The organism is Amycolatopsis sp. NPDC004378, from assembly GCF_053602455.1.
Map to the genome: position 1 here is coordinate 163,244 of NZ_JBSGDR010000018.1, position 55,477 is coordinate 218,720.

Sequence of the window (55,477 nt, forward strand, 5' to 3'; positions counted from 1 at the left end):
GCGGCACTTTCCCGGGAAAGTGCCGCCCCCGGTGCTCACCCGGTCAGCTCGGCGAGGTGTTTCGCCGCCACCATCGCGCCGTCGGAACGGATTTCCCGGGCGACGGCCTTCGCTCGTTTGGCTGTTTCAGGGGCCAACGCCGTGGTGAGCGCGGCGGACAGCGAGTCGAACGTCGGCGTCGGGTCCAGGTGTGCCGCGCCGATGCCGAGTTCGGCGACCCGCGCCGCCCACAGCGGCTGGTCCGCGATCCGCGGGACGACCACCTGGGGCGAGCCGGAGCGGGACGCCGTCGTGGTCGTGCCCGCGCCGCCGTGGTGCACGACCGCGGCCACCCGGCCGAACAGCGCCTGCTGGTTGACCTCGCCGACGACGAAGCAGTCGTCGGCGTCGTCGATCGCGGCCAGCCCGGCCCAGCCGCGGGCGAGCACGATCCGGCGGCCCTGCGCGCGGACCGCCTCGATCGCCACCCGCGCGATGCCCTCCGGCGCATACGCGGCCATGCTGCCGAAACCGACGTAGACCGGCGGCTCGCCCGCGTCGAGGAACGCCTTCAGGTCGTCCGGCAGCAGCCGGTCGTCGGGCAGGATCCACGCGCCGGTCTGCAGCACGTCGAGGTCCGTCATGCCTTCCGACGGGCACAGCAGCGGGTCCGCCGCCAGCCACGGCCGGTCCGTGAAGACGTAGTCGCGGACGTTGTCCAGCGGCGGCAGGCCGATCGCCGCCCGGTGCTCGTCGACCGCCGGGCCGTACAGGTCGTTCACCCGCTCGGCGTCCTGCTTCCACAGCGTCCGGTTGTCGGCGTCCGGCGAGGACGGCGTGCCCGGCCGCCGCCCCGGCGGGAAGTGCCGCGACGGCAGCCCGAGCAGGTGGAAGCACCCCAGCACGTAGGGCAGGCCCAGCTTCTCGGCGACGTCCGGCGCGCCCGCCGGCATCAGCCCGGTCGCCAGCAGTGCGTCACACCCCTCGGCCGCCGCCATCAGCGTCTCGAACCGCGCGGCGACCAGCGCCGGCGCGAGCTTGAACGCCTCGGCCGCGCCCGGCGGCTTCGGCCCGGCGACGACCGAGCGGACCGTCGGGCCCAGCGGCACGTGCGTCACCCCGGCCCGCGCCAGCAGCGTCACGAAGTCGTCGTCGGGAGGCACGCACACCAGCGCCTCCCCGCCGAGCTCCCGCACCGCGACCGCGAGCCCCACGAGCGGTTCGACATCCCCGCGCGATCCCCAGCTCGTCAACAACACCCGCATGTACTTCCCCCGTTTTCCCTGGTGGTGGCCTTAGGCCGGCCATTGTGGGGGACCACCCCGGCCTTGCCGCAAGCCCGGGGGTGCGCTATACCTTGAAGGGGGCGGGGAGTTCTTCTTGTCGCAGTCAGCAACACTTGTAGTGACGAACGGTTGGGCCGAACCGCGCCGGGTTCGCGGTAGGATCCGGCCGTGCCCTACCGCACCCGGCCGCTGGACGCCTCGACGTGGGACGTGTTCGCGGAGCTCGTCGAGCGCAACAACGGCGTCTTCGGCGGCTGCTGGTGCCTGGGCTTCCACCCGGAAGGCACCCGGCGCGGGCCGGTGCGCCGGGCGCTGAAGGAAGAACGCGTCCGCACCGGCGGCGCGCACGCCGCCCTCGTGCTCGACGAAGACGGCGTCGCGCAGGGGTGGTGCCAGTACGGCGGCCCGGACGAGCTGCCCCGCATCAAGCACCGGCGCGAGTACGAGAAGGACGCGCCCCCGCGGCCGGACTGGCGGATCACGTGCTTCTTCGTCGACCGCAAGCACCGGCGTTCGGGCGTCGCTCGCGCGGCGCTGGCGGGAGCGGTGGCGCAGATCGCGGCGGCGGGCGGCGGGCTCGTCGAGGCGATCTCGGAGGTGACGGCCGGCCGCGAGGCGGCGGGCCGGTTCCTGTTCAGCGCCACCGTCGAGCTGTTCGAGGAGTCCGGGTTCACCCGCGTGCGGCAGGTCGGCGCGCACGCGTGGATCGTGAGCCGGGTGGTCTGAAGTTCAGCCCCAGATGGCTTCGGGGGCCGCGTCGGCGGGTGGTTCCCCGCCTGCTTCGGCGAACGCGGTGAGCGCGTCGACGAGTCCTTGCCGGCTGTCCTCCGGCATCTTCGCGACGATCTTGGCGATCTCCTTGCGCCGCCGGGTCGTCACCTGCCGGACGATCCGGGCCCCCTCCCGGGTGATCTCCAGCACGATCTCGCGGCGGGAAACGGGGCTGTGCTGGCGGTCGACGAGCCCGCCGCCGACCAGCCTGTCGACCATCCGGCTGGCCGTCGACGGCGTGACGCCGAGGTAGTCGGCGAGCGTGGCGTGCTTGAGCGGCCCGCGCGTGTGGAGCACGACGAGGAGCCGGAACTGCGGCAGGGTCAGGCTGCCCTCGGCCGCGGCGATCGACCGGACGGACACCGCCACCAGCAGCCGGGACGCGGTGAGGACGGCGTCGGTCAGCGAGTCGACACTCGCGGCGTCAATGCCCGGGTTCGTGCGGGTCATCCTTCAAGTGTGCCGGAAACGGGCCTGCCCCGGCGGGGTGACCCCCGGCTTGACAGCGGGCCCTCCCGTCTCGCACTATGCGAACAAGTGTTCGATGACTTTCTCCTGGGTTCGCCCGGTGCGAGTACGTGGTGCTGGAGGTGAGCGGTGGTGGCGGACGCGTCGGAGGCGCCGGCCGGGCTCGCGGCGATCCCGGGTGTCCGCACCGCGGGACAGCTGAGCCGGGACCAAGACGTGCTGACGGTGCTGCCACCCCTGGCCGGCCTCCTGCCCGGCGGCGGCCTGCGCCGCGGCACGACGGTGGCGGTGGCCGGCGCGACCTCGCTGGTCCTGGCGCTGGTGGCGGCGGCAACCCGCGACGGCTCGTGGGCGGCGGTGACGGCCCTCCCGGAGCTGGGCCTGGCCGCGGCGGCGGAGCTGGGCGTCGACCTGGACCGGATCGCGCTGGTGCCCCACCCGGGCGCGGAGCTGACGGCCGTGCTGTCGGCGCTGGTGGACGGGTTCGACCTGGTGGTGCTGGGCCCGGTGAGCGTGCAGCCCGCACTCGCGCGGCGGCTGGCGGCCCGCGTCCGCAACCGCGGCGCGGTGCTGCTGACGCTGGGGCCGTGGCCGGGAGCGGACGTGGAACTGCGGGTCTCCGGCCGCCGCTGGCACGGCCTCACCGCGGACGGCTACGGGCACTTGCGGGCCCGTGACGTGGTGGCGACGAGCCGTGGCCGCGGTTCGGCGGCCCGGCCGCTGTCGGTCCGGTTGCAACTGCCCGGGCCGGGTGGCGAGCTGACGAGCGGGTCGTCGGAGCGCCGGCTCGTCGAGGTGGCCGGGTGAGCCGGTTTTCGCTGCGGCCGAAGCGATTGGCCGCGTGGCGCGGGTTCACACCCGGCCGCGCGCCGCGGGATCGTGCGGTGAGTGGCTTGGTGCCTGCGGCGCTTCGGCCGGGCGGCGGGCGATGAGGAGTCTGGTGCTCGCCGCGGTCGTGGGGTTCGTCTGCGGTGCTTCGGCCGAGCGCTTCGGAGGGCGGGCGATGAGGGGTCTGGTGCCCGCCGCGGTCGTGGAGTTCGCCTGTGGTGCGGCGTTCGGCCGGGGTCGTGCGATGAGCGGCGGGCCGGGGTGGTCGTGGTTTCGGCGTTCGATCGTGGTGGCGCCGCAAGCGAACTGCCCGTGACCGCACCGCCCGAACTCGCGGGATGAGCGGTTCACCACGGCTGCTGGTGCTGTGGTGCCCGGACTGGCCGGTCGTCGCCGCGGGAGCCGCCGTCGGCACGCCGCCCCTCGCTCCCGCCGCGGTCTTCTCCGCCAGCCGGGTCGTTGCCTGCTCCGCCGCCGCGCGCCGCGACGGTGTCAAACGCGGCATGCGGCGGCGGGACGCGCAGTCGCGGTGTCCGGATCTCGTGGTGCACCAGCACGATCCCGATCGCGACGCCCGGCTCTTCGAACCCGTCGCCGCCGCCGTCGAAGGCCAGGCCGTCGGGGTCGAGGTCGTGCGGCCCGGGATCGTCGCCGTGCCCGTCGCCGGGGCCGCCGGGTACTTCGGCGGCGAAGAGGCCCTCGCCGAGTTGCTCATCAACGAGGTCTCGGCGCGGGCCGGCGTCGAATGCCAGGTCGGGATCGCCGACGGCCTGTTCGCCGCGACCCTCGCCGCGCGGCGCTCCGCCCTCGTTCCGCCCGGCGGCACGAACGCCTTCCTCGCGCCGCTCTCGATCGCCGAACTGGACCAGCCGGGCGACGACCGCGGTGAGCTCGTCGGGCTCCTGCAGCGGCTCGGCCTGCGCACCCTCGGCGCGTTCGCCGCCCTCGCCGAACGCGACGTCGCCGGCCGCTTCCCCCGGGACGCCGTCCTCGCCCACCGGCTCGCCCGCGGCCTCTCCGAGCGGCCGCCCCTGCGCCGCGCCCTGCCGCCGGACCTGGCCGTCACCGAGGAGTTCGACGACCCGCTGAGGAGGGTCGACGAAGCCGCCTTCGTCGCGAAGACCCTCGGCGAACGCTTCTTCGCCGGTCTCGCCGGCCACGGGCTCGCCTGCACCCGCCTGGCCATCGTCGCCGTCACCGAAGCCGGCGAAGAACGCGTGCGCGTCTGGCGCTGCGCCGAGCCCCTCACCGCCCGCTCGACCGCCGACCGCGTCCGCTGGCAGTGCGAAGGCTGGCTCACCGAGCGCGACCGGCCCACCGCCGGGATCGTCCGGCTGCGGCTCGACCCCGAAGAAGTCGTCGGCGGGCAGGCGCTGCAGCTGCAGCTCGGCTCGATGGGCCGCGACGCCGACGCCGCCGAGCGCGCGGCCCGCGCCCTGGTGCGCATCCAGGGCCTGCTGGGCCCGGACGCCGTCGTGACGCCGCTGCTGGACGGCGGCCGCGGGCCGGCCGAGCGCGTCCGGCTGGTCCCGTGGGGCGAGCCGCGGCGGTCCGCGGTCGAGGACCGGCCCTGGCCGGGACGGCTGCCTCCGCCGTCGCCGGCCCGCGTGCCGCCCCGGCCACCCGCGGCGGCGGTGCTCGACGCCGTCGGCGACCCCGTCCGCTGCACGCCTCGCGGCGAGCTGAGCTACCCGCCGGCGACGGTCGCGGTCGACGGCGGCCCGGTGCGCCGGGTGCTCGGCTCGGCCGGGCCGTGGGTGGTCCACCCGCCGCTGCCCGCGCGGGGCGAGCCCCCGGCCGCCCGCGTGCAGGTCGTGCTGGAAGGCGAGCGCGACGACCTCGCGCTGCTGCTCCGGGTCACCGCCGGGCCGGATCCACAGTGGACGGTCGAGGGCGTGTACGACTGACCGGCCGCCGAGCACTAGGGTGGACGCATGGGGACAGTCAGGCAGGTACAGGTCACGTTCGACTGCGCGGAACCCGAGCGCGTCGCCCGGTTCTGGTGCGAGGTGCTGGGGTACGTCGTCCCGCCACCGCCGGCGGGGTTCGGGAGCTGGGCGGAGTTCAGCGCCTCGCTGCCGCCGGAACGCCAGGGCGCGGGGTTCGTCTGCGGCGATCCCGAGGGCGTCGGGCCGCGGCTGTACTTCCAGCGCGTCCCCGAAGGCAAGGTCGTCAAGAACCGGGTGCACCTCGACGTGCGGGTCGGCACCGGGCTCGTCGGTGACGAGCGCCTCGCCGCCCTCCAGGCCGAGTGTGACCGCCTGACCGCGCTCGGCGCGCGCCGCGTGGACGTGCTGCTCGCCGACGAGTACAACGAGTCCTGCATCGTGATGCAGGACATCGAGGGCAACGAGTTCTGCCTCGACTGACCTTCGTCCAAGACCCGGGCCCGCGGCGCCCCTGACGTGTGACGGTGCCGACTCCGCTTCGTCCACAGTTGACACCGCGGGCTCCCCGGCACAGGATCGACCTACCGCAGTCGTCCGTGTGTTCGAACCGTAGTCGCCGGCTTCCCCCTGGCGGGTTTTCGTTGTGGGGAGCTGGTTTTGGCGTTCAACAATCCGAGCGTGCCGTGGTCGGAGGTGGAGCGGGTCGCCTCCGGGCGCGCGCCGCTGCCCGGCGACGGCTCCGACTCGCCCGCGTGGTCGCGCAAACGCGAAGGGTACGCCGGTGCGCCCGGCGACCTGCGGGACCGCCGGAGCCTGGACGACGGCGGTGACCGGATCCGGGCGCCCTACGCCGAACTGCACGTCCACTCCAACTTCAGCTTCCTCGACGGGGCCTCGCACCCCGAGACGCTCGTCGAGGAGGCCGCGCGGCTCGAGCTCGACGCGCTGGTGCTGACCGACCACGACGGCATGTACGGCGCCGTCCGGTTCAACGACGCCGCCCGCGAGCTCGGCGTCCGGGTCGGCTTCGGGGCCGAGCTGTCGCTCGACCTGCCCGCGCCGCAGACCGGCGAACCGGACCCGAAGGGCTCGCACCTGCTGGTGATCGCCCGGCGGCAGGAGGGCTACCACCGGCTGTGCCGCGTCATCTCCCGCGCCCAGATCGCCGGCGGGGAGAAGGGCCGTCCGGTCTACGACCTCGAGGAGCTGGTCGGCGAGCTGGCCGGGCACGTCGTCGTGCTGACCGGGTGCCGCAAGGGGCCGGTCCGCCGCGCGCTCGCCGAGCACGGGCCCGCCGCCGCGCGGGCCGAGCTGGCGCGGCTCGTCGGCTGGTTCGGGCGCTCGCACGTCGCCGTGGAGCTGATCGACCACCGGCTGCCCCTCGACGACGCGGTCAACGACCAGCTCGACGAGCTGGCCCGCGAGCTGCGGCTGCCGACCGTCGTCTCGAACAACGCGCACTACGCCCGCCCGGACGACGCCGTCGTGGCCGAGATGGTCGCCGCCGTCCGCGCCCGGCGCTCGGCCGAAGACCTCGAGGGCTGGCGGCCGCCGTCGGGCCAGGCGTTCCTGCGCTCCGGGATGGAGCAGCGGCGGCGGTTCGAGCGCCGCTACCCGGGCGCGGTCGGGCGCGCCGCCGTGCTGGGCGTCGAGGTCGCGTTCGACCTGACCCTGGTCGCGCCGGACCTGCCGCCGTTCCCGGTCCCGCCCGGGCACGACGAGATGTCGTTCCTGCGCGAGCTGACCCGGGCGGGCGCGGCGAAGCGGTACGGGCCGCGTGAGGAGAACCCGAAGGCCTACGCCCAGCTCGACCACGAGCTCGCCATCATCGAGGCCCTCGGCTTCCCCGGCTACTTCCTGGTGGTGTGGGACATCGTCCGGTTCTGCAAGGAGGCGAAGATCCTCTGCCAGGGCCGGGGTTCGGCCGCGAACTCGGCGGTCTGCTACGCGCTGGAGATCTGCCACGCCGACCCGGTGAAGTGGAACCTGCTGTTCGAGCGGTTCCTGGCCCCCGAGCGCGACGGCCCGCCGGACATCGACATCGACATCGAGTCCGACCGGCGCGAGGAAGCGATCCAGTACGTCTACGAGAAGCACGGCCGCTTCCACGCCGCGCAGGTCGCGAACGTCATCACCTACCGGGCGCCGTCCGCGATCCGCGACGCCGCGAAGGCGCTCGGGCACAGCCCCGGCCGGCAGGACGCCTTCGGCAAGCTCGTCGACCGCTGGGGCGGCGTCGCGGCGACGAAACAGCAGGCGGCCGGTGAGATCCCCGCCGACGTCCTCGAGCTGGCCGCCCGGATCGAGGACTTCCCGCGCCACCTCGGCATCCACTCCGGCGGCATGGTCATCTCGAAGCAGCCGGTGTCCGAAGTGGTCCCGGTCGAATGGGCCACCATGGCCGACCGCAGCGTGCTGCAGTGGGACAAGGACGACTGCGCGACCGTCGGGCTGGTCAAGTTCGACCTGCTCGGCCTCGGCATGCTGTCCGCCCTGCACTACACGATCGACCTGGTCGCCGCCCACCACGGGTCCACTGTGGACATCGGGCAGCTCGACCTCGCCGATCCGGCGGTCTACGACATGCTCTGCGAGGCGGACGCGGTCGGGGTGTTCCAGGTGGAGTCCCGCGCCCAGCTGGCGACGTTGCCGCGGCTGCGGCCGCGGAAGTTCTACGACCTCGTCGTGGAGGTCGCGCTGATCCGGCCCGGCCCGATCCAGGGCGGCTCGGTGCACCCGTACATCCGGCGCCGCCGCGGCGACGAGCAGTGGGAACACGCCCACCCGCTGCTGGCGTCCAGTTTGGACCGGACGCTCGGGGTGCCGCTGTTCCAGGAGCAGGTGATGCAGATGGCCGTCGACGTCGCGTCGTTCACCCCGGCCGAGGCCGACCGGCTGCGCCGGGCGATGGGTGCCAAGCGGTCGAGCGCGAAGATGCGGGCGCTGATGGCGCGGTTCTTCGACGGCTGCGCGCGCAACGGCCTCGACCGCGAGCTGGCGACGCGGATCTTCGAGCAGATCCACGCCTTTTCCGGCTACGGCTTCCCCGAGGCGCACTCGATGTCGTTCGCGTTGCTGGTGTACGCGAGCGCGTGGTTCAAGCGCTACTACCCGGCCGCGTTCTGCGCCGGGTTGCTGCGCGCGCAGCCGATGGGCTTCTACAGCCCGCAGTCGCTGGTCGCCGACGCGCGCCGCCACGGCGTCCGCGTCCGGGAGCCGGACATCAACGCCAGCCTCGCGCACGCGACGCTCGAACCCGACGCCGGGAGCACCGGCGGCGTCGCGCTCCGGCTGGGCCTCGCCGGCGTCCGGCACCTCGGGGACGCCGTCGCGGACGAGATCGTCGCCGAACGCGCCGCGAACGGCCCGTACGCCGGCGTCGGCGACCTCACCCGCCGCGTCCAGCTGAAGAAGAACGCCGTCGAAGCGCTGGCGACGGCCGGCGCGTTCGGCGGCGACCGGCGGCAGGACCTCTGGGCGGCCGGCGCCGCGGCGGCCACCCGGCCCGGGCACCTCCCCGGCCTGGCCCCGGGCCTCGACGCGCCCGCGTTGCCGGGCATGACGCGCCTCGAGGTCACGGCCGCGGACCTGTGGGCCACGAGCGTCTCGCCGGACAGCCACCCGGTGGAGTACCTGCGCGAGTTCCTGGCCGCGCGCGGCGCGATCACGACGGCCGAGCTGACGCGGGTGCCGGACGGGACGCGGGTGTGGGTCGGCGGCGCGGTCACGCACCGGCAGCGGCCCGCGACCGCCGGCGGGATCACGTTCCTCAACGTCGAGGACGAGACGGGCATGGCGAACGTCCTGGTCTCGCCGGGGTTGTGGGCCCGGCAGCGGCTGGTCGCCCGCACGAGCGCGGCGCTGCTGGTCCGCGGCCGGGTCCAGGCGGCCGAGGGAGTCGTCACGCTCGTCGCGGACCGGCTCGAGCGCCTCGACCTCCGGATGGCGGCGGGCCCGTCCCGGGACTTCCGTTGACTTCCGGGCCCGGTCCTGGTTCTCTGCTCTGAGAGCGCTCCCAGCCATCCGTTCGTGCCCACGAGAGGATGGACCTTCGATGACAGCTCGACGTCTGCGCTGGGCGGCGTGGCCGGTGGCCGCGGTGCTCGTGGCGGCCGTACCGGCGGCCGCGGCGGCGCCGCCCGAAACGACCGTCACAGTCAACGTCAAAGCGGGGCTGGCCACCGTGCCGGACACCGCGCTCGGCGTCAACCACGCGGTGTGGGACAGCCAGCTCGGCACCGATGCCGTGGCCGACCTCCTCGGCGGCGCCGGGGTCCGCACGATGCGCTACCCCGGCGGCTCCTACGGCGACATCTACCACTGGAAGGACAACACCGCGCCCGGCGGCTACGTCGCGCCCGGCACGGACTTCGACACGTTCATGGGCGGCGTCCGGCGGGCCGGCGCGCAGCCGATCGTCATCGCCAACTACGGCACCGGGACGCCGCAGGAGGCCGCCGACTGGGTGCGCTACGCCAACGTCACCAAGGGCTACGGCGTCCGCTACTGGGAAATCGGGAACGAGCTCTACGGCAACGGCCACTACGGCGCGAACTGGGAGGCCGACGACCACGAGGACAAGAGCCCGGCCGGGTACGCCGCCGGCGTCGTGGCCTACGCCGACGCGATGAAGGCCGTCGACCCGTCGGTGCGGATCGGCGTGGTGCTCACGACCCCGGCGAACTGGCCCGACGGCATCGTCGGCCCCGGCGACACCGCGGCGTGGAACCAGACGGTGCTCTCGATCGCGGGGCCGCACGTCGACTTCGCCGTGCTGCACTGGTACCCGGGCGGGGCGACGGCCGCGGAGGCGCTCACGAAGACCGAGCAGGTGGAAGACATGCTCTACCTGGTGCGCGAGCAGATCACGCGCTACGCGGGCAAGCCGCTGGGCATCGCCCTGACCGAGACGAACACGCCGGTGGGCATGAACACCCAGCCCGGCGCGCTGTTCGCGGCCGAGGCGTACACGGCCATGCTGGAAAACGGCGTCTTCACGGTCGACTGGTGGGACACGCACAACGGCGCGACCGCACTGTCCACTGTGGCCGGTTACCCCGACTACGCCGACTTCGGCCTGCTGTCGAGCGCGACCTGCCTGGCGGGCGGCTGCGAACCCGCGCTCAACACACCGTTCGCGCCCTACTACGCCGTGAAGATGCTGAGCACGTTCGCGCGTCCCGGCGACCAGTTCGTCCGGGCGGGCTCGGACGACCCGCTGGTCGACGCGCACGCGGTGCGCCGGCCGAACGGGGACCTGGCGGTGTTGCTGGTGAACGAGGATCCGTCCGCGGCGCGCGTGGTGAACCTCGGCTCTTCGTCCGTCGCCGAGGTCTCCACTTTCACGAACGGCGCGACGTCGATCACCCGCGCGTCTTCGTGGGACCGGACGCTGCCGCCGTACTCGCTGACGACGGTGGTGCTGCACTCCGCGGCCCCGGCGCTGAGCGCACCGGGCCGCCCGGCGGCGACGACGACCGACCGCACGGCGACGATCAGCTGGCCCGCGTCGGCGCCGGGCGTGAAGTACGAGGTGTACCGCCAGGTGGGCGTGGTCAGCGAGCAGTGGGGCGAGACGACGGGCACGTCGCTCACCGTCGGCAACCTGGTCCCGGGCAGCCGGTACACGGTGAACGTCCTGGCCCGGGACGGCGCGGGCAACGTCTCGTGGGCGTCACCCCCGCTGACGCTGACGACCGGCGCGCCGTCGGCGAGCGGCTGCACGGTCCGGCTGACCGACGTCAACGACTGGGCGAGCGGTTTCGTCGGCGGGATCCACGTGGCTTCGGCGGCCCCGGTGGGTGATTGGACGTTGACGTTCACCTGGCCGACGGCGCGCCAGCGGATCACGAGCGGGTGGAACGGAACGTGGACCCAGGAGGGGTCGGCGGTGAAGGTGACGTCATCGGCTGCCCTGGCCGCGGACATCGGGTTCGTAGCGGACTACAGCGGCCCGAACATCCTGCCGACGGCATTCCGGCTGAACGGCGAGGTGTGCGCCCTCGGCTGAGCGGTCAGCCCGAATTGGCCAGGTGGGCCAGCGCCGACCGCAGCACGCGCTGCGCGTCGGCGTCCAGGCCCGCCAGCCGCCGGTCTTCGACCACCCTGATTCCGGCGCGCACCGAAGCGTGCCTTCGCGCGCCGGACGGGGTCAGCCGGACGATGCGGGCGCGGCGGTCCGCCGGGTCCGGCTCGCGGACGACCAGCCCGGCCGCCTCCAGGCCGTCCAGCAGGGCGATCAAGCGGGTCTTGTCGTAGTGGATCTGCTGGGCCAGGGCCAGCTGGCTCGCCGCCGCCCCGGAGGAGAGGGCGGACAGCACCACGTACTGCCACATCGAAAGCCCGTGCTCCTCGAGCACGGGCCGCTCGGCCTCGGCCAGCACCCGGCCCGCGCCGGCGCAGAGGGCCCCGAGATCGTCGTCCTCGTTCACCGGCGAAATCTTACGCGTGGACAGATGATAAGCAGATGCGTATCGTTTGGGTCATGACATCATTCGCGCCAGGGCGCGCCGAGACACGCTCGATCTCCGTCGCCACCTCGCCCGAGCAGGTCTTCGACTACCTCGCCGACCCCCGCCACGTGCCGGAGTGGGCGCCGGGCTTCGCGTCCGCCATCGAGCACGACCACGACGAAATCTGGCGCGTCCACACCGAAGCCGGCCCGCGGCAGGTCGTTGTGAAGGCGGCCAAGGCGCACGGCGTGGTCGACGTCGTCAGCGCGGACGCGCCGAACCTGGGCCTGTTCACGCGCGTGGTGCCCAACCTGACGGGCGCCGAGCTGATCTTCAGCCTGTTCTTCCCCGCGGACACCGACCCCGCGGCGGTCGACGCGCAGATGGCGGTGGTCGACCAGGAGCTGCGCGCGGTCCGCGAGCGCGTCGAACGGTGAACCGCGAAATCCGAACCCTCGACGACCTGCTGCGCATGCTCGACGACCTGGTCGGCACCCCCATTTCCTGGGACGGCTTCTACGAAGACCGCGACCGCCCGATCCCGTTCTTCGCCGACCGGCCCGACGAGAACCTCGACGCCTGGCTCCGCGAAGGCCCGCTCGACGGCGGCCGCGCGCTGGAACTGGGGTGCGGCCCAGGACGCAACGCGCGGCGGCTCGCCGAGGCGGGCTACGAAGTCGACGCGGTCGACGGCTCGGCGTCCGCCATCGCGTGGGCGCGGGAACGCGCACCCGGCCTTCGGTTCCACCAAACCGACATCTTCGCCATGGACCTGCCGCACGAGGCGTACGACCTGGTCTGCGACTCGGGCTGCTTGCACCACCTCGCCCCGCACCGGCGGATCAGCTACCTGGCGCTGCTCGACCGGTACCTGAAACCCGGCGGTCACTTCGGCCTGGTGTGCTTCGCCGCGGGCACCGGTGACGCGAACTCCGGCACCGAACTCCCGGACGCGCAGCTCTACCGCGACGGCAGCCTCCACGGCGGCCTCGCCTACACCCCGGCGGAACTGCGCCGCCTCTTCGCCGGCTACACCGAGGTCGAACTCCGCCCGATGGCCGAAAAGGGCGGCCTCTTCGGCGTCCCGTTCCTACTCGCCGCCCTGTTCCGGAAGGAGTGAAAAGCCCGGTGGCAGCCGCAGTTCGGTGACTTCGCCGGCCGCGTTGATCGCGACGTCCAGGGTGCCGCCCGCCAGTGGCAGGCCCTGGACTCGCACCGCACCCACCGGGCTCGGCCGTGGCGGGGACAGCGTCACCGTCCCGGCCGGGACGTCGGCGTCCAAGCCGAGGAACGCCATCAGCAGCGTCACCGCGGCCGCCGCCGACCAGGCCTGCGGGCGGCAGGACGCCGGGTAGGGGAGCGGCGCCGACGTCTCGTCGGGACCGTGCCCGGAGAACAGCTCCGGCAGCCGGTAGCCGAACGCCGGGGCGGCCGTGAGCAGTTGCGCGGCCAGCGAAGCGGCCAGCGGACCTTGGCCGGAGCGCTGCAGACCCCGGACGACGACCGCCGTGTCGTGGGGCCAGATCGAGCCGCAGTGGTAGCTCAGCGGCGAATAGCCCCCGGCCGACGCGCTCATCGTGCGCAGGCCGAATCCCGACGCCAGTGAGGAGTCCAGCAGCAGGGCCCCGATCGACGTGCTTTCCGCGGCGGAGACCAGGCCGGTGCCGAGCAGGTGGCCGATGTTGCTCGTCAGCGCGTCGACCGGGCGCTTGTCGCCGTCCAGGGCCAAAGCGGGGTAGTGGCCGTCCGAAGTGGACACCCAGAACCGGTCGCGGAAGCGGGTCCGCAGCGCCGACGCCCACTCGGCGAGGCCGTCGCATGGTTCGCCGAGGGCAGTCAGCAACGTGACCGAGCGCTCGACGGCTTCGTGTTGGTACGCCTGGACTTCCGCCAGGGCGATCGGCGGCTTCGCCTGCTCGCCGTCGAAGAAGCGGACCGCGTCGCCCGAGTCCTTCCAGCCCTGGTTGGCCAGGCCGCGGCCGCTCTCGTCGCGGTATTCGGCGAACCCGTCGCCGTCCGAGTCGGCGGCGCCCGTGATCCAGGACAGCGCGAACCGCAGCGTCGGCAGCAGGTCGCGGACCTCGTCCTCGGGCAGGCCCCAGCGCCACGCGTCGTGCAGCAGGCACACCCACAACGCCGTCGCGTCGACCGTCCCGTAGTACTCGGCGGGCAGCGACGCGTCGTGCAGCTCGATCGGATCCCGGCGCCGCTCGTGCAGGATCTTGCCCGGCGCTTCGCCGGTCGCCGGGTCGTGCCGCGTGCCCTGCGCCCGGGCGAGCGTCCGGAGCGTGCCGCCCGCGAGGTCCACCGAGAGCGGCAACGCGAGCCGCGCCGCCCAGAGGCTGTCGCGGCCGAACAACGTCAGGAACCACGGCGCGCCCGCGCCGGCGAACGCGTCGGCGGGGTGCTCGCGCTCGGCGAGCAGGAGGCCGTCGAGGTCGTCGAGCGCCCGGTCGAGCAACGCCGTGAGGCGGCGGTCGTCGGCGTGCACCGAAGGACGCGGCAGTCGCGTGCCGCCCGGGACGAACAGCGCCCGCTCGTCGGACACCCGCACTGACCAGCGCAGGGTGGCCGGGCCCTCGACGGTCCACCGCAGCCGGACGCGGGGGCCGTCGGCGACGGCTTCGGCGCCCTCGGCCGTCACCTCGGAGACCGCCGAGTCCGTGGTCCACCGCATGCCGTCCGGGACGACGGGCGCGCGACGGCCCCCCGACTTGATCTCGTCGATCGGTGCGAAGTCGGCCGCCAGCACCACTTCCACGACGTGGCGGCGGCTCACCCCGCCGGTCGAGACGAGCGAGAGCTCCTCGGTCATCCCGTCCGCCGTGACGCGCCGGTCGCGCCGCAGCCACACGGTCGGGTCGGGCCCCGGCCGGCCGAGCCGGCGCAGCAGCCCGGTGAACCGGGCGTGGCCGGCGCCGGGTTCGTCGCCGCCGATGGCCTCCGGTTCGTCCCCGTCGACCGTCACGACGGCTTCGCTGAGCAGCCGCAGGTCACCGTGCAGGAGCCCTTGGGTTCCGCCGGCGCGGATCTGCCCGTCCCGGCCGGACAGGACGACGGTCGGCGCGTGCAGGGCGATCGCGAGGTCGTGGAGCAGGGGCTGAAGGTCGGCCATGCCTACGATTGGATCGATCAAACGAAAGAATGTCAACTGGATCCGAGGTCTTGACAGCTCAACGCCGCAGGGGTCAAAGTTGCCGCCAGTTGAACGTTCAAACCGGAGGCGAACACATGGGACGGCCCACGCTGAACTCGGTGGCCCAGGAGGCCGCTGTGTCGCGCCAGACCGTCTCGAACGTGATCAACTCGCCCGAGGTCGTCAGCCCGGAGACGCGCGAACGCGTCCAGGCCGCCATCGAGAAGCTGGGCTACCGCCCGAACACCGCCGCGCGGCAGATGCGCACGACGCGTTCGCAGATCATCGGGCTCTGCATCCCGCCGTCGGGCAACGGCGTCAGCGGCGTCGTCCTCGACCAGTTCCTGCACTCGCTCACGGCGACCGCCGAACGCTTCGACCACCGGATCATGCTGTTCACCGCGGCCGACGACGAAGCCGAGACCCGCGCCTACGCCGACCTGATCGCGTCGGTCGGCATCGACGGCTTCGTGCTGACCAACACCCACCACGACGACCTGCGCACCCGCTGGCTGCTCGAGCGCGAGCTGCCGTTCGTGTCCTTCGGCCGCCCGTGGGGTGCCGAGGACACCCACCCCTGGGTCGACGTCGACGGCGCCGCCGGCACCCGCCTGGCCACCGACCACCTGGTGCGCCAGGGCCACCGGAAGATCGCCTTCGTCGGCTGGCCGGAGGGCTCGGGCAGTGGTGACGACCGCCGCGCGGGCTGGGCCGCCGGCCTGGCCGCGGCCGCGGTGGGCGAAGGCCCGCAGGTCGCGGTGTACGACGGCGTCGAGGGTGGCCGCTCGGCCGCCGCCCGCCTGCTCGACGCGCACCACCCGACTGCCTTCGTCTGCGCCAGCGACTCCCTCGCCCTCGGCGTGACGGCCGAACTGCGCGACCGCGGCATCCGCCCCGGCGCCGACGCTTCCGTCATCGGCTTCGACGACACCCCGACCGCCGCGGTGCTGGGCCTGAGCAGCGTCGCGCAGCCCATCTCCGACGTCGCCGCCGAGTGCGTGCGGCAGCTGCGGACCATCCTGCGCGGGCAGACCGAGCCCGCGACCACCCTGTTCACCCCGCACCTCGTCCTGCGCACGACCTGAGTCCCCGCACGATCAAGGAGGATCGATGCTTCCCCGCCGAACTGTGGCCGCCTTCGCGGCGGCCGGCCTGCTGCTCCCGCTTTCCGCTTGCGGCAGTGGTTTCGACGACTCGTCGAAGCCCGCCACCCAGCAGGCCGGGCCCGCCACGCTGAAGGTGATGATCGCCGCCAGCGGCAGCGCCGAAACCAAGGCGATGCAGGACGCCGCCGCGGCCTGGGGCAAGGACGGCAACAAGGCCGAGGTGATCAGCGCCAACGACCTCGCGCAGCAGCTGAGCCAGGGCTTCGCGGCGGGCAGCCCGCCGGACGTCTTCGCCGTCGACGCCACCAAGTTCCAGGGCTACGCCGACGAAATGCTGCCCTACGGCGACGGACTGTCCTACAAGGACGACCTCTACCCGACGCTGCGCACGACGTTCACCAAGGACGGCAAGCTTTATTGCGCTCCCAAGGACTTCTCGACCCTGGGCCTGGCGATCAACACCGACGACTGGGCCGCGGCCGGGCTGACCGGCGACGACGTCCCCAAGACGTGGGACCAGCTCAAGACCGTCGCGCGGAAGCTGACCACCGGCGGCCGCACCGGGCTGGTCTTCAACGACACCCGCGACCGGATCGGCGCGTTCCTGGTCCAGGCCGGCGGCTGGTCGCTCGACGCCGACCAGAAGAAGGCCACCGCGGACACCCCGCAGAACCTCCAGGCCCTCACCTACGTCCGCGACCTGCTCTCTTCCGGCGTCGCGAAGTACCCGAAGCAGATCGGCGCCGGGGACTCCGGCGAGGCGTTCGGCCAGCACAAGGCGTCGATGAGCATCGACGGCAACTGGCTGGCCGGCGGCATGAAGAAGGACTACCCGAACGTCAAGTACCGCGTCGTCGCGCTGCCCGCCGGCCCGGCCGGGCCTGGCACGCTGTCGTTCACGCAGTGCTGGGGCATCGCCGCCAAGAGCAAGTTCCAGGAGCAGGCCAAGCAGCTCGTCGACTCGTTCATGCAGCCGCAGCAGCAGCTCGCGTTCGCCGAGGCGTTCGGCGTGATCCCGTCGCGGCAGTCCGTGCGCGCGCAGTACGAGCAGAAGTTTCCCGCGCAGTCGGCGTTCGTCGCCGGTGCCGAGTACGCGCACGGGCCCGTCACGCTCGCCAAGATGGACCCCGTGCTGACCGACTTCGACGCCCAGCTGCAGCAGCTGCCGGGCGCCGACCCGAAGCGGATCCTGCAGCAGCTGCAGCAGAACACCGCCGCCGCGCTCGGGCAGTGACGCCGTGGGCACGCTGCTCGCCACGCCGGTGACCCCGGGTGCCGCACCCCCGCGCGGCACCCGGGGCCGCCGCCCCCTCCGGCGCGACGGCCGGGCCGGCTGGCTCTTCCTCACCCCGACGCTGGTCGTGCTCGGCCTGTTCATGGTGCTGCCGATCCTGATGGCGCTCTGGGTGAGCGTCAGCGACTGGACCGGCAACGGCAGCCCGTTCTCCTCCCGGGTGAACTTCGTCGGCACGGACAACTACGCCGCGCTGCTCACCGAACCCGGGCTGACGCGCCAGAACTTCGCCACCAGCGTCCGCAACAACGGCTACTTCGTGCTGTTCGTCGTACCGCTGCAGACGGCGCTGGCGTTGTTCCTCGCGCTGGTGCTGCACCAGAAGAAGCTGAAGGGGCGGCAGTTCTTCCGGACCGCCTTCTACTTCCCGACCGTCACCAGCTCGGTCGCCATCTCCGTGGTGTTCCTGTTCCTGTTCTCCAGCACCGGAACGGTGAACGCCGCGCTGAAACTGTTCGGAGTGGACGGTCCGAGCTGGTTCGCCGACCCGCGTGGGATCTTCCACCTCGCCGTCGGCGACCCGGCGAACCCGCCGTCCGCGCTGACGGGCCACGGGTTCCTCGGACTGTCCTGGTGGGACTGGCTGGCCGGCCCGAGCGTGGCGATGTGCTCGATCATCGTGCTCGTCGTCTGGACCTCCACCGGCGGGTTCATGCTGATGTTCTACGCGGCGCTGCAGAACCTGCCGCCGTCGGTCGACGAGGCCGCGCTGATCGACGGCGCGACGACGTGGCAGCGCTTCTGGCGCGTCACCCTGCCGCAGCTGCGGCCGACGCTGTTCCTGGTGCTGACGCTCGGCCTGATCGGGACCTGGCAGGTCTTCGACCAGGTCTACGTGCTCAGCCGCGGCAACCCGGCCAACACCACGCTGACCCCGGCCTACCTGTCTTACTCGTCGTCGTTCATCGGCCACCAGTGGGGCCAGGGCGCGGCGATCGCGTTCCTCCTGTTCGTCGTGATCGTGGCCTTCACGCTGGTGCAGCGCTGGGCCCTGCGGGAGCGCCGATGAAGAAACGCTGGCTCGGGTACGCGGTCCTCGTCCTGGTCGCGGCGCTGTACGTCTACCCCTTCCTCATCCAGCTCGCGACGGCCTTCAAGACCGACGCCGACGCGACCGCCCACCCGCTCCTGCCCTGGCCGCGGGAGTGGTCCGCCAGCGTCTTCCGGACGCTCGCCGAGCAGGACTTCCCGCGGTGGGCAGCGAACTCGGTGTTCGTTTCGGTGGCGATCACCGTCGGCCGGGTCGTCTTCGACTCCCTGGCCGGCTATGCCCTGTCCCGGCTGCGCTTCCGCGGCCGGAACGCGGTCTTCGGGGCCGTCCTGGCGGTCATCGCGGTCCCGAGCGTGGTGCTGCTGATCCCGAAGTTCCTGGTGCTCAACCAGTTCGGGATGTACGACAGCTACGCGGGCATGATCATCCCGCTGCTCGTCGACGGCGCCGGCGTGTTCATCATGAAGCAGTTCTTCGACACCGTGCCGGTGAGCGTGGAGGAGGCCGCGCGGATCGACGGCGCGGGCCCCTTCCGCACGTTCTGGTCGGTGGTGCTGCCGATGTCGAAACCGGCGTTGATCACCGTGACCATCCTGTCGTTCCAGGGTTCCTGGAACGAGCTGCCGCACTACATCGTGTCGCGGCAGGACCCGGCGCTGAACACGTTGACCAGCGGTGTGGCGAGCCTGGTGTCCGGCGAACTGGGCCAGGGCAACCAGTTCCCGCTGAAGCTCGCCGCGGCGCTGCTGATGACGTTGCCGGTCGCGATCGTCTACTTCGTCTTCTCGCGCCGGTTCACCCAGGGCAGCTACGAAGGCGCCGACAAGTAGGTCAGCGGATCAGCTCGTCGGCGACCCACCGCACGACGCCGTCCGGGTACGGGTTCGCCAGGCCGAGCACGACGTGGCCGAACCCGGCGCCGACCGCCTCTTCGATCTTTTCCCTGGTGGCAGCGGGCTTGTCGTAGTCGACGGGCAGGAAGATCGAGCGGGTGACCGACGCCGGGTCGCGGCCGATCTCGTCGCAGTAGCGGTCGAGCAGCCTGCTGCGCCCCGCCAGGTCCTCGATGTCGCCGCCGCCCGGGATGTTCCACTGGTCCGCGTGTTCGGCGACCACGCGCAGCGTCGCGCTCGCCCGGCCGCCGATCATGATCGGCGGGTGCGGCCGCTGCACCGGCTTCGGGTTCCCGAAGGCGCCCTTGAGCTTGACGTACTCGCCGTCGAAGTCGAACGGTACCTCCTCCGTCCACAAGCGACGGATGACCGTGCAGGCCTCGGCGAGCGCGGCGACGGCGTCGTCCTGGGTGTGGTAGGGCAGGCCGTGGCCGTCGTATTCGCGGCGGGCCAGGGGATGGCTCGGGCGGGAGCCGGCGCCGATGCCGAAGTCGAGGCGGCCGCCGGACACGATGTCCACCGTGGTCGCGATCTTCGCCAGCACGGCGGGCGGGCGGAAGCGATTGCTGGTCACCATCAGGCCGAGCCGGATCCGCTCGGTCTGCGCGGCCAGCGCCGAGAGCAGCGTCCAGCCTTCGAAGATCGGGCCGTCGGGGTCGCCGCCGATCGGCATGAGGTGGTCGAACAGCCAGGCGTGCTCGATCTCGGGGATCGCGTCGGCTTCGCGCCAGACGCGCTGGATTTCGGCGTAGCCCACGTTCATGGGCGCGGTCATGATGCCGAAGCTGGTCATCAACGCCTCCGGAGGGACGGGTCGAGCAGGGCGGGCGGGGTGTCGAACTTCTCGTGGGCGGCCAGGTCGACGCCGGGCGCGACGATGGTGTCGATCTCGTCGAGCACGTCGGCGGGCAGCACCGTGTCGGCCGCCTCGAGCTGGGACTTCAGGTGATCGAGCGTGCGCGGCCCGAGCAACGCGCTGGTCACACCGGGGTGCGCGGTCACGAACCCGAGCGCGAGCTGAATCAGCGAAAGCGCCGCTTGGCCGGCCAGCTTGGCGAGCTTTTCGACGGCGTCGAGCCGGGCCTGGTTGGCCGGGTCGGCGAGGTCGAAGCGCTGCGGCAGGACCCGCGACCGGTTGGTGCCGATCTCCTGGCCGGCGCGGACCGCGCCCGACAGCCAGCCGGACGCCAGCGGGCTCCAGGCCAGCACGCCGAGGCCGTACTCCTGGGTCACCGGGAGGACGTGCGACTCGATGCCGCGCTGCAGGATCGAGTAGCTGGGCTGCTCGGTGGTGTACCGGGTCAGGTGGTGCTCGCGCGCGGCCCACTGGGCCTGGACGATCCGGTACGCCGGGAACGTCGACGAGCCGAAGGCGCGGATCTTGCCCGCGCGCTGCAGGTCCGTCAGGGCGGAAAGCGTTTCCTCGTCGCTGGTGCGCGGGTCCCAGCGATGGACCTGGTAGAGGTCGACGTGGTCGACGTCGAGGCGGCGCAGGCTGTCGTCGAGGGCTTTGCTGAGCCAGCGGCGGGAGCTGCCCTGGTGGTTGCGCTCGTCGCCCATCGGCATGGCGGCCTTGGTGGCGAGGACCAGGCCGTCGCGACGGCCCTTGATCGCCCGGCCGACCATCACCTCCGACTCGCCCTGGCCGTACATGTCGGCCGTGTCGATCAGGTTGATGCCGCCTTCGAGGGCGGCGTCGACGAGGGCGGTGGCCTCGTCCTGGGTGGTGCGGCCGATCGCGCCGAAGTTCATCGCACCGAGCGCGAGGGTGCTGACCTGGACGCCGGTGCGGCCCAGGGTGCGGTACTGCATGGGAGGGTCCTCCGTGACATCATGGTGAAACGGAACGTTGCTCCGCTAACAATACGGAGCAGTGTTCCGTTTAGCAACCCGGGAGGACACGTGGGCAGACCCAAACGCGCCGACGCGCAGCGCAACGAGAAGACGCTGCTCGACGCGGCGGCCGCGGTCTTCGTCGCGTCCGGGGTCGACGCGCCGGTCCGCGACATCGCCGCGAAGGCCGGGGTCGGGATGGGCACGATCTACCGCCACTTCCCGACGCGGGCGGACCTGATCATCGCCGTCTACCGGCACCAGGTGGAGGCGTGCGCAGCCGCGGGTCCGTCGCTGCTGGCCTCGGCCGGTTCGCCGCACGAGGCGCTGGCGCAGTGGATCGACCTGTTCGTCGACTTCCTGGTCACCAAGCACGGCCTGGCCGGGGTCCTGCAGGGCGACGGCTTCGACACGCTGCACGCGTACTTCCTCGACCGGCTGGTCCCGGTGTGCGCCGAGCTGCTCGAAGCGGCCGAGCTGACCGCGCGGGTGCGTCCGCTCGAGCTGATGCGCGGGGTCGGCAACCTGTGCATCGGCGCGGAGGACAACCCGGACTACGACGCGCGGCGGCTGGTCGGGCTGCTGATCGCGGGGCTGCGGGCGTGATCGAGCAGCTCACGACCGACCCGTACCCGCTGCTGGCGCGCCTGCGGGCGACCGAGCCGGTGGCCTGGCTGCCGGCGTTGAACGGCTGGCTGGTGACGCGGCACGACCTGGCGCTGCAGGTGATGCGCGACGCGGCGACCTTCACCGTCGACGACCCGCGCTTTTCGACGGCCCAGGTCGTCGGCCCGTCGATGCTGTCGCGGGACGCGGCCGAGCACACGCGGCACCGGGCGCCGTTTTCGCGGCACTTCCGGCCGCGGGAGATCTCCGAGCGGTTCGAAGGGTTCGTCCGCGCCGAATGCGCCCGGCTGGTCGACGGGTTCGCCGCCGATGGGCGAGCTGAGCTGCGGCGTTCGCTGGCCGGGCCGCTTTCGGTCGCCGTGGTGGCTTTCGCGCTCGGCCTGGACGACACCGACTCGTCCCGGGTGCTGGCGTGGTACGACGCGATTGTGTCCACAGTGGACGACATCTCGGCCGGACGTCCGGCGGACTCCCGCGGCGTGGAAGCGTTCGGCGAGCTGCGTGCGCACCTCGAGGGCTCGGTCGGGCGCCGCTCGGTGCTGACGGACGCGGCCTCGGCGTTGGCCTTGCCGGAGGTGGTCTCGAACGCGGCGGTGCTGATGTTCGGCGGCATCGAGACCACGGAAGGCATGATCGCCAACCTCCTGCTGCACCTCCTGCGCGACCCGAAGCCCGGCGTGCACCTCCCGGACGCCATCGAGGAGTCGCTGCGGCTGGAACCCGCGGCGGCGGTGGTCGACCGGTACGCGACCCGCGACGTCCCGCTCGGCGGGGCGTCGATCACCCGGGGCGACCTCGTGACGGTGTCGCTCACGGCCGCCAACCGCGATCCCGCGGTGTTCCCGGACCCGGACGTGTTCGACCCGAGCCGTCCCGGCCTGCGCAAACAGCTGGCCTTCGCGCACGGCCCGCACTTCTGCCTGGGTGCCGACCTGGCCCGGCTGGAGACGCGGATCGCCGTGGAGACCGTGCTCGACCGGCTGCCGGGGATCACGCTCGCGGAGCCGTCCGCGCCGAACGGGCTGGTGTTCCGCAAACCTCCGGGTGTGCACGCGAGATGGCTGCCATCATGACGGTATGACGGCGTGGCGTGAGGTCGAAGCGGCGGAACCCGGATTCGCTCAGCGCGTGCGGGAGCTGTTCGACGCGCATCGGCACAAGACGATGGCGACCCTCCGGGCCGACGGCTCGCCCCGGATCTCGGGCATCGAACTGGTTTTCAAGGACGGCGAGCTCACGTTCGGCTCGATGCCGGACGCGCGCAAGGGCGCCGACCTGAAGCGCGACCCGCGGCTGGCGGTGCACAGCGCGACGGTCGACCCGGTCGAGGGCGCCGAAGCGGAGTGGCCGGGGGAAGCGAAGATCGCCGGCCGGGCGGTCGACACCGGCGACGGCTTCCGCGTGGACATCGCCGAAGTGGTCCACACGCACCTCAACCCGGCGGCGACGCTGCTGGTGGTGGAGTGGTGGACGCCGTCGGCCGGCCTCCGCAAGATCGAGCGCGAGTAGGTCACGACCAGCCCCGGCAGACCCGCGTAAATCGCCGGCGGCGACGGCCGGCGCCCCGCCAGATGCCAACCGGCCCGGGCCCGGCAGTCAGGTCGCGTCCGGCAGCTGCGGATGTGGCTGGACCTCACTCCACCGTGACGGACTTCGCCAGGTTGCGCGGCTTGTCGATGTCGTAGCCCAGCGTCAGCGCCGCGTGGTAGGCGAGCAGCTGCAGCGGGATGGTCAGCAGGATCGGGTCGAGCTCCGGCTCGGTCCGCGGCACCACGATCCGCGGGACGTCCAGCTCGCCGAAGTCGACGTCCTCGTGCGTCACCGCCAGGACCGCGCCGCCGCGGGCGCGGATCTGCTGCACCGCGGCCAGGTTGCGGTCGGCCAGCTCGTCGGCGGGCACGACGGCGACCGTCGGGAGCGTTTCGTCGATCAGCGCGAGCGGGCCGTGCTTGAGCTCGGACGTCTGGTACGCCTCGGCGTGGCGGTAGGAGATCTCCTTGAACTTCTGCGCACCCTCCCGCGCCACCGGGAACCCGCGGACGCGGCCGATGAAGAACAGGCTTTTCGCGGCAGCCGCGGCCTTCGCGTGCTCGGCGATCGACGGCTCGTCGTCCAGAACGGACTTGATCTGGCCGGGCAGCGCGCGGATCGCGTCGATGATCCGCTGACCGTCCGCATTGGACAGATCGCGGACCCGGCCCAGCGCCAGCGCGATCATCGCGAACCCGACGGCCATGTTCGTCAGCGCCTTGGTCGAGGCGACCGCGATCTCCGGGCCGGCGTGCAGGTAGACGCCGCCGTCGCAGGCGCGGGCGATCGTCGAGCCGACGACGTTGACCAGGCCCGCGACCCGGCCGCCCTTGCGCTTGATCTCCTCGACGGCGAACGCGGTGTCGATCGTCTCGCCCGACTGGCTGACCGCGATGTAGAGCGTGTCCGCCTCGATGATCGGGTTGCGGTAGCGGAACTCGGACGCGGCTTCGGCGTCCGCCGGGATCCGGGCCAGCTCCTCGATCATCGTCGCGCCGATCTGGCCGACGTAGTACGCCGAGCCGCAACCGAGGATCTTCACGCGGCTGAACCCGCGCAGTTCCCGCGGCGTCAGGTTGAGCCCGTCGAGGCGGGCGACGCCGAAGCGGTCGTCGAGCCGGCCGCGGATCATCCGCTCGACGGACTCGGGCTGCTCCTGGATCTCCTTGGCCATGTAGTGCGGGAAGCCGCCGAGGTCGAGGTCTTCGGCCGCGATGTCGATCTCGGTGGCGGGCTTGGTGGTGTCGCTCTCGTCGACGGTGAAGGTGCGGTAGCCGGTGGCGAAGACCGTCGCGAACTCGCCGTCGTCGAGGTGCGCGACCTGCGAGGTGTGCCGGACGAGCGCGGCGAGGTCGCTGGCGACGAACATCTCGCGCTCGCCGACGCCGATGATCAGCGGCGAGCCGTTGCGCGCGATCACCAGCCGGTCCGGGTGCGCGCTGTCGGTGACGGCGATCGCGTACGTGCCGGTGATCCGCGAAACCGCTTCGACGACGGCGTCTTCGAGGGTTTCGGCGCCGGAGCGGGCGATCAGGTGCGCGAGGACCTCGGTGTCGGTCTCGGAGGTGAGCGCGACACCGGCGTCGGCGAGCTGGGCGCGCAGCGCGTCGGCGTTGTCGATGATGCCGTTGTGGACGACGCAGATGCGGCCGTCCTCGGAGGTGTGCGGGTGGGCGTTGTCCTCCGACGCGGGCCCGTGCGTGGCCCAGCGAGTGTGACCGATGCCGACCTTGCCGCTCAGGCGCTTGGGCAGGGCCGCGGTGAGGTTGCGGACCCGGCCCACGACGCGGTGGACCTGGGCGCCGCCCTTCGCGCCGAGCACGGCGATGCCCGCGGAGTCGTAACCGCGGTACTCGAGCCGGGTCAGGCCCTCCAGGAGGATGGGGGCGGCGTTCTGGCCGCCGATGTAGCCGACGATCCCGCACATGGCGAGCCTTCTTTCAGCCGTAGACGATGCGCCGCAGCTGGCGCTCGGACAGGTCGGGCGCGGCCACCAGCCGCCCCCGGAGCTCCGCGGCGACCAACGGGAAGATTTCGGGGTTCTTCCGGCCCTCGGCCTGCAGTTCGGCGTGCCGGCGGCGGACGTAGGCCTCGGCGGACGTCCGGTAGTAGGCGAGGACATCGTCGACGACCCGGGCGGCGACCCCCGGCGGCAGCCCGGTGGACGCGGCCACGCGCTCGACGATGTCGGTGTCTGCCACGCCGGCCATCATGCCCTGGCCGTGCGGCGAACTTCAAATTCTTGCCCGAAATCGGGCAAGCTTTAGTGGTTGGGGTGTCGAGTTCACGACGCGGTCGCCAGCGCGTGTGCCGGTGAACCTGCTGCCTCGACCAGCGGGAGCCGCACGGACGCGTGCGGGATGACGCCCAGCTCGGCCAGGGCCGCCTTGGCCGCCGTCGTCCCGGGGCCCGCTCGCATGACCGTCTCCACCAGCGGGAGCAGCGCGTCGTTGAGCGTGCGCGCCGACTCCAGGTCGCCGCGGCGGACGGCGGTGATGAGGTCCGCGGTGCGGTCGGGCGCCACGTTGGCCACGACACTCACCACGCCCGCCGCGCCGCACGCCAGGTACGGCAGGTTCAGCTCGTCGATGCCGCAGTAGTACGCCAGGGACGTGCTCGCCATGACCGTCATCGCCTCGAACAGGTCGCCCTTGGCGTCCTTCACCGCGCGGATCCGGGGATGACCGGCCAGCTCGATCAACGTCGGCGCTTCCAGCGCGACACCGGCCCGCGCCGGGACGTCGTAGAGCATCACCGGCAGGTCGGTCGCGTCGGCCACCGCGACGCAGTGGGCGATGACGCCCGCCTGCGTCGGCCGGGAGTAGTAGGGGCAGACGACCAGCAGCGCGTCCGCGCCGGCCGCTTCCGCCGCGCGCGCCCGGCGGACGCTCGCGGCCGTGTCGTACGTGCCGACGCCGGCGATCACGCGGGCACGACCGGAAACGCGAGCCGCCACGTCCCGGACGAGCTCAGCGGACTCCGGTTCGGTCAGGGTGGGGGACTCGCCGGTCGTCCCGCCGACGACGAGGCCGTCGCACCCGGTGGCCAGCAGGTGGTCGACGAGGCCGGCGACGCCGCGGGCACTGATCGCCCCGCCGGGCTCCATCGGGGTCACCATCGCGACGAGGTTGGCGCCGAATTCGGTCATGACCCGAACTGTGCCCGGCACAACTGGTGCGGTCCAGCGATGCTTTTTTGCCAGTACTGCGTAGCCTGGCTTCATGATCGAGGTCGGCGCCCTGCGCGCGTTGCGGTCGGTGGCGGCGCTCGGGACGCTGGCGCGCGCGGCCGACGAGCTGGGGTTCACCGCGTCCGCGGTGTCGCAGCAGCTCAAACGCCTGGAACGGCAGGTCGGCGTGCCGGTGCTGGCGCCGGCGGGACGCGGGGTCGTGCTGACGCCGGCCGGGCAGGCCATCGCCGACTCGGCACCCGAGGTCTTCCAGGCGCTGGAACGCTGCGCCGAGGCGGCCCAGTCCGTCTCGGCCGGTGCGCCGCGCGGCACGCTCCGGGTGGCGGCGTTCTCGACCGGCATCCGCGGCCTGCTCGCGCCGCTGCTGCCCGCGCTGGCGGCGCGGTGCCCGGACCTGCGCGTGCACGTCACCGAGCAGGACCCCGACGAAGCACTGCGCAGCGTCGACGCCGGAACGGCCGACCTCGCCCTCGTCCACGACGCCGACGGCCTGCTCGCGCCACTGCCGCCGTCGCTGACGCGGCAGCACGTGCACACTGACGTCGGCGACGTCGTGATGAGCCGGACGCACCCGCTCGCGTCGGCCACCACCCCGCTGGGCGCGGAGGTCTTCGGCCACGCGTGGGTGACCAGCCCACCGGGAACCGTGTGCCACCAATGGTTCCGGCGGCTCTTCGCGGACGCGCCGGCGGAGCCGGACGTCCGGCACCTGGTCGACGACTTCGCCACGCAGCTCGCCCTGGTCGCCGGCGGGGACGTCGTCGCGCTGATCCCGCGCCTCGCCCGGCCGCCGTTGGGCGACGCCCTGGTCGCCCGGCCGGTGCGGCGTCAGCCGAAGCGCGAGGTGCACGCGGCGTGGCGCCGCAGCGCCGACGCCAGCCCGGCGATCCGGGCGGTGCTCGCCGAACTCGGCTAGGCCGGCCGCAAGCGGGTGCAGCGTCGGAACGCCCGCCCGAACCCTCCTTGGCGCACGGCCGGTTCGCGTTGCTGCGCCTGGAAAGCGGCACGCTCGGCCTGCTGGAGCTGGGCGAGGCCGTCGAGCGGGAAGCCACCAGCCTGCGCTGACCGGTCGTGAGTGGTCAGGGCGGTCAGGACCGCCCTGACCAGTCACGACGACCTGCGGGAGACCTGACTAGGTGCGGTAGCGGAACAGGATCCGGCCGCGGCTCAGGTCGTACGGGCTCAGCTCCACCAGCACCCGGTCGAACGGGAGGATCTTGATGTAGTTCTTCCGGATCTTCCCGCTGATGTGCGCGAGCACCTGGTGCCCGTTCGGCAGCTCCACCTTGAACGTGGCGTTGCGCAGGCACTCGAGCACGGTGCCCTCGACTTCGATGCCCTTGTCAGCCACGGCGTACCAGCTCCAGGGTGCTGCCCGCCCGCCGGGCGCCGGCGCTCTCGAACAACGCCGTCGCCGCCGGGTTGGCCTCGTTCACCTCGGCCGACGCGGCCGGGATTCCCGCCGCGTGCAAGGAAGCCAGGACCTCGGCCAGCAACGCCCTCGCGATGCCGCGGCGCCGGCGGTCGGCGCGGACGGCGATCAGCCCGATCCGCGGCAGCCGCTTCACCTGGGTCACGCGGACCAGGCCGACGTACTCGCCGGCTTCGGCCGCCACGGCGTACATCGCCGGGTCGAGGGGCCGGGACAGCACCTCGGCTGGCATCTCCTGCCAGCCGAGCGTGGCTTCCACCTCGGCGCGGATCACGCGGTCGAGTGCCCGCAGCGGGCCCTCGGCGGCCGCGCCAACGGGCATGATCATGACGCCCGGCGGCGGCACCGGACCCGGCCCGGCGGTGGGGACGACGTACTCCCACTCGCGCCGCCGGGTCGTGAAGCCGGCTCGTTCCCAGCCCGCGATCAGGTCGGGGTCGGCCTCGTCGACGACCGTGTGGAGGGGTGCGGGCAGGTCCGCCAGCATCGCGTCGGCGAGCCGGTCGAAGACCGAGCGGTGCCAGGCGTCGATGCTGAGGAACGTCCGGCCGTCGGGCCGCGTGGTGGCTTCGCCGCGCCCGGCCACCCGGTCGTCGTCCAGCGCGTGCCAGTGCCGTGGGGCGACGCGCGTGATCTCCACCGCGGGCGAGCCCGCCGTGAATCGCACAGTTTCCATGGGTTCGTACCTTTCGGGAGTGCTCGAAGCGCTCCCGGCGACCCCTACGTCAGTCGCCCGACCGTGACGACGAGGGGAGCACCCACATCGAAACAGCGTTCATGGGGCTCACCTCCCGGCGTCGAGTCACGGTCAGGGGCACGATAGCGGCCCGGCGCCGCCCGGCCCACCGAATTACGCGGCGGCGCGGCGGCCCCGCAGCCAGACGGCGATCCTCGCCGGGAACAGCAGCAACAGCAGCGCGTAGTAGCCGAGGTTGGGCTTGACCAGCGCCACCACGACCGCGATCGCGAACACGACCGCGCTCAGCACGTGGTTCCACCACGTCTCGTCCGACACCGGCTCGGCGTCCCCGCGGATCTCCGGGGTCCGGCGGATGAGGAACACCATCGCCGTGTGGCACAGGCTGCTGGCCAGCAACGTCGCCAGGTAGAACACCACGGTGAAGCGCTCGGACTGGTACGAGCCGATCAGTTCGCTGGGGAAGGGCAGCACCACGATCGTCAGCAGCCAGGCGAAGTTGACCCGCACGAGCGTGGTGGTGTACGACCGCACGTGCTCGAAGATGCCGTGGTGGACCGACCAGAACCGGCCGATCACGAAGAAGCTCAACACGAAGCTGAAGATCTTCGACCAGTTCTCGGTGACGGCGTCCATCGCCGGCTTGTGCTCGGCCACCAGCTCCGGGACCAGGTCCGCGAGCGGCAGGATCAGCAGCGTCAGCGCGATCGCGACGACGGCGTCGGTGAAGAACACCAGCCGTTCGGATGATTTCTTCTGCTCCACGCGATCATCCAACCATCAGGCGGTCAGCGCCGGGGCAGCACCAGCAGGGCGTCGCCGACCGGGCGTTCGCCCGTCGCGTCCGAAGGGGAGCTCACCAGCTTGCCGTCGATCGCCATCGCGGTCGAGCCGCCGCCGTCGAGGTTGATCGCGGTCACCGCGCCCAGCCGGGCCATGAGCCGCGCACCCTCCACCAAGGACAGTCCTTCGGCGAAGCCCGGCTGACGGCCGTCCGCGGTGACGATCAGAAGGCGGCCCTGCCGGTCGAGGCCGACCATCGTGCGCGGGTTGCGCTTGACGCCCCAGCCGTACACGAACGACGGGTCGCCCGGGTGCACGACGCCGTCCGCGGCCGCGTCGATCGCGACCCGCCCGTCGCGGACCAGCCACGGCCCGCCGTTGACCACGCCCGCCGGGTGGACCGGCCGGGGACCTTCGAAGATCCGCGTCGAGACCGGCAGTTTCGCGCCCGGCCGGGCGCGGTCGCGAAGCCACGTCGCCGCCGCGCCGATGCCCTGCACGGTGTGGCCGCCCGCGGGCACTTCGCCGCCGGCCGGCCGCACGGCCGTGACGACGTCGTGGGCGTCCAGCACGGCTTCGACGCCGTCGCCGGCCGGGGTCGGCGTGCCGAGCTGCGGGGTGAACAGCACCAGCTCGTCCGGGTGCGTGCAGGTCGTGTCGTGCAGCGGGCGGTCGGTGGGGACGTCGCCGGGCTCGCCGCAGTTGCGGACGACGCCGGGCTTGCGGTTGACGCCGTTGACCTCGTGGCCGCCGACGGCGAGCGCGGTCCGCGGCACCCCGATCGACGGGTGCGCGCCGAGCAGCAGCGCGGGCCGGCCGGCGGTGGCTTCGCTCTGCAGCAGGCCCTGGTAGACACCGACGCCGGCCGGTTCGCCGGGGATGCCGTCCTTCGGGTCGATGACGAAGAAGCCGCCGTTGGTCCCGACCAGCGCCCCGGCCGCGGCCGACAGCGCCGACGTCGTCCGCCGCCCGGCCACGGACTCGCCGTGCGACGCGACCACGCTCCCGCCGAACCGCCGCGGATCGACGACGGCGACGCCGACGCGCTGCGGCCCTTGCGCTTCGGGCCCGTCCTGGCCCGTCCACTCGGGAGAGCCGGTGAAGCCGCCGGCCGTCATGGCGCTCGCGGTGGCGGCGGCCTGCGCGCGGTCGGAGAAGGAGCCGACGCGCACCCGCCAGCCGAGGGCACCGCGCGGGGTGTCGGCGAACGCGGGCCAGTCGACCCGTTCGGCGCGGGCCGCGAAACCCTTGCCGCGCAAGGCGGTCACCAGCGCGTCGGCGTGCTCGCGGGTGCCGAGCGCGGCCGGCGGCGCGTCCGGGTCGGGGCTCGACCCGCCGGGCACCTGCACCGTGACGGTCCAGGCGTTGTGGCCGGTGCCTTCGCCGGTGACCGTGGTCGAGACGGTCAGCCCCGGCGCGAGCACGTCACCCGCGGCCGAGGCTGGAGTGCCCAGCGCCAGGGTGAGCGCGGCGGACAGGGTCAGGGCGAGCGGAGTCTTCACGCGGGGCAAGCTACCCGGCCGGGGTGGACCGCGAGTGGGTTCCGGGTGAACTCCGCGGTCAGCCGCCGACGTGGATCCCCGGCCGCCGGCCGGGGTCCGGTTCGCTGCTGCGGATGATCTCCCTGACCACCGGCGCCGTGTCGCCGCGGCCCAGGATCAGGTAGCGGAACAGGTGCCCGAGCGGATTGCCCTCGGCCCATTCGAAGTGGCACTGCGGCCGGACGCCGGTGACGTCGCGCAGGGCCAGCAGGATCGCCGCGATCGCGTTCGGCGCCGCCGGGCTGTCCGCGCGGAGGATCCGGTAGCCGTCGATCTCCACGCCGCGCACCTCGAGCACATTGGCGAACTCCGACGGGTCCACCACGTCGATCTCGAGGAACAGGACGTCGGCGGCGCCGGGGACGGGGTTCATCGAGCGCTGTTCGGCTTCCTTGGCCGAGTACTCGGCTTCGTCGCCGCCCTGGCGCTTGTTGGCGATGATGTGCAAGGTGCCGTCGTGGGCCAGGGATTCGGTGATGAACCGGCGCGCCTCGTCGTCGAATTCGATGCGCTCGGCCCGCAGCTCCGTCGTCCGCGACACGCGCGAAACCAGCGAGACGACGATGATCCCGAGGATGAACAGCGCCGAAATCGCGATGCCGTCCGGCTTTTCGATGACGTTCTCGACCAGCGCGTACAGCAGCACGAGCGTCAGGACGACGAACCCGATCGCCGCGCCGCGCTGCCGCCGCCGGAGCGCCGAGATGCTCACCGCGACCGCGCCCGAGACCATCATCGCGAGGATGCCGGTCGCGTACGCCCCGGCCTGCGCGTTGACGTCGGCGCCGAACGCGACCGTGATGAGGATGCTGATCACCGTGTAGACGATCACGACCGGCCGCACCGCCCGGCCCCATTCCGGCGCCATGCCGTAGGAGGGCAGGTACCGCGGGACGATGTTGATCAGCCCGGCCATCGCCGACGCGCCCGCGAACCACAGGATCAGCACGCTCGAGATGTCGTAGGCGGTGCCGAAGACCTCGCCCAGCTCGTGGTGGGCGAGGTAGGCCATCGCGCGGCCGTTGGCCTCGCCGCCGTCCTTGAACGCGTCGGCCGGGATCAGCACGGTCGTGATGAAGCTCGTCGCGATCAGGAACACCGACATGATCAGCGCGGCGGCCGTCAGCAGCTTGCGCGTGTTGCGGATCCGCGACTCCAGCCGCTCTTCGGGCGTCTTCCCCTCGGCGGCGACCAGCGGCATCATGCTGACGCCGGTTTCGAACCCGGACAGCCCCAGCACCAGCAGCGGGAACGCGACCACGGCGGGCCCGATCACGCCGGTGAACCCGCCGCCGCCCGCGGTCAGCGCGTCGGTCCAGCGGGAGAGGTCCGCGGCGTCGAGGTGGAAGACGCTGACGACCGTGACGATCGCGTTGAGCAGCAGGAAGACCGCGACCAGCGGGATGGCGACGCCGACCGCCTCGCTGAAGCCCAGCAGGAACACCCCGCCGAGGATCAGCAGCAGCACGACGGTGATGAGCACGGCGTGGCCGTGCAGGAAGCCCGGCAGGTACGGGTTTTCCAGCATGTGCACGGTGGCGTCCGCCGAGGACAGGGTGATCGTGATGATCCACGACGTCGCGACGAACCCGAGCAGCGTCAGCACGAACAGCTTCCCGCGCCAGAACGGCAGCAGGTCCTCCAGCATCGCGACCGAACCCTGCCCGTGCGGGCTTTCGCGCGCGACGCGGCGGTACATCGGCAGCATGCCGAGCAACGTCAGCGCGACGATCAGCAACGTGGCCAGCGGCGAAAGCGCCCCGGCGGCGAGCGCGGCGATGCCGGGCAGGTAGGAGAGGGTGGAGAAGTAGTCGACGCCGGTCAGGCACATGACCTTCCACCACGCCTGCGGCGTGCCGTGGTCCTCACCGCCCTGCCGGCCGACCGGGGCGACCCGGTGCTCCAGCAGCCACCGGGCCACCCCGGAGGCCGGCGGCTTCGGCGGCACCGGGCTCTCGACGCTCGCCGGCACGGTCACCTCGGGTGCAGCACCCATCCTCGTCCCCTCGTCGCTGGACACAGCGGGACTCAGGATGCCCGACGGCGGCGCCGGAGGCTCAGCGGGCCGCCGAGAGGTGCCCGACCTGCTCGACCTGCTCGGAAGGGAGTGGCTGGTCGCCGACTCGGCCGGGGCGGGGGTTGCTTGGTGGGCGGGGTCGGCTGGTGGCGGGGTTGCTTGGTCGCCGGGGCTGGTCGGTGGCGGTCGGCGGGTTGGCGGGCGGCGGGGTTGCTCGGTCGCCGGGGCGGCTGGTGGCGGGCGCGGCTTGGTTGGCGGGGCGGCTTGGTTGCCGGGGCGGCTGGTGGCGGGGGCGCCGACCTTCCTGCGCCGGGTCGCGCGGAAGCCGCCCTCACGGCTGGCACGCCAGGAACCTCGCGGGCGTCCCACCGGCCGAGTCCGGCGGCGGTCAGCTCACCAGCAGCTTGACGGCGTCGCCGAGCGTCGCCGGGCGGGCGGCTCGGCCGGCTCGTGCGGGCCAGCCGGGGCCGGCGAGCACCAGCCGGGGCGCGCCGAGCCCGTGCGGGACGGCCGCCGGGCTGCTGCTCCACACCGCGACCGCCGACGGCCGGGTGCGGGTGACGGCGTCGCGCAAAGCGGGTTCGGGGATGGAGCCGCCCAGGAACAGCGCCGTGCGGCCGTGTTCGGCCAGTGCCGCGCGCAAGGCCTCCAGCGGCAGGGTGTGCCGTTCGCCGTCGGTGCAGGCCAGCAGCACCGGGGCCGCCGTTCCGGCCGGGGCCGGGACGCGGTGCAGGGCCGCGGCGATGGCCCACGAGAGCCCGTGCACGAGGTCGGTGCACCGGTCGTCGTCGCTCAGGGCTGAGAGCGCGGGGCGGCAGAGGTCCTCCCACGTGCCGACGACGTCGTGGCCGGCCAGGTGCGCGTCCAGGAGCGCGGCCGCCGCGTCGATCTTCAGCTCCCGGACCGCCGTCAGCAGCGTCGTGACGTCGGTGGCGCCGCCGAACGCGCGGGCCGCGGCGGATTCCGCGCCCAGGCCCCGCTCGATCAGGTGACGCATGCGGAGGAGGGCGTCGACGTCGGCACGGGAGTAGCGGCGGTGGCTGCCCGTCTGGGGTGCCGAGAGCGGGAGGTCGTAGCGGCGGTGCCACGCCCGCAGGGTCGACGGCGGCAGCCCGAGCATCCGGGCGACCGCACCCGCCGTCCAGGTGACGGCGGACGGCTGAATCATGCGACCGGGGTACCCCGCCAATCGATGACAAAACGATGCGGGCGACCTAGGGTCGGCACCGTGACCGACGAACGGGCGCCGACGCTGACGATCCGGGTGCACGCCGTGCCCGAAGCCGTCGTCGTCGCGGCCGTCGGCGACCTGGACCTCGGGACCGCGCCGACCCTGCGCGGGCGCGCCCGCGCCGTGCTGGCCGACCGCCCGGGCGCGCTCGTCGTCGACCTCGGCGGGATCGGGTTCTGCGGTTCGGCGGGCCTGCAGGTGCTCGTCGAGCTCGCGACGGAGACGGCGGCGGACGGAGTGCCCTTCGCGGTGGTGGCCGACCGCTACCCGGTGCTGCGTGCGTTGCAGCTCACCCGGCTGGACTCCGTGCTCGAAGTGCACGCCACGGTCGAGGCCGCCCGCGGCTGGCTCCGGGGTGCGCCCGGCTGAGCCGGAGCCCGTGGTGCTCCGTCCACAAGAGACAGAGGAACGCCGATGGGTGACGACGCCTGGGCCGCGCTGGCCGGCTCCTTCGCCGACGACGCGTACGCCTCGGTGAAGGGGCGCGTGCGCACGTACGTGTTGCACCGCCAGCTGCTGGCGCACCTCCCGCCGCCACCGGCCGCGGTGCTCGACGTCGGCGGTGGCGCGGGCCACCAGTCGTTCCCGCTCGCCCGGGCCGGCTACGACGTCACCCTGCTGGACCCGTCACCGGCGATGCTGGACAAGGCACGCGACCGGCTTCCGGCCGGCCTCCGGGTGACCTTCGTGCAAGCCGACGGCGAACACGCCGCGGACGCGGTGGACGGCCGGCGGTTCGACGCCGTCCTGTGCCACGGCGTCCTCGGCTACCTGGACCGGCCCGAGCCGCTCGTCGAGCAGCTGTGCCGCTGTGCCGGACCCGGCGGGATCGTCTCGGTCATGACCGGCAACGCGCACGCGATGGCCGTGCGCCCGGCCCTGGAACGCCGCTGGGACGACGCGCTGGCGGCGTTCGACGCCCGCAGCGAGGTCGGCGTGCTCGGCGTCCCGACCCGGGCCGACACCGTCGAAGAGCTGGGCGAGCTGCTCCGGAGCCGGGGTGTCGCGCCCGTGGAGTGGTACGGCGTCTGGCTCTTCGTCGACTGGCTCGGGTTCGGCGGCGCCGAGGTCGACCCGGCCGACACCGAGAAGGTGGCGCGGGTCGAGTTCGAGGCCGGCCGGCGCGACCCCTACCGCCGGCTCAGCCGCGTCTTTCACCTGGTGGGGCGCAAGGGCTGAGCCTGCTCGGCCAGCGTGAGCAGCTCGCCGAACACAGCCGCGGAGATCGCGGCCAGCGATCGCTCCTCGTCTTCGCGCAGCCACTGGATGAACGAGATCCCGAACACGGTCGTGCCGGACTCCGCGGCCAGGGTGGCCGCGAGGTCGTCGACGCCCCGGGCGCGCAGGGCCCCCGCGACCGCCGTGGCCAGCGTGGTCAGCTTGTGCCGCTCCCGCTCCTGCAGCGCGGGGTTGCGGTCGATCACGGACTGCCGCGTGCGGGAGTGCGGGCGGCGCTCGTCCGGGAAGAAGGTCGCCGCCGACTCCAGGGCCGCGGCGACGACTTCGAGCGGGGACGCCTCCGGCGGGGCCGCGTCCACGCCGGCCAGGAACGCCTTGACCAGCAGTTCCTGGCCGTGGAAGAGCACCTCGCGCTTGTCGCTGAAGTGCCGGAAGAAGGTGCGTTCGGTCAGGCCGACGGCCTGCGCGATCTCCGCCGCGGTCGTCTGCTCGAACCCGCGGGTCGCGAACAGTTCGAGGGCGGCCCGCTGCAGCCGCTCCGGGGCTCCCGGTTCCCAGCGCACCATGCTCCCGAGTCTAATGATGACAGCGACTGACATGAAGGCGTAGGGTGGCGTATGTCAGCCACTGACATCGATTCTCTCTCGCATTGGAGTGCACGTCATGCGCGTTTTCGTCACCGGGGCCTCCGGCTGGATCGGCTCCGCCGTCGTCGACGAGCTGGTCGCCCACGGCCACGAGGTCACCGGGCTGGCCCGGTCCGCCGCGTCCGCCGCGAAGCTCGAGGCCAAGGGCGCCGGGGTCCGCCGCGGCGACCTCGACGACCTCGACGGCATCCGCGCCGGCGCCGAGGCGGCCGACGCCGTCATCCACCTGGCGAACAAGCACGACTGGGCCGACCAGGCCGCGACGAACGCGGCCGAGCGGGCCGCCGTCCAGACCATCGGGGACGCGCTCGCGGGCAGCGGCCGTCCGCTGCTGCTGGCGTCGGGGATCGCCGGCATCCAGCAGGGCCGGCCCGCGACCGAAGCCGACCCGTCGCCGTTCCACGGCCCCGACTCCCCGCGCGGTGGCACCGAAAACCTCGCCCTGGAGTTCGCCGACCGCGGCGTGCACCCGGTGAGCCTGCGGTTTTCGCCGACCGTGCACGGCACCGGTGACCACGGGTTCATCGCGATCCTCTCGGCGATCGCCCGCGAGAAGGGCGTCGCCGGCTACCCGGGCGACGGCACCAACCGCTGGGCGGCGGTGCACGTCGCGGACGCCGCCCGCATGGTCCGGCTCGGCCTCGAGAAGGCCCCGGCGGGCGCGCGCCTGCACGCGGTCGCCGAGGAAGGCGTGCCGACCCGCGAGATCGCCGAGGCGATCGGCCGCGCGTTCGACCTGCCGGTGGCCTCGATCCCGGCGGCCGACGTGCCGAGCCACTTCGGCTGGCTGGGCGGGTTCTTCGCGATGAACCTCGCGGCGACGAGCACGGGCACGCAGGAACTGCTCGGCTGGACCCCGGCGGGCCCGACGCTGGTCGAGGACCTCGACGCGGGCGCGTACTCCGCGGCTCGGTAGCCGCCACACCGCGGTCCCGTCAGCGGCCGCGGTTGAGCTCGCTGATCGACTCCTGGAGCCGTTGCCGCGCGGGCGAAGTCGCGTCGCGCGGCGCCGGCTCCGGCGGCTCGGTCGGGTCGCCCGCCGGGCCCGCGACCGGGAAGACGTCCTTCTCGCCGGGCAGCGGGACGCCCGGGCAGATCGTCGCGGCCGGGCGGGCGGCGCCGCGGAACCAGCCGCTCACCAGACCGTCCACACAGGAATTGCCGCTGACGGCGTACTGGCCGTGGAACGGCGAATCGGCCACCGAGAGCATCGGGACCCCGGCCGCCCGCGCCGCCGACTCCGCCTGTTCGTAGCCGGTCTGGGGATCGAACTCGCCCTGCACCACCAGGACGTTCTTCGCGGCCTCCGGCGGCAGGTTCGGCAGCGGGTGGCTGGGCGGGTCCGACCAGTAGCCGCACGGTTCGCTGAGCCCGTACGCCCAGCCGAACAGCGGGTACTCCGGCCCCTGCAGGTCGCTGAGCAGCTTGTACCAGGCCGCCGCGCGGGTCGGCTGGTCGCCGCACGCCACGGCCAGGCGGGTGCCCGGCACGTCGGCGTAGTCCGGCTGGGCCGCCGCGACGTCCGCGGCGGTCAGCCGGGCCGCCGGGCGGCCGAAGACCGCGCGGGACACCGGGTCGAGCGCGGCCGGCGGCGTCTTGCCGTCGAGGGCTTCGACGCCCTTGGTCAGGATCAGCGCGCCGACCAGCCACTGCTTCGCGTTGCCATTGCCGACGAAGAGGTGGTCGTAGACGTCCGGCGAGAGCCCCTGGCCGCCGAAGTACGCGCGCACCCGCTCCCAGGTCTTCTTGACCTCCGCGGCGGTCTTGCCCAGCTGGTCCGGGAACCGGCGGGCGAGCCACGGCGCGTAGACGCGGTCGAACTGGCGCTGGTCGATCTTCGGGAACGCTTCGAACGCGGCCTGGAGCCGGCCTTCGAAGTTCACGCTCGAGTCGAGAACGACCTTGCCGACGTGCCCGGGGAACAGCGACGCGTACTTCGCGCCGAGCCAGGTCCCGTAGGAGTAGCCGAGGTAGTTCAGCTTCTCGTCGCCCAGCAGCGCGCGGATCAGGTCCATGTCGTGCGCGGTCTGCCAGGTGGTGACGAACGGCGCGAGCGCGTTGCTCTGACAGGCCTCGGCCACGGCGCGCGGCGTCCGCTGGTGCAGGGTGATGCTCCGCGCCGAGCGGTCGCGCGCGTCGAGGTCGTCGTCCTGCGGGATCCGCCCGGTCGGCACCCGGCAGACGAAACCGGCGTCGTCGCCGCCTTCCTGCCCGGTGCCGCGGGGATCCATGCCGACGAAGTCGAGGTGCTCGTTCACCGCCGGCTCGAGCCCGGCCAGCGTGTCGGCCAGCGACGTCCCCTGGCCGCCGGGCCCGCCGGGGTTCACCAGGATGGCGCCTTCTCGTGCGCCGGTGGCGGGGACCCGGCTGATCGACACCTTCAGGTCGGTCCCCGCGGCGGGCGCAGCCCAGTCCCGCGGGACGGTGATCAGCGCGCACTGCGCCTTCGCCGCCTTGAACGGGCACTTGTCCCAGGCGATCTTCTGGGTGAGGTAGGGCGCGAGCGGATCGGGCGTGGTCGCGGCGGCGGGCACGGCGGCCGCCACCAGGATCGAGACGGCGATGGCCAGCCCTGCCTTGGACGTCCGCACCGCAGCTTCCTTCCTCGCTCCCCGGCAACCCGGCCCCACCCAAGCACGGCGGGCGGGGCCGGGGCAGCCCGAAGACCACCGTTCGCGACACGGATTCCCTCGATCCGGTGATCAACTCGGCGGTTCGGCCACGTCCTCGTCCTCGGGCTCTTCGCGGTCGGCCTCGGGGATTTCGACGTCGAGGTCGACGTCCGGGGTGCCCGGCGGGCGCGGCACGTCGGGGGTGAGGGGCAGAACGCCGTGTCCACAGTGGAGAGCACGGCCTTGGCCGGGGCGCGGCCGAAAATGCTTTGCCGGAGCGATCTTCGCGTGCGACGGTGACGCCGTGAGCACGACGATGCGAGCCGCGGTCTGCGTCGGAGCCGGTGGCCCGGAGACCCTGGAAGTCCGTGAAGTGCCGGTCCCGGCGGTCCGCGAGGGCTGGAGCCTGGTGCGGGTCGAGGGCGCCGGCCTGAACCGGTCGGAGCTGCGGACGCGCCAGGGGCACTCCCCGGGCGTGCGGTTCCCGCGGGTGCTCGGCATCGAATGCGTCGGCGTCGTGGCCGCGTCGAGCGATCCCGCGCTGCCCGAGGGCACGACCGTCGCGGCGGTGATGGGCGAGATGGGCCGCGAGTTCGACGGCGGCTACGCGGAATACGCCCTGCTGCCGAACGCCTTGCTGATGCCGATCACCACCACCCTGGCCTGGGACGTCTTCGCCGCGCTGCCCGAGACGTACCTGACGGCCCGCGGGGCATTGGACGCCTTGGCCGTCGCGCCGGGCCAGAAGCTGCTGATCCGCGGCGGGACGTCGTCGGTGGGGCTGGCGGCCGCGTCGATCGCGGCCGGCCACGGGCTCGAAGTCGCGGCGACGACGCGAAACCCGGAGAAAGCCGGCGCGCTCACCGCGGCCGGCGTCCAGCACGTCCTCATCGACGACGGGTCGACCGACCTCGGCCCGGTCTGGCCCGGCGGGCCGGACCGCGTGCTGGACCTCGTCGGCGCGCGCACGGCGGTGGCGTCGCTGCGGCTGGTCCGCCGGGGCGGCACGGTCTGCGTGGCGGGCTCGCTCAGCGGCTGGTCGATCGCGGACTTCCAGCCGGTGGCGATGATCCCGTCGGGCACCCGGCTGACGGCGTTCCACAGCGACGACATGAAGGGCCGCGCGGAGGTGCTGCAGCGGATCGTCGACGAGGTCGAGGCCGGCGTCTACCGGCCCAACGTCGACCGCGTCTTCGCGCTGGACGACATCGTCGAGGCCCACCGGTACATGGAGGAGGACCGGGCCGCCGGCAAGCTGGTCGTGCTGCCCTAACCCGGCCGCGTCGCCCAGCCGCTGTCTTCGGCGGCCTTGAGCGTGCAGTCGCCGACGAGGGTCAGTTCGCCGACCTGCTGCCCGGGCGCGGCCGTTCGCAGGTCGGCGAAGTCCCGGACGCTCGCGTCGGGAACCCGCCACAGGCCCTTGACCTCGGCGTTCAACAGCGACAGCCCGCCGTCGAAGCGGGCGCGGTGCAGGTCGGTCCGGCCGTGGAAGGTGGCGCCGGAGAACAGCGCCGGCCGGTCGACGCGGACGCGGCCGAGCCGGTTGGCGCCGTGCAGCCGCGCGCGGCGGGCGATGAGCCGGCCGAGCCGGCGGCCGGTCAGGTCCAGGTACTCGAGGTGCGCCGCGGTCAGGTCGAGGTCGTAGAGGGCCGCGTCCTCGTCTTCGGAGCGGGGGAGCAGCGCGGCGATCAGGCGCTGGGCGGTGAGCCGGACCTGCTGTTCGCGGTCGGCTTCGGCGATGCGCTCGGCCGGCCAGGCCTCGTCGGGCTCGACGATCGCCTCGTCCGGGTTGTCCGGCTGCGCGGCGTAGCTGGGGTGCGTGAACGGCCGCCGCAGGTACGAACACAGCACGTCGAGCACGGTCTGCGTGTAGGCGGGGCGGTTGCGCGCCAGCCCGGCCAGCGCGTGCAACGCACCCACCCTGACCTGGTCGGCGTCGTGGCCGAGCAGCTCGACGGCCTTCGCGAACTGCTCGTTCTCCGTCCGCTCGCGGTCCTGCTGCGCCCGGTTGCGCTCGACCTCGTGACGGGCCTCCTCGGTGCGCCGCCGCCGGTCGTTGATCCACAGGGCGTACAGCGCGAGGATCGCGCCGCCGGCCAGCCCGCCGGTCTTGAGCGCGTCACCCCGCGGCGTGGCGGGGTCGCCGAGCAGCCACCCGGTGACCAGCAGCAGCGCGCAGCCCGCGCCCAGCATGCTCCCGACCAGCAGCAGCCGGTACCGCGCGGGCCGCGAGCCGAAGAGGGCCATCGCCGCGAAGACGAGGGCGGCCACGCCGAGCGCGACACCGGGGACCAGCAACCAGACGACACCCATGACCCCGGATTGTGGCGGTCGGTCCGCCCGCCCGTCGACGGGGACCACGGACCCGCGGGAGCGTGGTCAGAGGTCGAGGACGAGCCGGGGTGAGCACGAGCGTGACACGCAGATCATCATCACGTCGCCCTCGCGCCGTTCCGCCGCGGTCAGCACCGAGTCGCGGTGGTCCGGGGTTCCGCCGAGCACACCGGTTTCGCAGGTTCCGCACGTGCCTTCCTGGCAGGACGACAGCACGCTCACCCCGGATTCCCCGACCACTTCGAGGATCGACCGGTCCGCGGGCACCTCCAGCACGCGACCGGACCCGGCGAGCTCGACTTCGAACGCCGTCTGCGGCCCGTCGTCCGGCTTCGGGGCGAACCGCTCGACGCGCAGAGCGTCCTCGGGCCAGCCGGCGCACAGCTGTTCCACCGCGGCCAGCAGGGGTTCCGGGCCGCAGCAGTACACCGCGGTGTCCGGGCGCGGCTCGGCCAGCAGGGCCGGCAGGTCGAGGAGCCCGTGTTCGTCCTGCGGCCGGATCGTCACGCGGCCTTCGTGGCGCCGGAGTTCTTCGGTGAAGGCCATCGACGACCGCGTCCGGCCGCCGTACACGAGCTGCCACTCGCGGCCCGCCTCGGCGACCTGCTCGATCATCGGCAGGAGCGGCGTGATGCCGATGCCGCCCGCGACGAACAGGTAGCGCTTGGCGTCGACGAGCGCGAAGTGGTTGCGCGGCCCGTCGACCTGGACCTGGTGCCCGGCTTCGAGTTCGTCGTGGACGTACGCCGAGCCGCCGCGGCCGCCGGGCTCGCGCAGGACCGCGACCTGGTAGGGGTCGCCGGGACGGCCGCACAGCGAGTACTGCCGGACGCCGCCGGGCAGCACCAGGTCGACGTGCGCGCCCGGTTCCCAGGCCGGGAGCGGCTGCCCGCCGGGCGCCCGGAGCGTCAGGCGGACGACGCCGTCGGCGAGCTTTTCCTTGGTTTCCACCAGGAGCTTCATCAGTGTCCTTCGGGGTGGGCGAGCAGCCATTCCCACAGCTGCACCGGGTCGTCGAACTCGCGCTCCGCCGAGCAGTGGCAGACCGCGCGGAGCCGGTCCGTGCCGAGCACCCAGTGGATGCGGTAGACGCGGTCGCCGGTCAGCATCGGGCGCGTCACGACGTCACCAGCCGCTGCAGCAGCCGCCGGGCCGCCAGGCCGCCGGTGTCGATGTTGACCGAGAGCTCCTGGTAACCGTCCGGTTCGGCGGCGATCACCCGCTCGAGGACGTCCAGCGCTTCGACGTCCTGCAGGACCACCGTGCGGTTGTTCTCCGCGAGGAACGCCGACACGTCTTCGTCGTCGAGCGCGAAGTCCCGGGCCACCGCCCAGAAGTCGTGCGTCGAGTGTTCGGTTTCGGGGGTGATCGCGTAGACGACCTCGACGTGGAAGGCGTCCGGGTCGCTGCCGTCCGGGTGCGGCACCGAGCCGACCGGCGCGATCCGGCTGTGCAGCTTGTACAGGCACGGCGGCGTGTACTCGATGTCCTGCCAGCGCGTGATCCGGCCCTGCAGGCCGGTGGACTTCGCGTAGAACGGCGGGCACGCGGCGTCGGCCATGTGCCGCGACACGTAGACGATCCCGGCCTCGTCGTCGACCTCGGTCGTGATCGGCGTTTCCGCGACCTCCGGTGTGCCGATGTAGCCGCCGTGCAGATACGTCTCGTGCGAGAGGTCCAGCAGGTTGTCGACGAGCAGCGAGTAGCGCGCCCGCAGCGGTTCCATGCCGGCGACCGTCGTGTACCCGGGCGAGTCGAGGTAGGGCGCCCGCGGGATCTTCGCCGTGCCGGCCTTCTCCGGGTCGCCGATGAACACCCAGACGAAGGAGTCCTGCTCCACCACGGGATAGCGCGTCAGCCGCGCGGTCCGCGGCACCCGGGCCTGGCCGGGCACGGACACGCACCTGCCGTCGGTGCCGTAGGTGAAGCCGTGGTACCCGCAGACGACCTGGTCGTCGACGAGCCGGGACGGCGCCTGCGACAACGGAAAGCGCCGGTGCACGCAGCGGTCGGCCATCGCGGTGACGCCGCCGTCGCGCGTCCGCCAGAACAGGATCGGCTCGCCGCAGATCGTGCGGCTGAACAGGTCCCGGCCGATCTCGGTGCCGTAGGCGGCGACGTACCACTGGTCACGGGGGATGGCGGTCATCGTGTTCGTCCTTTCGTGGCGGGGCTCACAGCGTGCGGCAACGCTCCGCCGCCCACGAAGGGCGATTCCATAAGATGGAAAACTCAGCCGAGGGCGCGCGAGATCGCCCGGGCGCTGGTCATCACCAGTGGTGCCAGCGTGTGCGGGGTCGCGCTGCCGTGCCGCACGACGAGCGACACCGCCGCGACCACCTGGCCGCGGCCGTCGTGGATCGGCGCGCCGACCGAGAGGCTGTCGAGGGTGACCTGGCGCTCGCTGATGGAGAACCCGTGGGTGCGCACGTCGGCCAGCATGTGCCGCAGCCGGTCCGGATCGGTGACCGTCGCGGTGGTGTACCGCTCGATCGGGCTGCCGAGGACGTCTTCCTGCACCTCGGCGGGCGCGTGGGCGAGCAGGACGAGCCCGACCCCGGTCGCGGTCAGGGCGAACCGCCCGCCGACGCGCGTCAGCACCGGGACGGCGCCCGTCCCGGCGATCCGTTCGATGTAGACGACCTCGGTGCCTTCGCGGACGGCGAGCTGCACGTTCTCCCGGGTGATCTGGGAGAGGTCTTCGAGGAACGGCAGCGCGCGTTCACGCAGGCCCAGCCCGCGTGGCGCGAGCGAGCCGAGCTCCCAGAGCCGCAGCCCGACGCGGTAGGCACCCGACTCGTCCCGTTCGAGCGCGCCCCATTCGCAGAACTCCCGCAGCACGCGGTGCGCGGTCGCGGCGGGCACCCCGGCCCGGCGGGCGATCTCGCCCAGCCGCAACACCGGCCGGTCCGGCGTGAACGCGCCGAGCACCCGCAGGGCACGGCCGAGCACGGGCCCGGTGGCCCCGGGAGCACGACCTCGATGCGGCACGGCCCCGAGCATAAGCCGCGGCCGGCCGGTCAGGCGTGCCGGAGCTGTCCGCGACCCGCGCCCGGCGCTCACCGGTTCAGACCAATCTTGGGGGTTCTGGATCGAGCAAGCGCTTGCGGCGCTACCGGATCCGGGCGGTCCCGGGTGATCCTGCTGTCGGTTCCCGGACCCACCCGAGCCGGGATCAACCGAGGGACGTGGTCATGAAGCTCTCCCGGTTCTTCCTGTGCGCAGTCGTTTTCCTGCTCTTCGCCGCCGGTGTCGCGCAGGCCGGGCAGACGAGCCTGCGGGCCGCCGATCCCAGTGTGCTGCGGGTCGGCTCCACCTACGTCGGCGTGCAGTCCTCCGGGGGCGGGATAGTGGTGCGTCAAGCCTCCTCGCCCGACGGCCTGGCGAGCGCCACCGCCCGGCGGATCTGGTCGGACAGCCGGGGTCTCGGCGAAGTGTGGGCCCCCGAAATCGTCACCGACGGCGGCCGGTTCTACGTCTACTTCACGGCCGGGACCGGGGCGGCGCACCGGATGTACGTGATCAGCTCCAGCACCGCCGACAGCGGCTACACCGCCGAGACCCAGCTCGCGCTCCCCGACGGCAAGTGGGCCATCGACGGCACGATGTTCACCTTCGGCGGGCAGCGCTGGTTCGTCTGGTCCGGCTGGGCGGGCGACACGAACGTCGAGCAGAACCTCTACATCGCGCGGATGAGCAGCCCGACGACGCCGGCCGGGGCCCGGTACGTCATTTCCCAGCCGCGCGAGAGCTGGGAGCGGGTCGTCGGCAACCCGTACATCAACGAGGCGCCCGAAGCCGTCAAGGACCCCAACGGGCAACTGCACATCGTCTACTCGGCCAACGGCAGCTGGAGCGACCAGTACTGCCTGGCCGAGCTCCGCCTGCGCGCCGGCGGCGACCCGACCTACGTGTGGGACTGGTACAAGTCGAACGGCTGCCTGTTCGGCTCGAACCGCGCCACGATGATGACCGGCTGGGACCCGACGCTGTACGTCAACGGCCCTGGCCACAACAGTTTCGTCCTGCTCGACGGCGACATCGCGACGAGCCCGCCCGCCGGCCCGAAGTTCCCGCTGATGTTCCACGCCGTCCCGAAGGGCACGCCGTACTCGTGGGCCAACCGGTACTGGTACACGGGAAGCTTCTGCTGGTGGGGCTCGACGACCTACAGCCGGGCCAACGTCCCGGGCCCGAACACCGACACCGGTTGGAGCCTCAAGTTCTTCGAGTGACCTCATGACGCGCGCCGGGAGCCGAGGAGCAGCAGGCACAGGACGGCGATCCCGGTGACCAGCCCGGCGACGAGCAGCATCGGATCCAGCGACGGCCCGGCGTCCGTTGTGGACGCTCGCGTCACGACCCCGCTGCGCCCGCTCGGCGCGGTGGGCACCTACACGATCCGGTATCGAGTCACCTCGGCGGACGGCCACCCGGTCTCCGGAGCGGTCCCGTTCCGGCTGACGACGGCGGGCCCGGGCGCCGCGGCTCCGGCAGCGGCCGCTCCTCCACCGGCGGAGGAGCGGATGCCGCTGTGGCCGTGGATCACGGGCGGCGCGGTCCTGCTGGGCACGGGGTTCGCGGTGGCCCGCCGGGTGGCCCGCGGCTGAGGGGTGGGCTACGCCCTTTCCTGCCAGACTGGCCCGCATGGACGCCCGGCACCTGCGCTACTTCCTCGCCGTCGTCGACCACGGCAGCGTGAACAAGGCCGCCGTGGCGCTGTACGTCGCGCAACCCTCGCTTTCGCAGGCTCTTCGCGCGCTCGAACGAGATCTCGGGCAGGACCTCTTCCACCGCGTCGGGCGGCGGCTCGTGCTCACCGATGCCGGCCGGGCGCTGATCGAGCCCGCGCGGCAGGTCGTGCGCGGGCTCGAGAACGCGCGTGCCAGCGTCGAATCCGTCGCGGGGCTGGAGGCCGGGCGGATCGAGATCGCGGCCATGCCGTCGCAGGCCGTCGAGCCGCTGGCCGGGATGATCAAGGCCGTCACCGAACGCCATCCCGGGCTGTCGGTGTCCGTCCGGGCGGCGTTCACCGCCGGCGAGGTCGTCGCCCAGGTCCGGAGTGGACAGACGGAGCTGGGGCTGCTCGGGGCCGGTGAGCCGCTCGCCGCCGCGGGTGTCGAGGTGCGGGACGTCGGGACGCAGCGGTTCGTGCTCGTCGGCCCGGAGGACGGGCCGTTCGCGCCCGGCAGCGTCGTGCGGCACGAAGACCTCGCCGGGCACCGCGTGATCGTCGGCCAGCTCGGCACCGGCATGCGGCAGCTGGTCGACGAGATCCGCGCCGGCGGCGTCGACCTGACCGAAGTCGTCGAAACCGAGCACCGCGAAGCGATCCTGCCGCTCGTGCTCGGCGGCGTCGGGGTGGCCGTGCTCACCGACTCCTGGGCGCCCCTCGCGCGGCAGGCCGGCGCCCTCGTTCTCGAGCTCACGCCGGCGCGGCACCTGCACCTCGCCCTGGTCAGCCGGACCGGCGGCCTCACGCCGGCCGCGAAGGCCTTCCTCGACGTCGCTTATAGCCTGAGCCGATAACACGGGGTGGGACCACGTCTTGGACGCGGCCCTCGGGCGGGTGATGCCATCGAGGACATGGTCACCCACCGCATCGCACTCATCCCCGGGGACGGCATCGGCCAGGAAGTCACGCCCGCCGCCTGCCGCGTGCTCGACGCCGTCGGACGGCGCCACGGCGTCACGTTCGCCTACGACGCCTTCGACTGGTCCTGCCGGCGCCACACCGAGCTCGGCGCGATGATGCCCGACGACGGCCTCGACCGGATCCGCCACCACGACGCGATCTTCCTCGGCGCGGTCGGCGACCCGTCGGTGCCCGACCACGTCTCCCTGTGGGGCCTGCTCATCCCGATCCGCCGGACCTTCCGCCAGTACGTCAACCTCCGGCCGGTGAAGGTCTTCGAAGGCGTCGAGAGCCCGGTGCGGCGGGCGCGCCCCGGCGAGGTCGACCTGGTCGTCGTCCGGGAGAACGTCGAGGGCGAGTACAGCGAGATCGGCGGCCGCCTCGGCCGCGGCTTCCCGGACGAGATGGCGGTCCAGGAGGCCGTGTTCACCCGGGCCGGCACCACCCGCGTCGCCGAGTACGCCTTCCGCCTGGCCGGGCGGCGCCGCGGCCGGCTGACGTCGGCGACCAAGTCCAACGGCATCGTGCACACCATGCCGTTCTGGGACGAGATCGTCGCCGAGACGGCCGCCTCCCACCCGGACGTCACCTGGGCCGCCGAGCACATCGACGCGTTGTGCGCCAAGGTCGTCCTCGATCCCGGGCAGTTCGACGTGATCGTCGGGTCGAACCTGTTCGGCGACATCCTGTCCGACCTGACCGCGGCGGTCGCGGGCGGCATCGGCATCGCCCCGGCGGCGAACCTCAACCCCGAGCGCGACTTCCCGTCGATGTTCGAGCCGGTGCACGGCTCGGCGCCGGACATCGCCGGCCGCGGCACCGCCAACCCGCTGGGCGCGATCTGGACCGCGGCGCTCATGCTGGACCACCTCGGCCACGCCGAAGCCGCCGAGGAGGTCGAACGCGCCATCGCCGGCGTCCTCGCCGGCACGGCCGTCCGCACGCCCGACCTCGGCGGCACGGCGACGACCGAGACCTTCACCCGAGCCGTCCTGGAGCACCTTTCATGACCTTGCCGGACACCTTCGCCCACCGCTCGGTCGACGCCGACGGGGTGCGGATCCACTGCGCCGTCGGCGGCGACGGGCCGCCGCTCCTGCTCCTGCACGGGTACCCGCAGACGCACTTGATCTGGCACCACGTCGCCCCGAAGCTGGCCGCGGACCACACGGTCGTGCTCGCCGACCTTCGCGGGTACGGCGACAGCGACAAGCCGGCCCCGGGCGACGGTGACGTCGAGTACTCGAAACGCGTCATGGCCCGCGACCAGCTCCTGGTGATGCAGGCGCTGGGCTTCGTCCGGTTCGGCGTCGCGGGGCACGACCGCGGCGGCCGCGTCGCGCACCGGCTCGCCCTCGACGCGCCGGAGGCGGTCTCGGCCTTGGCCGTGCTGGACATCGTCCCGACCCGGCACGCCTTCGACCACGCGGACAAGGAATTCGGGCTCGGCTACTTCCACTGGTTCTTCCTGGCGACGGGCAACGGCATCCCGGAACGCCTGATCGGCGCCGACCCGGAGTTCTGGATCACGGCCCGGATGAACGCCCGCCACCACGGCGGAACCCCGTTCGACCCGGCGGCGATCCGGGAGTACGTGCGGTGTTTCGCCGATCCCGCGGCCATCGCGGCGTCCTGTTCGGACTACCGGGCGGCCGCGGGCGTCGACCTGGAGCACGACGCGGCCGACGCCGGGCGGAAGGTGCGAACGCCGCTGCTGGCCCTGTGGGGCGAGCACAGCTTCGTCGGCCGCACCTACGACGTGCTCGACGTCTGGCGGGCGTACGCCCATGACGTCCGGGGACGGGCGTTGCCGTGCGACCACTACGTCCCGGAGGAGCGGCCCGAACTGGTGGCCGCCGAGCTGAGCGAGTTCTTCGGCACGGGGTCGGTGAGGTAGTGGCGGATGACCGGCGCGACCCACGCCGTCAGCTCGTCGCGGCCCATGTCCGCCAGCGGCGGCACCTTCAGCACGTAACGCGAGAGGGCCAGGCCGAGGATCTGTGAACCCAGCAGCGCGGCGCGCTCGGGTGCGTGGTCGGCCACGACCGCGGCGACGGCCGGGGTCACCTGGCCGGTGAACAGCTCCAGCATCTTCGCCGCCGCCGCTTCGCTGGTCGTCGACGCGCGAAGCAGTGACAGGAATCCGGCATCGTCCTCCCAGACGCCGAAGAACCGCGGCATCAGCACGGCCGCGAGGTCCGCCGCGGGCACCCCGGTGAGGTCCGGCAGGTCCAGCTCGAACTCCGCGGCCGCCGCGAAGAGGCCCTCCTTCGTGCCGTAGTAGCGGACGACCATCGCCGGGTCGACGCCGACGTCCGCGGCGACGTCGCGCAGCCGCACCCGGTCGAAACCCTGGGCACCGAAGCGGGTCCGGGCGGCCTCGAGGATCGCGGCGCGGGTGGCGGGGGCGGAGCGGCGGCGGGGCGGGGTCACCCCGCCAGCATAAGTCACCGGCGGTTGACTTACTGCGCGGACGCTGGCTACCGTCTAAGTCACCCGCTGTTGACTTAGGAGGTTGCCGGTGGACACCGTGGATGTCGTCGTGGTCGGGGCCGGTCCGACGGGCTGCATGCTGGCCGGGGAACTGGCCCTCGCCGGCCGCTCGGTCGTGGTCGTCGAGAAGCACGCCGAAGCGTCACCGCTCAGCCGGGCGTTCGGGACCCACGCCCGGACCCTCGAAGTCCTGGACGCCCGTGGCCTCGCCGACGAACTGGTCGCCACGGGCACGAAGGCGGGCAGCCTGAGCCTGTGGAACAGCGCGGGCCTCGACCTGACCCGGCTTCCGTCGCGGTTCCCGTTCCTGCTCGTGACGCCGCAGCGCAGCGTCGACACCCTGCTGGAGAAGTACGCCCGCGACCAGGGCGCGCAGCTCGTGCGCGGCGTGGGCGTCACCGATGTGACCACGCGGGACGACGGCGTCGTCGTCCGCGCCGGCGAACTGGCGTGGAAGGCGTCCTACGTCGTCGCCGCCGACGGTGCGCACAGCACGATCCGCGGCCTGACCGGCACGGACTTCCCGGGCAAGGTGCTGCTGCGCTCGATCGTGCTCGCCGACGCCCGCCTCGCCGAGCCGCCGGACACGGTCATCACGGTCGACGCCGTCAAGGACAGCTTCGCGTTCCTCGCTCCCTTCGGCGACGGCTGGTTCCGGGTCATCGCCTGGGACCGGCGCCACGAGGACGACCCGGACTTCCGCGCCGAACCGGCGGTGGTGCGCGACATCCTCCGGCGCACGATGGGCACCGACTTCGGCATGGGCGAGACGCGCTGGATTTCGCGCTTCCGCAGCGACGAACGCCAGATCGGCGCCTACCGCTCGGGTCGCGTGTTCTTCGCCGGCGACGCCGCGCACGTCCATTCGCCCGCGGGCGGGCAGGGCATGAACACGGGCATCCAGGACGCCGCCAACCTCGGCTGGAAGCTGGCCGCCGTGCTCGGCGGCGCCGACCCCGCGATCCTCGACACCTACCAGGCCGAACGGCACCCGGTCGGCAAGCTGGTGCTCCGCACGAGCGGCGCCACGATCCGGATGATGACGGTGCGCTCGTGGCCGTCGCGGTTCCTCCGCAACCACGCGATCGGCGCGCTGCTGCGCAACCGCCGGTTCGCCCGCAAGGCCGCCGGGGTGTTCACCGGGACCGGCATCCGCTACCGGCGCAAGGCGTCCGAGCACCGGCTGGCCGGCACCCCCGCGGGCGATCTTCCGCTGCGGGACGGCCGGCTGCCGGAAGCGTTGCGCCGCGGCGGTTTCGTGCTCGTCGCGGGCCGGGACGCCGGGCGGGTCGCGGCGCCCGTGCCGGTGGCGCACCGCACGGACGACGGGCCGGGACTGCTGGTGCGCCCGGACGGTTACGTCGCCTGGGCCGGCGACGTCACGTCCGGGGACTGGGCCGCGGTCCTGGGAAGGTGGACCCGCTGATGCAGGTCGTCGTCATCCGCTTCACCGTCCGGGAAGACTGGGCCGGGCGCTGGCTCGACGTCGTCGAGGAGTTCACCCGCGCCACCAGAGCCGAAGCCGGCACGCTCTGGTTCTGGTGGGCGCGCAGCGTCGACGAACCGAACGTCTTCTTCCTGCTGGAAGGGCACCGCGAGGAAGGCGTCGAAGACCACCTGAAGTCGCCGTTGATCCCGAAGATCCAGCGTGAGTGGCCGGCGGCGCTCGTCGAGACCCCGCGCGTGCTCATGACGACCCTGCCCGGCAACGGCTGGCCCGAACTGGCGCTCCTGCCGGTGCCGGGCGGCGGGTGAGAACTGCGGCGATCGGCGGTACGAGTTCCGCTGCCCGAGGGACATACGCGGCGCCGCACCGGTCCTTAGAGTGGAATGCCCAGTCCGCGCTGGGGCGAAGGTGGTTGCCCACCATGATCGACGCACATCGGTTCGACGGAAGAGGCCCCGGCGGCGGCGCCGTGTTCGAAGCGTGGGAACGGTTCGTGCGCGGCGAGGACCAGGTCCCCGGCGTCCGGCCCGTGGTCGCGATCTCCTGGCACCGCTGCCGGGAGCAGTACCGGGTCGACCCCCACCTGAGGGAGGCGCCGGTGGCCGCCGCCGGGCGCGAGCACTCCCCGGAACACGACCTCGTCTTCGCCGAACTCGGCTTCCGCGCCGCGTCCGTCGCGCACGAAATGGGTGCCTTGCACGGCGCCGTCACGGTCACCGACGCGGCCGGCCGGATCCTCGGCGAGTGGGGCGATCCGGCGACGCTGGCCCGGGCCACCGACTTCAACCTGGCGCCGTGGTTCTGCTGGTCCGAGTGCGCGGCCGGGACGAACGGCATGGGGACGGCGCTGGAAGCGCACGGCCCGGTGCTGATCAGCGGCGCCGAGCACTGGTGCCAGGCGTTCCACGGCTGGGTCAGCGCTGGCATCGCGGTCCGCGACGTCGTGACGGGGGAACCGATCGGGGGCCTGAACCTCTCCTGCTGGCACAGCCGCCTGCCCCCGTCCGCGGGCGGGTGGCTGGCGGACGCCGTCGCGAAGACCCAGCGCGCGCTCAAGCACCGGGCCCGCGACATCGGCGCCGAGCTGGTCGCCGCCTACTCACAGGCCGGGGCCCGCTCCAGCACCCCGCTCGCGGTGGTGGACACCGCGGGCAAGGCGGTGATCGCGGACGACCGGGCGAGCGTGCTGATGGGCGTCCCGGCGTCGACCCCGGCGATCGACGCCTCCCTGCGCTGGAACCCGGGGCTGCCGGCCCTGATCGCCGCCGTCCGGCACGCCGGCGAGCAGGCGGCCCGCAACCCGGACTGGGTCGGCTCGACGCGGATCTTCACCCACCTCGCCGACGAGCCGACGGCGATCAGCATCCGGCCGGTCTTCTCGTCCGCGCACCTGATCGGGCACCTGGTCTCGTTCGGGGTCGGCGAAGGCGCGCCGCTGCCGCCGCCGGACGGGCCCGGCGTGCCACCGCGCCGGGTGGTCGGGATGCGCGAGAACCGGATGGTGCTGCTGCGGCTGCCGGAAGTCTCCCTCGCGGAGTCGGAGGGCAACGACGTGTGGCTGTCCACCGCGCAAGGACGGCTGCGCGCGGCGTCCGCGAGCCTGGACAAGCTCGACACCGAGCTGGCCGGGGCCGGTTTCCTGCGGGTGCACCGCCGGTACGTCGTCAACCTCAGCCGCATCCGGGAGATCGAGCGCGGCCACAAGGGCGAGCTGCGGCTCGTCATGGACGGCGGCGCGAACGAGATGGTGCCGGTCTCCCGCCGCAACGCACCGGCCGTGCGCCGCGCGCTGAACATCTGACCCGCGGAGGACGGCCGTGCGTGGAATCCGCGACTGGTGGCCCGGCCGGCTCGACCTGGGCCGGCTCCGGCGGCACTCGGCGGGTCCCTTCGGGCCGGACTTCGACTACGCCGCCGAGTTCCGGACCCTCGACCTCGACGCCGTCGCACGGGACGTCGACGAAGTGCTGACGACCTCACAGGAGTGGTGGCCCGCCGACTTCGGCCACTACGGGCCGCTCGTGCTGCGGATGGTCTGGCACTGCGCCGGGACGTACCGGATCGGCGACGGCCGCGGCGGCCCGGGCGCGGGCCTGCAGCGCTTCGCCCCGCAGAACAGCTGGCCGGACAACCGCAACCTCGACAAGGCGCGGCGGCTGCTCTGGCCGGTCAAGCGCAAGTACGGCCGCAAGATCTCGTGGGCCGACCTGATGGTCTTCGCGGGCAACCGCGCCCTGGAGACGATGGGCTTCACGACCTTCGGCTTCGCGGGCGGGCGCGAGGACGCCTGGGAGCCCGACGAAGACGTCGACTGGGGGCCCGAGCACGCCTGGCTCGGCGACGAGCGGCACGACGGCGTCCGGGAGCTGCGGCACCCCCTCGCGGCCGACCAGCAGGGCCTCATCTACGTCAACCCGGAAGGGCCGAACACCGTCCCGGACCCGCTCACCTCGGCCCGGGACATCCGCGAGACGTTCCGCCGCATGGGGATGTCCGACGAGGAAACCGTCGCGCTGATCGCGGGCGGGCACACGTTCGGCAAGACGCACGGCGCCGCCGACCCGGACATCCACCTCGGGCCCGCCCCCGAAGGCGCGGCCCTCGAAGAACAGGGCCTGGGCTGGCGCAGCGGGTACCGCACCGGCACGGGCGCGGACGCCATCTCCAGCGGCTTGGAAGGGACCTGGACGCCCACCCCGACCCGGTGGGACAACAGTTTCCTCGAGACGCTGTTCGGCCACGAGTGGGACCTGGAGCTGAGCCCCGGCGGGCGGTGGCAGTGGATCCCGCGGGGCGACGGCGGGGCGGGCACCGTCCCGGACGCCCACGACCCCGGGAAAACGCACGCCCCGACGATCCTGACGACGGATCTGGCCCTGCGCGTGGACCCGGGCTACGAACCGATCGCCCGGGGCTTCCTGGCGCACCCGGACCGGTTGGCAAGCGCTTTCGCCCGGACCTGGTTCAAGCTGACCCACCTCGACCTGGGGCCTCGCGAGCGTTACCTCGGCCCGCTGGTCCCGGCGGAACGGCTGCGGTGGCAGGACCCGGTGCCCGCCGTGGACCACGAACTCGTCTCGGCGGCGGACATCGCCGTGCTCAAACGGGAAATCCTCGCGTCCGGGCTGACGGTCGCCCGGCTCGTCTCGACGGCGTGGGCGTCCGCCTCGACGTTCCGGGTCAGCGACATGCGCGGCGGCGCGAACGGCGCCCGGATCCGCCTCGAGCCCCAGCGCCACTGGGAGGTCAACGAACCCGGGCAGCTGGCGCACGTGCTGCGCGTCCTGGAAGACGTCAGGCAGTCTTCGGGCAAGAGGATTTCGCTGGCCGACCTGATCGTGCTCGGCGGCGTGGCGGCCCTCGAGCAGGCGGCCGGCGTCGAAGTCCCGTTCACCCCGGGACGAACGGACGCGACGCAGGAGTGGACCGACACGGAGTCTTTCGCCGTTCTCGAACCGGCCGGCGACGGATTCCGCAACCACGAAGGAAAAGCGCCGGACCCGGAGCGGCAGCTGGTCGAGCGCGCGAGCCTGCTGGGCCTGAGCCCGCCGGAGATGACGGTGCTCGTGGGCGGTCTGCGTGTCCTGGGCGCGAACCACCGGAACTCGCCGCTCGGCGTGTTCACGTCCCGGATCGGCTTGCTGACCAACGACTTCTTCGTGCACCTGCTCGACCCGGGCGTGCGGTGGCAGCCGGCCGGCGACGTCTTCGAGGGCCGGGACCGGGTCACCGGCGAGCTCCGGTGGACCGGCAGCCGGGTCGACCTCGTCTTCGGCGCGAACTCCGAACTCCGTGCGCTGGCGGAGGTCTACGCGAGCGACGAGGGGAAGTTCGTGCGTGACTTCGTCGCCGCGTGGGACCGGGTCATGAACCTCGATCGCCAGTGGGGCCCGATCGGCTGTGAACGGTAGCCGGTCGCCGGTGAACGGCGCGAGGCCCGTTCGCGCGCCACGCCCGGCGTAGCTTGATTTCCGGCCATGGAGATCGGGGTGAGGAGGACGAAGGCCGATGACGAGCATCCAAGAACGGACCGACCTGCTCAACAAGATCGGGTTGGACGCGCAGAACAAGGCGGCGCTGGGCGCCGTCCTGGGCACCGGGAACATCGGGCAGGCCCTGGAAGGGCCGGGCGGCCGGCTGCAGGCCACCATCCGCATCAACCCGGACGAGCTCACCTGGGATCCGTCCATTTTGGTCATGCCGCACGGCGGTGACCTGGAGCTCGAGCTCATCAACGACGACCGGAACACACACTGCGCCCTGCTGCCGAGCAACGGCGACCGGAAGTTCATCTGGCTGGTGAACCACTCCAAGGGCCGCGCGACGCTCAATCTCGACGGGCCGGGCTACTACTGGTTCAGCTCGCCCACGGGCAACGACGAGGGCCGGGGACTGACCGGCGCGATCGTCGTCCTCGGGGACGCGCCGCCGGAGGCCCGCCTCGACCGACCCCAGCAGCCGCGGCCGTGAGGAGGACGAGATGACTGTCGACTACGTGGACGCGGGCGAGGCCATCGACCAGGGCACGCTGAGCGGCAAGGTCGCGGGCGGCGAGGTCGCCCCGCCGGTGGTGGCCCGGCTCGGGTACGAGCGCATCCTCGACGCCCGGTCCGAACCCCACAACTGGCTGACGTACTACGGCGCGTACGACGGGCAGCGGTACAGCCCGCTGGACCAGATCAACACCGAGACCGTGCACCGGCTCGTGCCCGCGTGGATCTTCCAGGCCGGCACGACGGGCCTGATCGCGGGCGCGTCGACCTACTCGTTCGAGGCGGCCCCGATCGTCGTCGACGGCGTCATGTTCCTTTCCGGCTGGGACGGCTGGGTGTGGGCCCTCGACGCGAAGACGGGCGTGGAGATCTGGCGCTACAAGCACGCCGTCCCGTTCGACGTCTCGCTGTGCTGCGGGAACGTCAACCGCGGGGTGGCGGTGGCCGCGGGCAAGGTCTTCTTCGTCGCGGCGAACGCGCGGCTGATCGCGCTCGACGCCACCACCGGCAAGCGGGTGTGGGCCAAGACCTACGGCGACGTGCGCGCCGGCGAGAGCGCCACGGTCGCGCCGCTGGTCGTGAAGAACCTGGTCATCGTCGGCAGTTCCGGCGGCGAGTTCGGCGTGCGCGGGCACCTCGACGCGTTCGACCTCGAGACCGGCG

At 72.9% G+C, this 55,477-nt stretch carries 54 protein-coding genes (1 of these 54 only partly in view); 31 read left to right on the top strand and 23 right to left on the bottom strand.

Annotation, left to right across the window (positions count from 1 at the left end; all coding sequences use genetic code 11):
- Positions 1-35 precede the first annotated feature (35 nt).
- Positions 36-1,244, bottom strand: a complete 1,209-nt coding sequence (locus tag ACWEN0_RS37420; RefSeq protein WP_451984461.1) for a glycosyltransferase — start codon at positions 1,242-1,244, stop codon at positions 36-38.
- A 189-nt stretch (positions 1,245-1,433) separates the two neighbouring features.
- Between ACWEN0_RS37420 and ACWEN0_RS37425 the strand changes: the two genes are divergently transcribed.
- Entirely contained in the window at positions 1,434-1,991 is a 558-nt protein-coding gene (locus ACWEN0_RS37425; RefSeq protein WP_451984463.1) for a GNAT family N-acetyltransferase, read from the top strand.
- Between the two features lie 3 nt (positions 1,992-1,994).
- On the opposite strand, the gene ACWEN0_RS37430 is transcribed toward ACWEN0_RS37425, so the two are convergent.
- Positions 1,995-2,486, bottom strand: coding sequence for a MarR family winged helix-turn-helix transcriptional regulator (locus tag ACWEN0_RS37430; RefSeq protein WP_451984465.1), 492 nt, complete (start codon positions 2,484-2,486; stop codon positions 1,995-1,997).
- A 147-nt stretch (positions 2,487-2,633) separates the two neighbouring features.
- On the opposite strand from ACWEN0_RS37430, the gene ACWEN0_RS37435 reads away from it, so the two are divergent.
- The 5 genes from ACWEN0_RS37435 (at position 2,634) to ACWEN0_RS37455 (ending at position 11,231) form a co-directional block, all read left to right on the top strand.
- A complete protein-coding gene (locus ACWEN0_RS37435; RefSeq protein WP_451984467.1) occupies positions 2,634-3,311 on the top strand; it encodes a hypothetical protein in 678 nt (225 codons plus the stop codon).
- A 359-nt stretch (positions 3,312-3,670) separates the two neighbouring features.
- Entirely contained in the window at positions 3,671-5,239 is a 1,569-nt protein-coding gene (locus tag ACWEN0_RS37440) for a DNA polymerase Y family protein (protein ID WP_451984469.1), read from the top strand.
- Between the two features lie 27 nt (positions 5,240-5,266).
- A complete protein-coding gene (locus tag ACWEN0_RS37445) occupies positions 5,267-5,701 on the top strand; it encodes a VOC family protein (protein ID WP_451984471.1) in 435 nt (144 codons plus the stop codon).
- Between the two features lie 177 nt (positions 5,702-5,878).
- The gene (locus ACWEN0_RS37450; RefSeq protein ID WP_451984473.1) at positions 5,879-9,196 is read left to right on the top strand and encodes an error-prone DNA polymerase; all 3,318 of its coding nucleotides are present in this window, start codon (positions 5,879-5,881) and stop codon (positions 9,194-9,196) included.
- Positions 9,197-9,275: 79 nt separating this feature from the next.
- Positions 9,276-11,231, top strand: coding sequence for a cellulose binding domain-containing protein (locus ACWEN0_RS37455; protein ID WP_451984475.1), 1,956 nt, complete (start codon positions 9,276-9,278; stop codon positions 11,229-11,231).
- Positions 11,232-11,235: 4 nt separating this feature from the next.
- On the opposite strand, the gene ACWEN0_RS37460 is transcribed toward ACWEN0_RS37455, so the two are convergent.
- The gene (locus ACWEN0_RS37460; protein WP_451984477.1) at positions 11,236-11,652 is read right to left on the bottom strand and encodes a MarR family winged helix-turn-helix transcriptional regulator; all 417 of its coding nucleotides are present in this window, start codon (positions 11,650-11,652) and stop codon (positions 11,236-11,238) included.
- 53 nt (positions 11,653-11,705) lie between these two features.
- Here ACWEN0_RS37460 and ACWEN0_RS37465 point away from each other — a divergent pair, with 53 nt between their 5' ends.
- Complete coding sequence (locus ACWEN0_RS37465) at positions 11,706-12,110, top strand: SRPBCC family protein (RefSeq protein ID WP_451984479.1); 405 nt, start codon at positions 11,706-11,708, stop codon at positions 12,108-12,110.
- Positions 12,107-12,793 carry a class I SAM-dependent methyltransferase gene (locus ACWEN0_RS37470; protein WP_451984481.1) on the top strand — a complete coding sequence of 229 codons (687 nt, stop codon included), beginning with the start codon at positions 12,107-12,109 and terminating at the stop codon, positions 12,791-12,793. Before ACWEN0_RS37465 ends, ACWEN0_RS37470 begins: the two co-directional genes overlap by 4 nt.
- Here ACWEN0_RS37470 and ACWEN0_RS37475 read toward each other — a convergent pair.
- The gene (locus ACWEN0_RS37475; protein ID WP_451984483.1) at positions 12,764-14,788 is read right to left on the bottom strand and encodes an amylo-alpha-1,6-glucosidase; all 2,025 of its coding nucleotides are present in this window, start codon (positions 14,786-14,788) and stop codon (positions 12,764-12,766) included. The two genes, ACWEN0_RS37470 and ACWEN0_RS37475, sit on opposite strands and share 30 nt — an antisense overlap.
- 116 nt (positions 14,789-14,904) lie before the next feature.
- Here ACWEN0_RS37475 and ACWEN0_RS37480 point away from each other — a divergent pair, with 116 nt between their 5' ends.
- The 4 genes from ACWEN0_RS37480 to ACWEN0_RS37495 are packed head-to-tail and all read left to right on the top strand — an operon-like array spanning position 14,905 to position 19,030.
- Positions 14,905-15,894 (top strand): LacI family DNA-binding transcriptional regulator, encoded by a 990-nt coding sequence (locus ACWEN0_RS37480; protein ID WP_451984485.1) that lies wholly within the window; start codon positions 14,905-14,907, stop codon positions 15,892-15,894.
- 25 nt (positions 15,895-15,919) lie between these two features.
- On the top strand, positions 15,920-17,149 hold the full coding sequence (locus ACWEN0_RS37485) for a sugar ABC transporter substrate-binding protein (RefSeq protein ID WP_451984487.1): 1,230 nt from the start codon (positions 15,920-15,922) through the stop codon (positions 17,147-17,149).
- Between the two features lie 4 nt (positions 17,150-17,153).
- Positions 17,154-18,218: a carbohydrate ABC transporter permease gene (locus tag ACWEN0_RS37490; RefSeq protein ID WP_451984489.1), complete on the top strand. Its 1,065-nt coding sequence runs from the start codon at positions 17,154-17,156 to the stop codon at positions 18,216-18,218.
- Positions 18,215-19,030, top strand: a complete 816-nt coding sequence (locus tag ACWEN0_RS37495) for a carbohydrate ABC transporter permease (protein WP_451984491.1) — start codon at positions 18,215-18,217, stop codon at positions 19,028-19,030. Before ACWEN0_RS37490 ends, ACWEN0_RS37495 begins: the two co-directional genes overlap by 4 nt.
- A 1-nt stretch (position 19,031) precedes the next feature.
- Here the strand turns inward: ACWEN0_RS37495 and ACWEN0_RS37500 are convergent, their stop codons facing one another.
- Positions 19,032-19,886, bottom strand: a complete 855-nt coding sequence (locus ACWEN0_RS37500) for an LLM class flavin-dependent oxidoreductase (RefSeq protein ID WP_451984493.1) — start codon at positions 19,884-19,886, stop codon at positions 19,032-19,034.
- Entirely contained in the window at positions 19,886-20,905 is a 1,020-nt protein-coding gene (locus ACWEN0_RS37505) for an aldo/keto reductase (protein WP_451984495.1), read from the bottom strand. Before ACWEN0_RS37505 ends, ACWEN0_RS37500 begins: the two co-directional genes overlap by 1 nt.
- Positions 20,906-20,995: 90 nt before the next feature.
- Between ACWEN0_RS37505 and ACWEN0_RS37510 the strand changes: the two genes are divergently transcribed.
- Genes ACWEN0_RS37510 through ACWEN0_RS37520 form a run of 3 tightly spaced genes read left to right on the top strand, consistent with a single transcriptional unit; the run spans position 20,996 to position 23,062 of the window.
- Positions 20,996-21,532: a TetR/AcrR family transcriptional regulator gene (locus ACWEN0_RS37510; protein WP_451984497.1), complete on the top strand. Its 537-nt coding sequence runs from the start codon at positions 20,996-20,998 to the stop codon at positions 21,530-21,532.
- Positions 21,529-22,626, top strand: coding sequence for a cytochrome P450 (locus ACWEN0_RS37515; protein ID WP_451984499.1), 1,098 nt, complete (start codon positions 21,529-21,531; stop codon positions 22,624-22,626). The genes ACWEN0_RS37510 and ACWEN0_RS37515 overlap by 4 nt, the downstream gene beginning before the upstream one ends.
- A 4-nt stretch (positions 22,627-22,630) precedes the next feature.
- The gene (locus tag ACWEN0_RS37520; RefSeq protein ID WP_451984501.1) at positions 22,631-23,062 is read left to right on the top strand and encodes a pyridoxamine 5'-phosphate oxidase family protein; all 432 of its coding nucleotides are present in this window, start codon (positions 22,631-22,633) and stop codon (positions 23,060-23,062) included.
- A gap of 124 nt (positions 23,063-23,186) precedes the next feature.
- Here the strand turns inward: ACWEN0_RS37520 and glmS are convergent, their stop codons facing one another.
- The 3 genes from glmS to dapA form a co-directional block, all read right to left on the bottom strand.
- Complete coding sequence (gene glmS / locus ACWEN0_RS37525; RefSeq protein WP_451984503.1) at positions 23,187-25,010, bottom strand: glutamine--fructose-6-phosphate transaminase (isomerizing); 1,824 nt, start codon at positions 25,008-25,010, stop codon at positions 23,187-23,189.
- Between the two features lie 13 nt (positions 25,011-25,023).
- A complete protein-coding gene (locus tag ACWEN0_RS37530; protein WP_451984505.1) occupies positions 25,024-25,296 on the bottom strand; it encodes a hypothetical protein in 273 nt (90 codons plus the stop codon).
- Between the two features lie 71 nt (positions 25,297-25,367).
- Positions 25,368-26,231: a 4-hydroxy-tetrahydrodipicolinate synthase gene (gene dapA, locus ACWEN0_RS37535; protein ID WP_451984507.1), complete on the bottom strand. Its 864-nt coding sequence runs from the start codon at positions 26,229-26,231 to the stop codon at positions 25,368-25,370.
- 73 nt (positions 26,232-26,304) lie between these two features.
- Between dapA and ACWEN0_RS37540 the strand changes: the two genes are divergently transcribed.
- A complete protein-coding gene (locus ACWEN0_RS37540; RefSeq protein WP_451984509.1) occupies positions 26,305-27,189 on the top strand; it encodes a LysR family transcriptional regulator in 885 nt (294 codons plus the stop codon).
- Positions 27,190-27,405: 216 nt separating this feature from the next.
- On the opposite strand, the gene infA is transcribed toward ACWEN0_RS37540, so the two are convergent.
- The 6 genes from infA to ACWEN0_RS37570 all read right to left on the bottom strand — a co-directional run bounded on the left by infA (position 27,406) and on the right by ACWEN0_RS37570 (position 33,911).
- Positions 27,406-27,624 carry a translation initiation factor IF-1 gene (gene infA / locus ACWEN0_RS37545; protein ID WP_451984511.1) on the bottom strand — a complete coding sequence of 73 codons (219 nt, stop codon included), beginning with the start codon at positions 27,622-27,624 and terminating at the stop codon, positions 27,406-27,408.
- On the bottom strand, positions 27,617-28,381 hold the full coding sequence (locus ACWEN0_RS37550) for a GNAT family N-acetyltransferase (RefSeq protein ID WP_451984513.1): 765 nt from the start codon (positions 28,379-28,381) through the stop codon (positions 27,617-27,619). Before ACWEN0_RS37550 ends, infA begins: the two co-directional genes overlap by 8 nt.
- Positions 28,382-28,555: 174 nt before the next feature.
- Positions 28,556-29,167 carry a TMEM175 family protein gene (locus tag ACWEN0_RS37555; protein WP_451984515.1) on the bottom strand — a complete coding sequence of 204 codons (612 nt, stop codon included), beginning with the start codon at positions 29,165-29,167 and terminating at the stop codon, positions 28,556-28,558.
- A gap of 23 nt (positions 29,168-29,190) precedes the next feature.
- Positions 29,191-30,687, bottom strand: a complete 1,497-nt coding sequence (locus ACWEN0_RS37560; RefSeq protein ID WP_451984517.1) for a phosphodiester glycosidase family protein — start codon at positions 30,685-30,687, stop codon at positions 29,191-29,193.
- 58 nt (positions 30,688-30,745) lie between these two features.
- The gene (locus tag ACWEN0_RS37565; RefSeq protein ID WP_451984519.1) at positions 30,746-32,722 is read right to left on the bottom strand and encodes an amino acid transporter; all 1,977 of its coding nucleotides are present in this window, start codon (positions 32,720-32,722) and stop codon (positions 30,746-30,748) included.
- A 409-nt stretch (positions 32,723-33,131) separates the two neighbouring features.
- Positions 33,132-33,911 carry a MerR family transcriptional regulator gene (locus ACWEN0_RS37570; protein WP_451984521.1) on the bottom strand — a complete coding sequence of 260 codons (780 nt, stop codon included), beginning with the start codon at positions 33,909-33,911 and terminating at the stop codon, positions 33,132-33,134.
- Between the two features lie 60 nt (positions 33,912-33,971).
- On the opposite strand from ACWEN0_RS37570, the gene ACWEN0_RS37575 reads away from it, so the two are divergent.
- On the top strand, positions 33,972-34,343 hold the full coding sequence (locus ACWEN0_RS37575) for an STAS domain-containing protein (RefSeq protein WP_451984523.1): 372 nt from the start codon (positions 33,972-33,974) through the stop codon (positions 34,341-34,343).
- Positions 34,344-34,388: 45 nt separating this feature from the next.
- Positions 34,389-35,153 (top strand): class I SAM-dependent methyltransferase, encoded by a 765-nt coding sequence (locus ACWEN0_RS37580; RefSeq protein WP_451984525.1) that lies wholly within the window; start codon positions 34,389-34,391, stop codon positions 35,151-35,153.
- Here the strand turns inward: ACWEN0_RS37580 and ACWEN0_RS37585 are convergent.
- A complete protein-coding gene (locus ACWEN0_RS37585) occupies positions 35,129-35,719 on the bottom strand; it encodes a TetR family transcriptional regulator (RefSeq protein WP_451984527.1) in 591 nt (196 codons plus the stop codon). The two genes, ACWEN0_RS37580 and ACWEN0_RS37585, sit on opposite strands and share 25 nt — an antisense overlap.
- A 97-nt stretch (positions 35,720-35,816) precedes the next feature.
- Between ACWEN0_RS37585 and ACWEN0_RS37590 the strand changes: the two genes are divergently transcribed.
- Complete coding sequence (locus ACWEN0_RS37590) at positions 35,817-36,716, top strand: SDR family oxidoreductase (RefSeq protein ID WP_451984529.1); 900 nt, start codon at positions 35,817-35,819, stop codon at positions 36,714-36,716.
- Positions 36,717-36,735: 19 nt separating this feature from the next.
- Here ACWEN0_RS37590 and ACWEN0_RS37595 read toward each other — a convergent pair whose 3' ends face one another.
- Complete coding sequence (locus ACWEN0_RS37595) at positions 36,736-38,391, bottom strand: alpha/beta fold hydrolase (protein ID WP_451984531.1); 1,656 nt, start codon at positions 38,389-38,391, stop codon at positions 36,736-36,738.
- A gap of 337 nt (positions 38,392-38,728) precedes the next feature.
- Here ACWEN0_RS37595 and ACWEN0_RS37600 point away from each other — a divergent pair, with 337 nt between their 5' ends.
- Positions 38,729-39,685, top strand: coding sequence for a zinc-binding dehydrogenase (locus ACWEN0_RS37600; protein WP_451984583.1), 957 nt, complete (start codon positions 38,729-38,731; stop codon positions 39,683-39,685).
- Here ACWEN0_RS37600 and ACWEN0_RS37605 read toward each other — a convergent pair.
- The 5 genes from ACWEN0_RS37605 to ACWEN0_RS37625 all read right to left on the bottom strand — a co-directional run bounded on the left by ACWEN0_RS37605 (position 39,682) and on the right by ACWEN0_RS37625 (position 43,749).
- Positions 39,682-40,605 carry a pentapeptide repeat-containing protein gene (locus tag ACWEN0_RS37605; RefSeq protein ID WP_451984585.1) on the bottom strand — a complete coding sequence of 308 codons (924 nt, stop codon included), beginning with the start codon at positions 40,603-40,605 and terminating at the stop codon, positions 39,682-39,684. The genes ACWEN0_RS37600 and ACWEN0_RS37605 overlap by 4 nt on opposite strands.
- 186 nt (positions 40,606-40,791) lie before the next feature.
- Positions 40,792-41,709: a PDR/VanB family oxidoreductase gene (locus ACWEN0_RS37610; RefSeq protein WP_451984533.1), complete on the bottom strand. Its 918-nt coding sequence runs from the start codon at positions 41,707-41,709 to the stop codon at positions 40,792-40,794.
- Complete coding sequence (locus ACWEN0_RS37615; RefSeq protein WP_451984535.1) at positions 41,709-41,867, bottom strand: hypothetical protein; 159 nt, start codon at positions 41,865-41,867, stop codon at positions 41,709-41,711. The genes ACWEN0_RS37610 and ACWEN0_RS37615 overlap by 1 nt, the downstream gene beginning before the upstream one ends.
- Positions 41,864-42,895 (bottom strand): Rieske 2Fe-2S domain-containing protein, encoded by a 1,032-nt coding sequence (locus ACWEN0_RS37620; protein ID WP_451984537.1) that lies wholly within the window; start codon positions 42,893-42,895, stop codon positions 41,864-41,866. The genes ACWEN0_RS37615 and ACWEN0_RS37620 overlap by 4 nt, the downstream gene beginning before the upstream one ends.
- A gap of 83 nt (positions 42,896-42,978) precedes the next feature.
- Entirely contained in the window at positions 42,979-43,749 is a 771-nt protein-coding gene (locus ACWEN0_RS37625; RefSeq protein WP_451984539.1) for an IclR family transcriptional regulator, read from the bottom strand.
- Between the two features lie 191 nt (positions 43,750-43,940).
- Here ACWEN0_RS37625 and ACWEN0_RS37630 point away from each other — a divergent pair, with 191 nt between their 5' ends.
- From ACWEN0_RS37630 to ACWEN0_RS37650, 5 genes are read left to right on the top strand one after another with little or no spacing between them, the layout of a single operon-like run.
- Complete coding sequence (locus ACWEN0_RS37630) at positions 43,941-44,981, top strand: glycoside hydrolase family 43 protein (protein WP_451984541.1); 1,041 nt, start codon at positions 43,941-43,943, stop codon at positions 44,979-44,981.
- 54 nt (positions 44,982-45,035) lie between these two features.
- Complete coding sequence (locus ACWEN0_RS37635) at positions 45,036-45,356, top strand: copper resistance protein CopC (protein WP_451984543.1); 321 nt, start codon at positions 45,036-45,038, stop codon at positions 45,354-45,356.
- 37 nt (positions 45,357-45,393) lie between these two features.
- Positions 45,394-46,275, top strand: a complete 882-nt coding sequence (locus ACWEN0_RS37640) for a LysR family transcriptional regulator (protein WP_451984545.1) — start codon at positions 45,394-45,396, stop codon at positions 46,273-46,275.
- A gap of 57 nt (positions 46,276-46,332) precedes the next feature.
- Positions 46,333-47,391 carry a tartrate dehydrogenase gene (locus ACWEN0_RS37645; RefSeq protein ID WP_451984547.1) on the top strand — a complete coding sequence of 353 codons (1,059 nt, stop codon included), beginning with the start codon at positions 46,333-46,335 and terminating at the stop codon, positions 47,389-47,391.
- Positions 47,388-48,278 (top strand): alpha/beta fold hydrolase, encoded by an 891-nt coding sequence (locus tag ACWEN0_RS37650; protein ID WP_451984549.1) that lies wholly within the window; start codon positions 47,388-47,390, stop codon positions 48,276-48,278. Before ACWEN0_RS37645 ends, ACWEN0_RS37650 begins: the two co-directional genes overlap by 4 nt.
- Here ACWEN0_RS37650 and ACWEN0_RS37655 read toward each other — a convergent pair.
- Positions 48,203-48,814 (bottom strand): TetR/AcrR family transcriptional regulator, encoded by a 612-nt coding sequence (locus ACWEN0_RS37655; RefSeq protein ID WP_451984551.1) that lies wholly within the window; start codon positions 48,812-48,814, stop codon positions 48,203-48,205. The two genes, ACWEN0_RS37650 and ACWEN0_RS37655, sit on opposite strands and share 76 nt — an antisense overlap.
- Positions 48,815-48,902: 88 nt before the next feature.
- Between ACWEN0_RS37655 and ACWEN0_RS37660 the strand changes: the two genes are divergently transcribed.
- From ACWEN0_RS37660 to ACWEN0_RS37685, 6 genes are all read left to right on the top strand, one after another.
- Entirely contained in the window at positions 48,903-50,300 is a 1,398-nt protein-coding gene (locus tag ACWEN0_RS37660) for an FAD-dependent oxidoreductase (protein ID WP_451984553.1), read from the top strand.
- The gene (locus ACWEN0_RS37665) at positions 50,300-50,629 is read left to right on the top strand and encodes a putative quinol monooxygenase (RefSeq protein ID WP_451984555.1); all 330 of its coding nucleotides are present in this window, start codon (positions 50,300-50,302) and stop codon (positions 50,627-50,629) included. The genes ACWEN0_RS37660 and ACWEN0_RS37665 overlap by 1 nt, the downstream gene beginning before the upstream one ends.
- Before the next feature lie 113 nt (positions 50,630-50,742).
- The gene (locus tag ACWEN0_RS37670; protein WP_451984557.1) at positions 50,743-52,122 is read left to right on the top strand and encodes a LytTR family transcriptional regulator DNA-binding domain-containing protein; all 1,380 of its coding nucleotides are present in this window, start codon (positions 50,743-50,745) and stop codon (positions 52,120-52,122) included.
- A 16-nt stretch (positions 52,123-52,138) separates the two neighbouring features.
- On the top strand, positions 52,139-54,232 hold the full coding sequence (katG, locus tag ACWEN0_RS37675) for a catalase/peroxidase HPI (RefSeq protein ID WP_451984559.1): 2,094 nt from the start codon (positions 52,139-52,141) through the stop codon (positions 54,230-54,232).
- A 97-nt stretch (positions 54,233-54,329) separates the two neighbouring features.
- Positions 54,330-54,791 carry an MSMEG_3727 family PQQ-associated protein gene (locus tag ACWEN0_RS37680; protein ID WP_451984561.1) on the top strand — a complete coding sequence of 154 codons (462 nt, stop codon included), beginning with the start codon at positions 54,330-54,332 and terminating at the stop codon, positions 54,789-54,791.
- A 10-nt stretch (positions 54,792-54,801) separates the two neighbouring features.
- Positions 54,802-55,477: the 5' end (the start) of a PQQ-dependent dehydrogenase, methanol/ethanol family gene (locus ACWEN0_RS37685; protein WP_451984563.1), read on the top strand. Its footprint extends 1,025 nt past the window's final position; only the first 676 of its 1,701 coding nucleotides appear in the window; its start codon is at positions 54,802-54,804; the stop codon falls past the right edge of the window.

Coding starts and splice junctions, on each gene's coding strand:
- ACWEN0_RS37420 (WP_451984461.1), bottom strand. CDS start 1,244: ATGCGGGTGTTGTTGACGAGCTGGGGATCGCGCGGGGATGTCGAACCG.
- ACWEN0_RS37430 (WP_451984465.1), bottom strand. CDS start 2,486: ATGACCCGCACGAACCCGGGCATTGACGCCGCGAGTGTCGACTCGCTG.
- ACWEN0_RS37440 (WP_451984469.1), top strand. CDS start 3,671: ATGAGCGGTTCACCACGGCTGCTGGTGCTGTGGTGCCCGGACTGGCCG.
- ACWEN0_RS37445 (WP_451984471.1), top strand. CDS start 5,267: ATGGGGACAGTCAGGCAGGTACAGGTCACGTTCGACTGCGCGGAACCC.
- ACWEN0_RS37455 (WP_451984475.1), top strand. CDS start 9,276: ATGACAGCTCGACGTCTGCGCTGGGCGGCGTGGCCGGTGGCCGCGGTG.
- ACWEN0_RS37465 (WP_451984479.1), top strand. CDS start 11,706: ATGACATCATTCGCGCCAGGGCGCGCCGAGACACGCTCGATCTCCGTC.
- ACWEN0_RS37475 (WP_451984483.1), bottom strand. CDS start 14,788: ATGGCCGACCTTCAGCCCCTGCTCCACGACCTCGCGATCGCCCTGCAC.
- ACWEN0_RS37480 (WP_451984485.1), top strand. CDS start 14,905: ATGGGACGGCCCACGCTGAACTCGGTGGCCCAGGAGGCCGCTGTGTCG.
- ACWEN0_RS37485 (WP_451984487.1), top strand. CDS start 15,920: ATGCTTCCCCGCCGAACTGTGGCCGCCTTCGCGGCGGCCGGCCTGCTG.
- ACWEN0_RS37495 (WP_451984491.1), top strand. CDS start 18,215: ATGAAGAAACGCTGGCTCGGGTACGCGGTCCTCGTCCTGGTCGCGGCG.
- ACWEN0_RS37500 (WP_451984493.1), bottom strand. CDS start 19,886: ATGACCAGCTTCGGCATCATGACCGCGCCCATGAACGTGGGCTACGCC.
- ACWEN0_RS37505 (WP_451984495.1), bottom strand. CDS start 20,905: ATGCAGTACCGCACCCTGGGCCGCACCGGCGTCCAGGTCAGCACCCTC.
- ACWEN0_RS37520 (WP_451984501.1), top strand. CDS start 22,631: ATGACGGCGTGGCGTGAGGTCGAAGCGGCGGAACCCGGATTCGCTCAG.
- glmS (WP_451984503.1), bottom strand. CDS start 25,010: ATGTGCGGGATCGTCGGCTACATCGGCGGCCAGAACGCCGCCCCCATC.
- ACWEN0_RS37530 (WP_451984505.1), bottom strand. CDS start 25,296: ATGATGGCCGGCGTGGCAGACACCGACATCGTCGAGCGCGTGGCCGCG.
- dapA (WP_451984507.1), bottom strand. CDS start 26,231: ATGACCGAATTCGGCGCCAACCTCGTCGCGATGGTGACCCCGATGGAG.
- ACWEN0_RS37540 (WP_451984509.1), top strand. CDS start 26,305: ATGATCGAGGTCGGCGCCCTGCGCGCGTTGCGGTCGGTGGCGGCGCTC.
- ACWEN0_RS37550 (WP_451984513.1), bottom strand. CDS start 28,381: ATGGAAACTGTGCGATTCACGGCGGGCTCGCCCGCGGTGGAGATCACG.
- ACWEN0_RS37565 (WP_451984519.1), bottom strand. CDS start 32,722: ATGGGTGCTGCACCCGAGGTGACCGTGCCGGCGAGCGTCGAGAGCCCG.
- ACWEN0_RS37570 (WP_451984521.1), bottom strand. CDS start 33,911: ATGATTCAGCCGTCCGCCGTCACCTGGACGGCGGGTGCGGTCGCCCGG.
- ACWEN0_RS37580 (WP_451984525.1), top strand. CDS start 34,389: ATGGGTGACGACGCCTGGGCCGCGCTGGCCGGCTCCTTCGCCGACGAC.
- ACWEN0_RS37585 (WP_451984527.1), bottom strand. CDS start 35,719: ATGGTGCGCTGGGAACCGGGAGCCCCGGAGCGGCTGCAGCGGGCCGCC.
- ACWEN0_RS37590 (WP_451984529.1), top strand. CDS start 35,817: ATGCGCGTTTTCGTCACCGGGGCCTCCGGCTGGATCGGCTCCGCCGTC.
- ACWEN0_RS37600 (WP_451984583.1), top strand. CDS start 38,729: ATGCGAGCCGCGGTCTGCGTCGGAGCCGGTGGCCCGGAGACCCTGGAA.
- ACWEN0_RS37605 (WP_451984585.1), bottom strand. CDS start 40,605: ATGCTGGGCGCGGGCTGCGCGCTGCTGCTGGTCACCGGGTGGCTGCTC.
- ACWEN0_RS37610 (WP_451984533.1), bottom strand. CDS start 41,709: ATGAAGCTCCTGGTGGAAACCAAGGAAAAGCTCGCCGACGGCGTCGTC.
- ACWEN0_RS37620 (WP_451984537.1), bottom strand. CDS start 42,895: ATGACCGCCATCCCCCGTGACCAGTGGTACGTCGCCGCCTACGGCACC.
- ACWEN0_RS37625 (WP_451984539.1), bottom strand. CDS start 43,749: ATGCTCGGGGCCGTGCCGCATCGAGGTCGTGCTCCCGGGGCCACCGGG.
- ACWEN0_RS37630 (WP_451984541.1), top strand. CDS start 43,941: ATGAAGCTCTCCCGGTTCTTCCTGTGCGCAGTCGTTTTCCTGCTCTTC.
- ACWEN0_RS37640 (WP_451984545.1), top strand. CDS start 45,394: ATGGACGCCCGGCACCTGCGCTACTTCCTCGCCGTCGTCGACCACGGC.
- ACWEN0_RS37645 (WP_451984547.1), top strand. CDS start 46,333: ATGGTCACCCACCGCATCGCACTCATCCCCGGGGACGGCATCGGCCAG.
- ACWEN0_RS37650 (WP_451984549.1), top strand. CDS start 47,388: ATGACCTTGCCGGACACCTTCGCCCACCGCTCGGTCGACGCCGACGGG.
- ACWEN0_RS37665 (WP_451984555.1), top strand. CDS start 50,300: ATGCAGGTCGTCGTCATCCGCTTCACCGTCCGGGAAGACTGGGCCGGG.
- ACWEN0_RS37670 (WP_451984557.1), top strand. CDS start 50,743: ATGATCGACGCACATCGGTTCGACGGAAGAGGCCCCGGCGGCGGCGCC.
- ACWEN0_RS37680 (WP_451984561.1), top strand. CDS start 54,330: ATGACGAGCATCCAAGAACGGACCGACCTGCTCAACAAGATCGGGTTG.